General features: G+C 33.4%; 50 protein-coding genes and 2 pseudogenes. 31 read left to right on the top strand and 21 right to left on the bottom strand.

Translation table 11 applies throughout. The features are described 5' to 3' along the window. Positions 1–179: 179 nt before the first annotated feature. Positions 180–2096 (top strand): FUSC family protein, encoded by a 1917-nt coding sequence (locus CD032_RS08050; protein ID WP_019470067.1) that lies wholly within the window; start codon positions 180–182, stop codon positions 2094–2096. Positions 2097–2239: 143 nt separating this feature from the next. Here CD032_RS08050 and CD032_RS08045 read toward each other — a convergent pair whose 3' ends face one another. Further along, on the bottom strand, positions 2240–3451 hold the full coding sequence (locus tag CD032_RS08045; RefSeq protein ID WP_040029775.1) for a hypothetical protein: 1212 nt from the start codon (positions 3449–3451) through the stop codon (positions 2240–2242). Continuing rightward, the gene (locus CD032_RS08040) at positions 3432–4607 is read right to left on the bottom strand and encodes a hypothetical protein (protein WP_019470069.1); all 1176 of its coding nucleotides are present in this window, start codon (positions 4605–4607) and stop codon (positions 3432–3434) included. Before CD032_RS08040 ends, CD032_RS08045 begins: the two co-directional genes overlap by 20 nt. A gap of 178 nt (positions 4608–4785) precedes the next feature. On the opposite strand from CD032_RS08040, the gene CD032_RS08035 reads away from it, so the two are divergent. The 10 genes from CD032_RS08035 to uidA all read left to right on the top strand — a co-directional run bounded on the left by CD032_RS08035 (position 4786) and on the right by uidA (position 17664). Further along, positions 4786–5199: a DUF2188 domain-containing protein gene (locus tag CD032_RS08035; protein WP_019470070.1), complete on the top strand. Its 414-nt coding sequence runs from the start codon at positions 4786–4788 to the stop codon at positions 5197–5199. A gap of 296 nt (positions 5200–5495) precedes the next feature. Next, a complete protein-coding gene (locus CD032_RS08030) occupies positions 5496–6191 on the top strand; it encodes a GTP pyrophosphokinase (RefSeq protein WP_019470071.1) in 696 nt (231 codons plus the stop codon). 93 nt (positions 6192–6284) lie between these two features. Continuing rightward, on the top strand, positions 6285–7010 hold the full coding sequence (locus CD032_RS08025; RefSeq protein ID WP_040029776.1) for a MerR family transcriptional regulator: 726 nt from the start codon (positions 6285–6287) through the stop codon (positions 7008–7010). A gap of 157 nt (positions 7011–7167) precedes the next feature. Next, positions 7168–7851, top strand: a complete 684-nt coding sequence (locus tag CD032_RS08020) for a GntR family transcriptional regulator (protein WP_019470073.1) — start codon at positions 7168–7170, stop codon at positions 7849–7851. 34 nt (positions 7852–7885) lie between these two features. Continuing rightward, positions 7886–9436 (top strand): gluconokinase, encoded by a 1551-nt coding sequence (gntK, locus tag CD032_RS08015; protein ID WP_019470074.1) that lies wholly within the window; start codon positions 7886–7888, stop codon positions 9434–9436. A gap of 192 nt (positions 9437–9628) precedes the next feature. Continuing rightward, complete coding sequence (locus tag CD032_RS08010) at positions 9629–10987, top strand: gluconate:H+ symporter (RefSeq protein WP_019470075.1); 1359 nt, start codon at positions 9629–9631, stop codon at positions 10985–10987. A 492-nt stretch (positions 10988–11479) separates the two neighbouring features. Continuing rightward, a complete protein-coding gene (locus tag CD032_RS08005) occupies positions 11480–12550 on the top strand; it encodes a YkvI family membrane protein (RefSeq protein WP_019470076.1) in 1071 nt (356 codons plus the stop codon). Between the two features lie 134 nt (positions 12551–12684). Next, positions 12685–13899, top strand: a complete 1215-nt coding sequence (locus CD032_RS08000; protein WP_019470077.1) for a helix-turn-helix domain-containing protein — start codon at positions 12685–12687, stop codon at positions 13897–13899. Between the two features lie 531 nt (positions 13900–14430). Then, positions 14431–15834: an MFS transporter gene (locus CD032_RS07995; RefSeq protein ID WP_019470078.1), complete on the top strand. Its 1404-nt coding sequence runs from the start codon at positions 14431–14433 to the stop codon at positions 15832–15834. 36 nt (positions 15835–15870) lie between these two features. Next, positions 15871–17664, top strand: a complete 1794-nt coding sequence (gene uidA, locus CD032_RS07990; RefSeq protein WP_103211366.1) for a beta-glucuronidase — start codon at positions 15871–15873, stop codon at positions 17662–17664. Between the two features lie 390 nt (positions 17665–18054). On the opposite strand, the pseudogene CD032_RS07985 reads toward uidA, so the two are convergent. Together CD032_RS07985 and CD032_RS07980 are read right to left on the bottom strand one after the other, a co-directional pair. After that, positions 18055–19779: pseudogene (locus tag CD032_RS07985) on the bottom strand (glycoside hydrolase family 3 protein). 4 nt (positions 19780–19783) lie between these two features. After that, positions 19784–20629: an HAD hydrolase-like protein gene (locus CD032_RS07980; protein ID WP_019470081.1), complete on the bottom strand. Its 846-nt coding sequence runs from the start codon at positions 20627–20629 to the stop codon at positions 19784–19786. Positions 20630–21102: 473 nt separating this feature from the next. Here CD032_RS07980 and CD032_RS07975 point away from each other — a divergent pair, with 473 nt between their 5' ends. Together CD032_RS07975 and CD032_RS07970 are read left to right on the top strand one after the other, a co-directional pair. Continuing rightward, the gene (locus tag CD032_RS07975) at positions 21103–21744 is read left to right on the top strand and encodes a beta/alpha barrel domain-containing protein (RefSeq protein WP_019470082.1); all 642 of its coding nucleotides are present in this window, start codon (positions 21103–21105) and stop codon (positions 21742–21744) included. A 315-nt stretch (positions 21745–22059) separates the two neighbouring features. Further along, positions 22060–22251: a hypothetical protein gene (locus CD032_RS07970; protein WP_019470083.1), complete on the top strand. Its 192-nt coding sequence runs from the start codon at positions 22060–22062 to the stop codon at positions 22249–22251. Between the two features lie 181 nt (positions 22252–22432). Here CD032_RS07970 and CD032_RS07965 read toward each other — a convergent pair whose 3' ends face one another. Next, the gene (locus CD032_RS07965) at positions 22433–22702 is read right to left on the bottom strand and encodes a DUF1413 domain-containing protein (RefSeq protein WP_019470084.1); all 270 of its coding nucleotides are present in this window, start codon (positions 22700–22702) and stop codon (positions 22433–22435) included. Between the two features lie 189 nt (positions 22703–22891). Here CD032_RS07965 and CD032_RS07960 point away from each other — a divergent pair, with 189 nt between their 5' ends. Continuing rightward, positions 22892–23599: an SDR family oxidoreductase gene (locus CD032_RS07960; RefSeq protein ID WP_019470085.1), complete on the top strand. Its 708-nt coding sequence runs from the start codon at positions 22892–22894 to the stop codon at positions 23597–23599. A gap of 73 nt (positions 23600–23672) precedes the next feature. Next, positions 23673–24173 carry a GNAT family N-acetyltransferase gene (locus CD032_RS07955; protein ID WP_019470086.1) on the top strand — a complete coding sequence of 167 codons (501 nt, stop codon included), beginning with the start codon at positions 23673–23675 and terminating at the stop codon, positions 24171–24173. Between the two features lie 128 nt (positions 24174–24301). Here the strand turns inward: CD032_RS07955 and hisIE are convergent, their stop codons facing one another. From hisIE to CD032_RS07890, 13 genes and pseudogenes are all read right to left on the bottom strand, one after another. Continuing rightward, positions 24302–24931, bottom strand: a complete 630-nt coding sequence (gene hisIE, locus CD032_RS07950) for a bifunctional phosphoribosyl-AMP cyclohydrolase/phosphoribosyl-ATP diphosphatase HisIE (protein WP_019470087.1) — start codon at positions 24929–24931, stop codon at positions 24302–24304. Continuing rightward, on the bottom strand, positions 24928–25686 hold the full coding sequence (gene hisF / locus CD032_RS07945; RefSeq protein WP_019470088.1) for an imidazole glycerol phosphate synthase subunit HisF: 759 nt from the start codon (positions 25684–25686) through the stop codon (positions 24928–24930). Before hisF ends, hisIE begins: the two co-directional genes overlap by 4 nt. After that, positions 25683–26387, bottom strand: coding sequence for a 1-(5-phosphoribosyl)-5-((5-phosphoribosylamino)methylideneamino)imidazole-4-carboxamide isomerase (gene hisA / locus CD032_RS07940; RefSeq protein ID WP_019470089.1), 705 nt, complete (start codon positions 26385–26387; stop codon positions 25683–25685). The genes hisF and hisA overlap by 4 nt, the downstream gene beginning before the upstream one ends. Beyond that, a complete protein-coding gene (gene hisH, locus CD032_RS07935) occupies positions 26387–26959 on the bottom strand; it encodes an imidazole glycerol phosphate synthase subunit HisH (RefSeq protein WP_019470090.1) in 573 nt (190 codons plus the stop codon). Before hisH ends, hisA begins: the two co-directional genes overlap by 1 nt. After that, complete coding sequence (gene hisB, locus CD032_RS07930; protein ID WP_019470091.1) at positions 26956–27534, bottom strand: imidazoleglycerol-phosphate dehydratase HisB; 579 nt, start codon at positions 27532–27534, stop codon at positions 26956–26958. Before hisB ends, hisH begins: the two co-directional genes overlap by 4 nt. Beyond that, positions 27521–28516, bottom strand: a complete 996-nt coding sequence (locus CD032_RS07925) for a pyridoxal phosphate-dependent aminotransferase (protein ID WP_019470092.1) — start codon at positions 28514–28516, stop codon at positions 27521–27523. The genes hisB and CD032_RS07925 overlap by 14 nt, the downstream gene beginning before the upstream one ends. Continuing rightward, positions 28509–29771, bottom strand: a complete 1263-nt coding sequence (gene hisD, locus CD032_RS07920) for a histidinol dehydrogenase (protein ID WP_231912235.1) — start codon at positions 29769–29771, stop codon at positions 28509–28511. Before hisD ends, CD032_RS07925 begins: the two co-directional genes overlap by 8 nt. Beyond that, positions 29761–30378: an ATP phosphoribosyltransferase gene (hisG, locus tag CD032_RS07915; protein WP_019470094.1), complete on the bottom strand. Its 618-nt coding sequence runs from the start codon at positions 30376–30378 to the stop codon at positions 29761–29763. The genes hisD and hisG overlap by 11 nt, the downstream gene beginning before the upstream one ends. Positions 30379–30394: 16 nt before the next feature. After that, complete coding sequence (locus tag CD032_RS07910; protein WP_019470095.1) at positions 30395–31210, bottom strand: ATP phosphoribosyltransferase regulatory subunit; 816 nt, start codon at positions 31208–31210, stop codon at positions 30395–30397. A 392-nt stretch (positions 31211–31602) separates the two neighbouring features. Continuing rightward, positions 31603–32901, bottom strand: coding sequence for a D-serine ammonia-lyase (dsdA, locus tag CD032_RS07905; RefSeq protein WP_019470096.1), 1299 nt, complete (start codon positions 32899–32901; stop codon positions 31603–31605). Between the two features lie 238 nt (positions 32902–33139). Beyond that, positions 33140–35299: an RNA degradosome polyphosphate kinase gene (locus tag CD032_RS07900; RefSeq protein WP_019470097.1), complete on the bottom strand. Its 2160-nt coding sequence runs from the start codon at positions 35297–35299 to the stop codon at positions 33140–33142. 67 nt (positions 35300–35366) lie between these two features. After that, on the bottom strand, positions 35367–36896 hold the full coding sequence (ppx, locus tag CD032_RS07895) for an exopolyphosphatase (RefSeq protein WP_026034838.1): 1530 nt from the start codon (positions 36894–36896) through the stop codon (positions 35367–35369). A gap of 162 nt (positions 36897–37058) precedes the next feature. After that, positions 37059–38601: pseudogene (locus tag CD032_RS07890) on the bottom strand (AbgT family transporter). Between the two features lie 193 nt (positions 38602–38794). Here CD032_RS07890 and CD032_RS07885 point away from each other — a divergent pair. After that, positions 38795–39613 (top strand): SDR family oxidoreductase, encoded by an 819-nt coding sequence (locus CD032_RS07885; RefSeq protein ID WP_019470100.1) that lies wholly within the window; start codon positions 38795–38797, stop codon positions 39611–39613. Positions 39614–39728: 115 nt separating this feature from the next. Here CD032_RS07885 and CD032_RS07880 read toward each other — a convergent pair whose 3' ends face one another. Next, entirely contained in the window at positions 39729–40805 is a 1077-nt protein-coding gene (locus CD032_RS07880) for a M42 family metallopeptidase (protein WP_019470101.1), read from the bottom strand. Positions 40806–41004: 199 nt separating this feature from the next. Between CD032_RS07880 and CD032_RS07875 the strand changes: the two genes are divergently transcribed. Beyond that, positions 41005–41520 (top strand): thioredoxin domain-containing protein, encoded by a 516-nt coding sequence (locus tag CD032_RS07875; protein ID WP_103211364.1) that lies wholly within the window; start codon positions 41005–41007, stop codon positions 41518–41520. A gap of 144 nt (positions 41521–41664) precedes the next feature. Here CD032_RS07875 and CD032_RS07870 read toward each other — a convergent pair whose 3' ends face one another. Beyond that, positions 41665–43248 carry an FMN-binding glutamate synthase family protein gene (locus tag CD032_RS07870; RefSeq protein ID WP_019470103.1) on the bottom strand — a complete coding sequence of 528 codons (1584 nt, stop codon included), beginning with the start codon at positions 43246–43248 and terminating at the stop codon, positions 41665–41667. 178 nt (positions 43249–43426) lie between these two features. On the opposite strand from CD032_RS07870, the gene CD032_RS07865 reads away from it, so the two are divergent. The 4 genes from CD032_RS07865 (at position 43427) to CD032_RS07850 (ending at position 47175) form a co-directional block, all read left to right on the top strand. Beyond that, a complete protein-coding gene (locus CD032_RS07865) occupies positions 43427–44200 on the top strand; it encodes a CPBP family intramembrane glutamic endopeptidase (RefSeq protein WP_019470104.1) in 774 nt (257 codons plus the stop codon). 115 nt (positions 44201–44315) lie between these two features. Continuing rightward, positions 44316–44963 (top strand): ABC transporter ATP-binding protein, encoded by a 648-nt coding sequence (locus CD032_RS07860; protein WP_019470105.1) that lies wholly within the window; start codon positions 44316–44318, stop codon positions 44961–44963. Further along, positions 44963–45736 carry an ABC transporter permease gene (locus CD032_RS07855; protein ID WP_037540022.1) on the top strand — a complete coding sequence of 258 codons (774 nt, stop codon included), beginning with the start codon at positions 44963–44965 and terminating at the stop codon, positions 45734–45736. Before CD032_RS07860 ends, CD032_RS07855 begins: the two co-directional genes overlap by 1 nt. A 257-nt stretch (positions 45737–45993) precedes the next feature. Next, the gene (locus CD032_RS07850) at positions 45994–47175 is read left to right on the top strand and encodes an MFS transporter (RefSeq protein ID WP_019470107.1); all 1182 of its coding nucleotides are present in this window, start codon (positions 45994–45996) and stop codon (positions 47173–47175) included. A gap of 152 nt (positions 47176–47327) precedes the next feature. Here the strand turns inward: CD032_RS07850 and CD032_RS07845 are convergent, their stop codons facing one another. After that, complete coding sequence (locus tag CD032_RS07845) at positions 47328–48698, bottom strand: CitMHS family transporter (protein WP_064264483.1); 1371 nt, start codon at positions 48696–48698, stop codon at positions 47328–47330. A 409-nt stretch (positions 48699–49107) separates the two neighbouring features. Here CD032_RS07845 and CD032_RS07840 point away from each other — a divergent pair, with 409 nt between their 5' ends. The 10 genes from CD032_RS07840 (at position 49108) to CD032_RS07795 (ending at position 57535) form a co-directional block, all read left to right on the top strand. Beyond that, positions 49108–49704, top strand: coding sequence for a YdeI/OmpD-associated family protein (locus CD032_RS07840; RefSeq protein ID WP_019470109.1), 597 nt, complete (start codon positions 49108–49110; stop codon positions 49702–49704). Positions 49705–49939: 235 nt separating this feature from the next. Further along, entirely contained in the window at positions 49940–50500 is a 561-nt protein-coding gene (locus CD032_RS07835) for a TetR/AcrR family transcriptional regulator (RefSeq protein ID WP_019470110.1), read from the top strand. 179 nt (positions 50501–50679) lie between these two features. After that, positions 50680–51567: a beta-keto acid cleavage family enzyme gene (locus tag CD032_RS07830; RefSeq protein ID WP_019470111.1), complete on the top strand. Its 888-nt coding sequence runs from the start codon at positions 50680–50682 to the stop codon at positions 51565–51567. After that, positions 51567–52520 (top strand): 3-hydroxyacyl-CoA dehydrogenase NAD-binding domain-containing protein, encoded by a 954-nt coding sequence (locus tag CD032_RS07825; RefSeq protein ID WP_019470112.1) that lies wholly within the window; start codon positions 51567–51569, stop codon positions 52518–52520. The genes CD032_RS07830 and CD032_RS07825 overlap by 1 nt, the downstream gene beginning before the upstream one ends. A gap of 12 nt (positions 52521–52532) precedes the next feature. Continuing rightward, on the top strand, positions 52533–53000 hold the full coding sequence (locus CD032_RS07820) for a thioesterase family protein (RefSeq protein WP_019470113.1): 468 nt from the start codon (positions 52533–52535) through the stop codon (positions 52998–53000). Positions 53001–53289: 289 nt separating this feature from the next. After that, the gene (locus CD032_RS07815; RefSeq protein ID WP_019470114.1) at positions 53290–54474 is read left to right on the top strand and encodes a betaine/proline/choline family ABC transporter ATP-binding protein; all 1185 of its coding nucleotides are present in this window, start codon (positions 53290–53292) and stop codon (positions 54472–54474) included. Next, positions 54474–55109 carry an ABC transporter permease gene (locus CD032_RS07810; protein WP_019470115.1) on the top strand — a complete coding sequence of 212 codons (636 nt, stop codon included), beginning with the start codon at positions 54474–54476 and terminating at the stop codon, positions 55107–55109. The genes CD032_RS07815 and CD032_RS07810 overlap by 1 nt, the downstream gene beginning before the upstream one ends. 15 nt (positions 55110–55124) lie before the next feature. Then, a complete protein-coding gene (locus CD032_RS07805; protein ID WP_019470116.1) occupies positions 55125–56066 on the top strand; it encodes an osmoprotectant ABC transporter substrate-binding protein in 942 nt (313 codons plus the stop codon). After that, complete coding sequence (locus CD032_RS07800) at positions 56066–56758, top strand: ABC transporter permease (RefSeq protein WP_019470117.1); 693 nt, start codon at positions 56066–56068, stop codon at positions 56756–56758. Before CD032_RS07805 ends, CD032_RS07800 begins: the two co-directional genes overlap by 1 nt. Before the next feature lie 15 nt (positions 56759–56773). Then, a complete protein-coding gene (locus tag CD032_RS07795) occupies positions 56774–57535 on the top strand; it encodes an alpha/beta hydrolase (protein ID WP_019470118.1) in 762 nt (253 codons plus the stop codon). Positions 57536–57671: the final 136 nt, after the last annotated feature.

Here is a 57671-nt window from a genome sequence, read left to right as displayed (position 1 = left end):
TATTTATATTTAAAGCTATGTATAACAAGTTTTTCACAAAACAAAATGACCTTAACGGAGACGGGACTATGAGATCGAAATATAAATTTTAGATTTCTAACCCGTCTTTTTTATGTTTTCCATCAAATCAGATGAAATATCATTGTTAAAATAAAATAAAAAGGAGAGGTGAATCGCCATTGATTAAATATTTAAAGTCACTCACAAAATTTAATGCTATGAAAATCGATGTTGCTAAAGGTATTAGACAAGCGATACTAATGTTTTTGCCATTAATGATTGGTTATTTAGTCGATTATTTTTCAATCGGTCTATTAATTTCAACAGGTACGTTAGCACATATTTATGTGTTTGGCGGTACGGCAAAGTCTAAACTTCGTACAGTATTTTTTACTTCAATAGTATTTGCATTATCGATGATGTTAGGCACGTTGACCGTCAATCAACCCATCATATTTGGTATTTTATTATTGATTGTAGCAGTAATACCATATTATGTATTTAGTTCATTAAACATTCCTGGACCATCATCAACTTTTTTTATTGTGGCATTTAGTTTGCCAATTAATTTACCAGTTGCTCCAGATGAAGCATTAATAAGAGGTGTTTCAGTATTTATCGGAGGTTTATTAGCAACATTTGTAGTAATCGTGGTGATTTTACTTTCAAAAGAATCAGCTGAAGTTAAATCAATTAAAAATGATTATAATATTATAAAACAATTAGTTTATAATTTTGATGATCCAAAAGCATTTTCAAAAGCATCCCGATTTGCTGTGACTGCTTTTAGAAATACTGATAACCAACTCATCACTGCAAGTTCTGCCAAATCTCAAAAGTCACCACAATTCCAACGTTTAATATTGCTACATAATATTGCACAAGGTATACATTCAGAATTACTGGAATTAAATGAAAAAAATGTACGGCCTTTACCTCAAGATATTAAATTGATGGTAGACTACGTAATCAATTTAGTATATACGCAAGGTAAGACAAATAAAACATGGACTCGCCAAGTTGATATTGATGAAGCTTATCAAAAACTTGTAGATAATATATTCAAAGTTGATGCCATAATGAATGCAAATGATGCACAACTGGAACACGAAGTGGATATACGTGTACCTATTTATGGTCATCGATTAGTTACGAATTTAACAATAGATTCATTTGTCTTTAGAAATACTATACGCTATATCGTTATTATGGCAATTGCGATTTTTATCGCATTGATGTTTGATTTTGACAAAGCATATTGGATTCCACTTAGTACGCATACAGTATTATTAGGTTCAACTACATTACACAGTTTTGAACGTGCTGGATCAAGAGGTATCGGTACGATTATAGGTGTACTTGTACTGTCATTAATACTATTGTCTACACCACCTGTACCTATCGCTATATTACTCCTTGCGGTTGCAGCAGGTATAACAGAAATATTCGTTGGAGCAAATTATTCATTTGCAGTTATATTTATCACAATCCAAGTTATATTATTAAATGGTTTAGCATCGAACCATCTCTCGATTTTAATAGCACTTCCACGAATTATTGATGTGATTGTTGGTATTATTATTGCTGTTGTTTCGCTACTGATCATAGGTAGAAAGACTGCTTCTTCAATGTTACCAGGCACGCTTGCTACAGTAGCTCGTAATGAAGCAGTGTTATTCCATTATTTATTTTCAAGCAACAAATACTCATCGAGAGAGCGAGATAAAAAAGAAATGTTGCATTTAAGTGTTCAACTAAATAATATGAAACAAATATATAATAGTGCGAATGGTGAAGTATTTAGTAATAAAAGGGTTATACAATACTATTATCCTAGTATATATGCACTAGAAGAAATCAGCTTTATGCTGACGAGGGCATTAAGTAATGAAAAACGTTACCATATTAATGATGAAACCATGGGAGAGTATTTGTTAGTATTTGAAAACATTGCTAAACACTTTGAAATCGGTTCTAATATCAATGTTCAAGAAATGGCAACTTTACCACAATACATGCACATTAGAACTTCTTTAATGAGTATTCAACATAATTGTCAAAATGCAAGACAAGCAAATAAATCACCTCATGAATAATGCAAAACAAGCCAATGTTACGGTAGTTAATATCCGATGACATTGGCTTGTTTTATATTTAAAATTTAATGAAGTGTTTTGTGAAGTCTTTACAAATATGGAAAAATAACAATGCTCTAATAAGCATTGCTACTTTCCGATATCTAGTTGGAATCTTGTTGTTTTCTAGCTTTTTCTTCTTCTTCTTGTCTTTTTTCCTTTATATCTAATTGTGCTTTTCTTTGTTGTTGTTCTTGTTGTTGTTGTTCTTTATGCAATTGCTTGTATCGCTGTTTTTGTCTATATCCGTAAGTACTTTCAAGTATGAGTGCTTCATTATTTAGACCAACACCTATTGCACCAGCTACAGTCGAAATTGATGCAGCAAACCAAGCTAAGTTTAGGTAAGTTGTTAAACCTGCAGATGTTTTTAATTGTAATGCTTGACCTAAATAATCTGAGGGGAGCACAATTAAACTTGCAATCAAAAAGAGTGAGAACAAAATAAAGTAATAAATAATAACTGAAACAGTTAAAGTCATCGTTGTAGTTAAGTTGTATAAGGTAGTGATTTGCTTATTCGTGCTCTCTTTTTTTGATTCCCATAAATTATGTGCAATGATCATCCAAATCATCATACCGAAAATTGCTACAAGCATCATTAATAACAAGCGCCACTCAGAATATACAAAGCTCAAATTCCACATTGTCGTAAAAATGATTCCAAAGGCACCTGTAGTGAATGCAATTGCCACAACATTACTTAAGCTTTTTAACATGTTAAATGGGTTGTTTGCAAATGTCATACCACTAACAAGACGAAAAATACCTTTAGACTTGGACGATACGTAGTATTGTGTATGTTGAGAGGTAGTATTTTCAAAGTAAACAGTTCGTGATTGTAAATTTGATAAAGGAAACTGCGCATTCATCAATGACATAGCGTCATGATTATTGTTAATTTTTTCAGAATGCTTAAATTCATCTATTGCCTTTAGAATAGCCAATATAGAGTTTTGAATTCTTTTTTTGATTGGACGCCATCCATAAGCAGGGATAGAAATTAAACTAGCACCATTTTGTCTATTGATATCAATGGCAACTACTTTTTGTTGTTCAATCATCGGTAGGTCAGTGAGTCCAATTGTAAAATGCCATTGATTATGCTCTTGATAATCAGCAATTTTACTGAAAATTTGTTGGACGCTTTCTGCTGAACCAGTCAAAGGATCAATAATTGTATCGATTTCCCATTTAACTGAATGCTTATATTGCTCACTAAGGATGTGGGGCAAATCAATTTCAAGATTACGCGCTACTTTTTCAGTGACGCCCGGTGCAGCAATAATACCTATTTTAGCCGTTGTTGTGTTCATTTAATCCCTCCTCATGATGTGATTGTTTTTCGCCCTTGTAGTAATCAGCTTTTGCATATGCGCTAGAGCTATCTTCATCTTCTTGTTCCAGTGATTTAGATCTATAGTATTGTCTAAAAGAATACGTCACACGTTTAATTTTTTCAGCATTTTCAACAGTGGATCCCATAGCGCCAGCGAGTATACCTAATGACGTAATAAACCAAATTAAGTTAATATAATTTAAAATAGTTGGATGCTCACTGTTTAATGATGTCCAATTTGAAAACAACTCGGGAGGTACAAATAATATTGTACTTAGAGATAACAAGATATATAGTACTATAAAATTTAAAAAGGTGATGGTCAATAAGGTTGTGAAGGTCGTGATGTTATAAATAAAGCGATAAAGTTTTTGTGTATTAGCGCTAGGTCTTTCCCATAATTTATAAGAATAAATTAGCCAACCAACCATGCCTAATACAGATAGTAACATCAGTAAAATATACCGCCAATAACTATAATCAAGACTGATATCCCAAGGTGTAGAAAATATTGCTATATAAGTTCCTGTGGCAAATGAAACAGATATGATTTTTTTAAAATCAAAAATGGCAGACCAAGGTTCATTGGCAAAAGTCATGCCACAAATCAAATGAAGCCAACCTAAAAATGTAGATTTGGCAATGATACGGGATCTATAATTTTCATTATTATCCTTAGGTATGACTTCTTTAAATTGAGTCAATTTAAAATGCTTAAAGTTTAAAGTGTTTTTGTTTCTACCAGAAGAATGTAAATATTCAATAATAAATATTAAGCACTGTCTTAATTTCTCTTTTAACTTAAAGTTTCCCAACGCTGGTAATGATAAAAGTGCTGTTTTAGTATCGAAATCAATATCACATAATGCACTTTTATTTTTAGAAAAATTAGGTAAATCCGTAATACAAATTGTATAATCCCAATTTTTTTGTTGTTTCATATTGGATGCAATATCCAAAACTTTATCCATATGTTCTGCAGTCCCAATCATAGATGCAACGTGTATTTCAAATTGCCATTCCACGCCATTATCTACATGTTTTGTGAAATCTTTTGGGAGCTCTGAATAAATTTTGTTGATTAATTTATGAGGCATGTCAGGAGAAGGGATTAAGCCAATGGATAGATTCATGTTAGTTAAACCTCCTTTTATTTAACACTGATTCTTACTCATCATTCCCTTTCAATTAATGAACAAATCATAGTTGTCTTAAATATTTATATCATTTTTAATGCATTTATTTAGTTTGTTAAAGGAAAAAAGAGGTAAAAGAGAATTAATATAAGTTTGAATATGGAGGTTTTATCACATGCCTTGGACGATGGAAGATTATCCACAAAGTTGGAAAAATATGGAAAACTTGGAAAGAAAAAAAGCAATAGACATTGGAAATGCAATGCTTAAAGATGGATATCAAGAGGACAATGCGATTCCAATCGCTACGAAACAAGCTGAAGATTGGTACAAAAATGCGACTGAAGATGAATTGAAAGCGTTGAAAAATAAAAAAATCACTGTTCATGAACGTGATCAATCTGTAAATCCACAATTAAATCATAAAGATGTTCATGTCTATTATGAGAATAGTGAGTGGAAAATAAAGTCTGATGGTGCGAAACAAGCTACGGATAGCTTCGATAAAAAGGCAGATGCTATGAAGCGAGCACGTAACATTGCAGATAATAGAAGGACTCAGATTATTGAACATAAAATGAACGAATAGTGTGAAAAAACGTGAAGGCGAAGCTGAAAATGTATTTGATTTAGTAGAATAGAGACTTTTGTATGTATAAGTGAAAAAAACAAAACATGTCAATTGAAGTAGTTGACTTTAAAACAAACAATAGGCAGCTATGGATTTTATGAGCTCGAACAGCCGAAACTGAAAAATGCCCTTTCACATATCAAGTAATCTCTGACTCGAACCATTCATTGATAAATATTCACTGTATTGTTTCAAGTAGTCTTTAAATTTAGCTATAATGTTTGGAAAGAGATGAATTATTGGAGGTACGATTTATGTACATTGAACGTAAATCAACGTTGAATATGGATGATTTGAAAGAAGAATTTAAAGAGAGTTTATCATATATAAATAATTATGAAGAAGCATTTGAAATGGTCATTGATTTTGTTGCTTTAGAGCAATTATATTCATCCGCACTAAAAGAAATTAGCACTAAACTTGATATTTTAGACGATCATTTTCAACAATTGTATAAACATAATCCGATCCATCACATGGAACGTCGTGTTAAGGAAATGAGAAGTCTGATTAAAAAGTTAGATCGAAAAGGATATCAAATCAACACAGCGTCAGCGAAAGCATATATTTATGATATTGCAGGTATAAGAGTTATTTGTAATTATATAGATGATATTTATGTTATTGAAGAATTATTGTTAAAACAGGCGGATGTTCAGTTATTAAAACGAAAAGATTATATTATGAATCCAAAAGATAACGGTTATAGAAGTTTGCATATTGTAGTGTCAATACCGGTGTTTTTAGCGAATTCTGTAGAAAAAGTACCGGTAGAAATTCAAATTAGAACAATAGGTATGGATATGTGGGCGAGTTTAGAACATAAAATACGTTACAAAAATAATAAAAATACAGAGGATTATAGAGAAATTTTAAAACAATGTGCCAATGAAATTACAACTGTTGAAAGTAAAATGCAAAATATTCATTCCGAAATTTTTGAGAATTAGAGTCTTAAACAAATATTATGCACTAAAAACGAATGTTACACTTGCTCGTTACGTTAGGTCACCATGTATGATTAACGTCAAGGAGGTTATTTTATGACACTATATCAAACAGGAGAACTAGCAAAGCATTGCAATGTAACAGTAAGAACGATTCAGTATTATGATAAAAAAGGACTCTTACAATCGATGCCATCATCAAGTAATGGTAGACGATTATTTGACGAACAAAGCAAAGTAAATTTAGAAATTATCTTAATATTGAAATCGATAGGTTTTTCATTGAAAGACATAAAAATATTACTAACAGACGACAAAAAGTTACAAGCAGTAAAAGTTATGTTACATCAAAAGAAAACTGAAATTAATGAAGAAATTGAAAAATTGAAACTTACTGCTTATCAAATGAAACAACTGGAAAGCAGTATCAGTGAAGATGCGCAAGCACCTATTGAAAAATTGATTAACACACATAAATATGTCATTCAAAATCAGCGTGGCATGACGTTATACATGCCACTGCTATATAAGCTGAGTCCTGCGAGCATAATACAATATACATCTATCATCGCTAGCGTATTATTAAAAAAATGGATGCCTTTTTTATCAACATTACCTATTCTAGTAATTTATGCTGGCATTATGACAAAAGCGATATATCAACGTGTGAGTTATTTATGTCCGAATTGTCAACAAATATTTAAACCTAAATTGTCGACGTGGATGTTTGCTGCACATACACCTAAAACTAGAAAATTACAATGCCCGCATTGTTACCAAACACATCATTGTGTAACAACGTTAAAAACAGGAAGTCATTAAAATGAAAAAAATCGGTATGTCGAGTGAAAACTTGATATGCCGATTTTTTATGGAATTTGGAGACGCTCCGTATAATTGCAAGCGCTTGCAATTATACGGAATGTATATTACTATACTTGTATACAAGTATATCGATTGAGTGGAGAGGTGAAGTCGTTTGGAATATATTTATCCAGAACAATGGCTTGAAGGTGTTTCTAAAGGTGAAATGATTGCTTCGGAAATACGTTTAAGAATTGTTGATGGCATGATTACACCAGACACATTGTTAACTGAAAACCAAATTGCCAATGAATTTAATGTGAGTCGTTCTCCAGTAAGAGATGCATTTAAATTATTAAAGCAAGATCAGTTAATTCATTTAGAACGAATGGGTGCCTACGTTTTACCTTTTAATGATAATGAAAAAAAAGAACTGTATGATTTAAGAATTATGCTAGAATCATTTGCTTTTAATAAGATAAAAAAAGATAATCATGAGCAAATTGTTAAAGAAATGCGGAAACAACTAGAAATGATGAGAGTTGCTGTTAAATTTGAAGACGCAGAGGCATTTACAGAACACGATATGAAATTTCATGAAGTGACGATATTAGCTTCTAAACATCAGTATCTAAAAACATTTTGGAACAATTTGAAGCCAGTGATGGAAGCGCTTATCTTGTTATCCATGCGCAAACGTATGACTGAAAATCCGGTTGATTTTGAACGAATTCATCATAATCATGAAGTGTTTATCGATGCGGTTGCAAAGCAAAGTGCAACAAAACTAAGAGAAGCATTTCATTTGAATTTTGATGATGTTGGCGAAGATATAGATAGTTTTTGGATGAAAGAGTAATTGTGAAACAAGAGGTACAATAGGAGGAAAAACTATGAAATACATGATAGGTGTTGATATAGGTACGACAAGTACAAAAGCAGTGCTTTATGATGAAAAAGGGCAGTTTATTATGAAACATAATATTGGCTATCCTTTGCATACACCAAATGTGGAGGTGTCAGAAGAAAATCCTGATGAGTTATTTGATGCAGTATTGATGACGATTAAATATGTTATGAGGGAAGCCAATGTTCATAAAAATGATTTGAAATTAATTTCATTTAGTGCTCAAATGCATAGTTTGATTGCAATGAATGCAAGTCATCAACGATTAACTGAGAATTTGACTTGGGCAGATAATCGTGCGACAAAATATGCAGAAATGATTAAAGATAAATATGACGGTGACGCGATTTACAGTAGAACAGGTACGCCTATCCATCCAATGTCACCTCTATCTAAAATATTTTGGATGAAACACGAACAACAAGAAATATATAATCAAACAGCGATGTTTGCAGACATTAAGACATATATTTTTTATCAGTTATTTGAAACCTATGTGATTGATCAATCGATGGCTTCATCTACTGGCATGTTTAACTTAGAGAATTTAGATTGGGATCAAGAAGCATTAGCGTTGTTAGGCATTCGTAAATCTCAATTGCCTGAAATTGTGCCGACAACACATATATTAAAAGGGATGAAACGTCGTTACGCAACATTAATGGGTATTGACGAAAATACGCCAATTGTTGTAGGTGCTAGTGATGGCGTATTGTCAAATTTAGGCGTAAATGCGTTTAAAAAAGGTGAAGTTGCTGTAACCATTGGAACTTCTGGCGCCATAAGAACAGTAATAGATAAACCACGAACAGATTATAAAGGTAGAATTTTCTGTTATGTTTTGACGGAAGATCATTATGTCATTGGAGGACCAGTGAATAATGGAGGTGTGGTATTACGATGGCTACGTGACGAATTATTGGCGAGTGAAGTGGAAACAGCAAAACGTTTAGGCGTTGACCCATATGATGTACTGACTAAAATTGCTAATCGTGTTAAACCGGGCGCAGATGGGTTGATATTCCATCCATATTTAGCAGGTGAACGTGCACCATTGTGGAATGCAGATGCACGAGGTTCATTCTTTGGCTTAACGCTAGCTCACAAGAAAGAACATATGATTCGAGCAGCGTTAGAAGGCGTTCTTTATAACCTTTATACAGTTTATTTAGCATTAGTCGAAGTAATGAATGAAACACCGTCCACGATAAAAGCAACGGGAGGGTTTGCTAAAAGTGAAGTGTGGCGTCAAATGATGGCAGATATCTTTGATACGAATTTAATCGTACCAGAGAGTTATGAAAGCTCATGTTTAGGCGCTTGTGTACTTGGCATGAAGGCACTTGGTGAAATTGAAGATTTTTCTATTATTGAAGAAATGGTGGGTACAACAAATCAGCATCGTCCAAATCAAGATAATGTGAATGTTTATCAAAAACTCATTTCAATTTTCATCAATTTAAGTCGCTCATTAGAAGAACGCTATGCTGAAATCGCTACGTTTCAGCGTGAACATGTGGTTGAAGATAAATCGTAGATACGATTTATTGGTACAAACTGAGTGAATGATAAGCTATAAATAAAAATATGTAAATTCCATTTAAGGCTATCATTTCATTCAGTTTAAAAAATTTAAAATTTTAAACATTTAAGTAAGCGTTATCATTGAGAGGGCAAGCCCTTTTGATATTATGAACGATTATGTTAAGTGTTAAAGGGGAGAACAATTATGTTTGAAACAATTTGGCCATTAATTACAGTGGTTATAGGTATCGTTGTATTATTATCATTAATCATTTTCTTGAAGTTAAATACATTTATATCATTAATTATTACATCTATTATCACTGCTATTTTACTCGGAATGCCGTTAGATAAAATTATAGAAACCATTGAAAATGGTATGGGAAGTACTTTAGGACATATTGCTCTAATTTTTGGTTTAGGTGCGATTTTAGGTAAACTATTGGCTGATGGTGGTGGTGCTACACGTATTGCCGATACATTGATTAAAAAGTTTGGACACAAACACGTACAATGGGCAATGTTGATTGCAGCCTTTATTGTAGGTATAGCGTTATTCTTTGAAGTAGGATTAGTACTATTAATACCATTAGTATTTACAATTGCAAAACGCGCGAATGTATCACAATTAAAACTTGGACTTCCTATGGTTGTAGCACTATCTGTGACACATGGATTCTTACCACCACATCCGGGACCAGTAGTAATTGCTAAAGAACTACAAGCTAATTTAGGTCATGTGTTACTTTACGGTATAATTATAGCAATACCTGTTACCATTATTGCAGGGCCATTATTTAATAAAGTGGCACAAAAAATTACGCCAACTGCTTATCAACGCGAAGGTGATATCTCAGCTTTAGGTGCGCAAAAAGAATTTTCAGAGTCTGAAATGCCTGGATTTGGTATCAGTTTACTAACTGCAATTTCACCAGTTATTCTTATGTTACTTTCTACAATTGTTCAGTTAGTGACGGGTAATGAAGAAGCGACAAATGGCTTTGAATCCTTCATTTACTTTATAGGTACTGCTGGTACAGCGATGTTAATTGCCGTTTTGTTTGCAATTATAACAATGGGTGTCAGACAAGGTAGAAAAAATGCTGAAATCATGGATTCTGTATCAAACGCAATCTATCCTATTGGAATGATGATTTTAATTATAGGCGGCGGTGGTACTTTCAAACAGGTACTGATAGATGGTGGTGTTGGTGACACAATAGCTAAAATGTTTGAAGGTACTGAAATGTCTCCTATATTACTAGCATGGGTAGTTGCAGCCGTTTTAAGAATTGCTTTAGGCTCATCTACAGTAGCCGCAATTTCATCAACAGGCATTGTATTGCCATTACTACAATCATCGGACGTGAATGTTGCATTAGTAGTATTAGCAATTGGCGCAGGTAGTGTTATCTTATCTCATGTGAATGACGCAGGCTTTTGGATGTTTAAAGAATATTTTGGTTTAACTGTTAAAGAAACGTTTCTAACTTGGTCATTACTTGAAACGGTTATTTCTGTTTCAGGACTAGTTTTTATTTTTATATTAAGTATCTTTGTATAATAAAATCACATAAAAACACATATAAATGGGTGTGTGTTACGAAATAGAGTCTGGAACATAAAGTTCTTGAACAAGTGAAAAAAGGCAATTTCTATTGAAATCATATAGAAATTGCCTTTTTCAATATTGTTTTAATTATAGTTAGGTCATTGATTTACTACTTGGGTTAATATAGGTCCTTATTTTTAAAAATATTTTAATGTGAATTTAGACATAAATAAGTCGTAGTATTGATGAGTAACAATGAATCACACAGATGGACTGAATTAAATCATCTTCATGTTATTTTTCTAGGGTTTATGTTCCAAATGCTATTTTGCATGAATTGCTTAGTCTTTTAAGTATTTCAACATAAATTATGGATAAAATGATAAAATTGAGTAATCGTAGAAATTTTAAGTAGTTTAGATGCCAAATATACAATAATCATAGTTATTATAATTGAAATTTTATTTAAGTTGTATATAGTAGACTCAATAAGGGGGTAACATGATGAAAAGAATATTACTGATTGCTAGTGCTTTTATCGGTGTCATCGTTGGTGCTGGATTTGCTTCTGGACAAGAAGTGCTGCAATATTTTACTAGTTTTGGTATTTTGGGCACTTTGGGTGCTATCATTACCACAGCGTTGTTTGCTTATGTTGGGATGATGCTTGTTTGGTTAGGGAGTAAGTTTGATACAGATTCACATAAAGTCGTTATACATAATATTACTGGAAAATCATTATTTGGAAAATTATTGGGATGGATTATTGATTTAGTCATTATCTTTACTTTGTTTGGTGTCGGTGTAGTGATGATTGCAGGTGCTGGGTCAAACTTAAATCAACAATTTGGGGTACCATCGCTCGTTGGTACATTATTAATGACTGTATTAATCATCCTTGCAGGAATGTTAAAGGTAGAAGGTGTAGTTAAAGTTATTGGCAATATTACGCCGTTTTTAATTATTTTTATATTAATTATTTCGATTTATAGTTTCTTAACTACAAATGTACCATTTTCTGAATTAAATACAATTTCAGATGCGAAACCTTCGACATTACCTAATTGGTTTGTTGCAGGTATTAATTATGCTTCATTTAATACAGCAGTAGGTGCTTCAATGGCTATTGTAATGGGTGGAGCAGAAAAAAATTCAAAAGTAGCAGCAATTGGAGGCTTAGTAGGTGGCCTGATATTGGGTGCTATGATTGTCTTAAGTCATTTAGCAATTTTTACACAAATCAATATTGTCGGTAATATGGAAATGCCTATGTTAGGTATTGTGAACCATATATCACCAATTCTAGGTATCATTATGGCAATCGTGATATTTGGTATGATTTTCAATACAGGACTAGGTATGTTTTATGCATTTGCAACACGTTTCACTGTTGTAGATTCTATACGTTTTAAGATATTTTATACTATTACAATCCTTGTAGGACTTTGCTTAAGTTTTGTCGGATTTACAGATCTGGTAGCAATCTTCTATCCATTAATCGGTTATTTAGGTTTGGTGCTTATCTTTGTCTTATTCTATGCGCCGTTTAAATTAAAATTGGGTAAGAAACAATAGACACAGAGTGATCAATAGCCTTACATGACTAAATATATAAAATACTAAAAATAAATTAAATATTTTTTATTTATTTGATACTCTATTCCTTAATATTTAGATATAATAAAAATATAAGGAATGGGGTGTTTTTTATGAAAAATGAAACGCTAGAAATATTGCAAATGCATGCTATACAATTGCTGGGTATTCAGTTAGAAGGTTATGATATGGACAACATAAAGGAGATTAGTAACCATATTAAGACACCTTTTATGAATACTACCAAAAAACAATATAGAAATGAGTTGAAACATTTTATTGTGCATATGCAAAGTAATAAAATTTATCACTATAAAAATAGTTTTAATGTTAGCTTTTTGATTTTTAAATTTAAAAAATATAGAAAAATATATATTATTGGGCCTTATATGGATAAACGACCCAATGAGCGCCAATGTAATGAAATGTTACTTAATTTAAATATTAAAATTTCTAAGCTGCCTACACTGAAACAATATCTACTTAAAATACCAATATGTCATCATGTTAAAGCACAAAAAATGTGTCGTTTAGCAATTCGTTTTTTGAAGAAAAGAAATATTGTCTATGAAACGGTAGAAATTGACTTCAGTTTTCATGCAAATGAAACATTTTTAGCTGATTCTAAGCTTCAAAGTGATTACACATTACAAGAAATAGAATATAGATATAATTTAGAAAATCAATTGTTGACTGCAGTAGAAAACGGAAATGTCGAAGAAGCATTAACGATTTTAAAAAAGATGAGTTTGTCTGTGACTGGTTTACGACGAGTGAAGGATGATCTATCAAATGAACAATATAAAGCATATTTGATCAATACTTTATGCTGTAAAGCTGGTGAAAAAGCGGGTGTAAGTCTTATACATATCGATGAAATATCCGCTCGATATGCTGCAATGATTGATCGGACATTGGATGTAGAAGTATTGGAAGAATTAACGTATGCAATTGTAAAGGAATATGCAGAAAGGGCTATGAAAATTAAAGCGAATGCCTTTAGCCCTAAAGTAAGTAAAGTGATTCAATATATTGAAAGAAACTTAGATAGTAATTTAACTTTAGAAGAATTAGCGAATTATGTGAATTTGGCACCTAGTTATCTATCAAGAATTTTTAATCAGGAATGTCATCAATCTTTATCACAATTTATTACAGCACTAAGAATAAAAAAAGGGCGTGACTTAATAGCGCGGACAAAAATGACTGTTGCCGAAGTGGCAAAATATGTTGGTTTTAAGGAACAAAGTTATTTCGCACAATGTTTTAAAAAGCAATATGGCAAGACACCATTGAAATATCGGACGGAACATAAAGAATTTTATTAGTAGATATAATGAAAAATCAGAAAATTAAATATTCAATAAAAAAATTGTAAAAAAATTGTAAAAAATTAGGAAAATATCAAAAAAATCATAATTATCTCTGAAAATAATTAAAATAGCACCAATTCACATTAAACTTAGAGCTAATTTAATATTTTCCGCGCAATTGTATGTAATAAAGTATAGTATCAATTTGGATTGGCGTTATTACAGACTTTAGCAATAGTTGAAAAAAATAGCATAGATGGATAAGTAAGACACAATTTTAACAACGTTGTTATTTTTTATTGACTGTTGTCATTATAAAAATATAATAAAAGTAAGAGCTCTATCAAAAAGTGTTAAGGGTGTATGCACGTGAAAATAATAAGCGTATCTATTCTAGAGGGTTTAAAATTTTTTATGTACGTAAGAAAACGCTCTCAATTCTATGGGGGAAGTTATGATTGATGGCCACATTCAATAAAACAGACTATGAAACTGCAAAGATGAGGTGCACAAATGTTGTTTCGATAGTGGAAAGAGGTAATCCTTATGGTTACAGCCAGATTAAAACCGGCAAATAAGAAATTGAAAAAATTTAACGAAATTGAATCACCGAAATTAAAATTCAAAGAAAAACTAGCTTATGGATTTGGGGATTTAGGAAACGGATTAATGTTTGATATGGGGCAAATTTATTTACTGCTTTTTTATACAGATATTTTGGGAATTCCGTCTGCCGTTGGTGGTCTCGTATTTTTAGTTGCTAAATTTTTCGATGCATTTGTAGACACGGGTGTAGGAACTCTTGTCGATAATCAGAAGAATTTTTCAAAACGGGGAAAATTTAGACCATTTATTTTATATGGGAGCGTTCCTTTAGAAATATTGACTGTTTTAATTTTTATTTCTCCTGATATCAGTGAAACAGGTAAAATTATATGGGCATTTGGAACATATTTACTATTAAATGCTGCTTATTCTGTCGTGAATATACCTTATGGTTCATTGTCTGCCTCAATGACGATTAATGCGGATGATCGAACACAATTATCAGTGTTTCGTAATTTAGGGTCACAAGGTGCCATGTTTATTTCAGGCATTGTTATTATTCCGTTAGTAAGTTTATTTCCGAATCATGCGATTGGTTATCCGATTGCAGTAGGAATACTTGCAATTGCAGGTGTGACACTACATATGTTGTGTTATAAGGGGGTTAAAGAGCGTCATACAATTGAACGTCCGCAAGTAAAAGGTTTAAGGCGTAAAGCGTTTTTTAATTTACTGAAAAATAGACCATTTATAATTCTAGCAATTTATACATTGTTAACGATTACTGCTTTATTTTTACAACAAGGTGCGCAACTATATTATTACAAAAATGTACTTGGTTTTGATAATTTAATAGGAATTGTAAGTACATTGAATTTTATTGTTTTAATGCCAGCATTATTCCTAACTACTTTCTTAAGTAAAAAAGTAGGTAAAAAAATGACAGCAGTCATAGGCGTAAGTGGTTTTATTATTTTCCAAATTGTGAACTTTTCGTTATTTTCAGAGCAAATTGTACTTTTCTTAATATTTAACACGATTGCACAATTATTCTTAGTTATTCCAAATACGGTGACATGGGCGTTTATAGCTGATGTTGTAGAATACGGACAATGGCAATCAGGACTTAGATCTGAAGGTATTATTTATGCAAGTTATAGTTTTACTAGAAAAATTTCACAAGGCTTAGCAGGTTTTATACCAGGTATGGCATTAACAATTATTGGTTATGTACCTAATGCGGCACAAACGCCTGATACAATATTCGGTTTAAAAATATTATTCTTTGTGGTGCCCGCAGTCATTTGTTTAGTTGCAGTGATACTTTTCTTCATTGCATACCCATTAACAGATCAGAAACATAAACAAATTGTTAAAGAACTAGCACTTAGAGAGGAATTATAACTATTTTGTATTTAATTTTATGAGAGGAGCATTTATATGCTATATCCAGTAACAAATGAACAGAGAAGTATCATAGACTTAAATGGTGTTTGGCAGTTTAAATTAGAAGAGAACTATGATCAAATAGATGTAACGAAACCTTTGGACACTGATTTAGTTATGGCAGTACCTGGTTCATATAATGATCAAGGCGTGACTGCAAACATACGTAATCATGTAGGAAACGTTTGGTATGAAAGAATGTTTACGATACCTAACGTACTATCAGATGAACGTATTGTGTTGAGATTTGGTTCAGCTACACATAAAGCAACTGTTTATATTGATGGTCAAGAACTCACATCACATCAAGGAGGATTTCTACCATTTGAAGTGGAATTAAATCAAAAATTCTCTACAGGAAAACATCGTTTAACGGTTTGTGTAAATAATATATTAGACGAAACGACTTTACCTGTTGGTAATTATAGCGAAACCACAGACAAAGATGGTAATTTGATTAAAAGAAATAAACCTAATTTTGACTTTTTCAATTATGCTGGTTTGCATAGACCCGTTAAAATTTATACAACACCACAAACATTTATAAAAGATATTGAAATTGTTCCAGAAGTTAAAAATAATGTGGCAGATATAAATTATAATGTTTCCATCAATGAACCAGTGGATGATATCTTAATTAAATTGATAGATGAAGCGGGAAAGGTTGTAGCAGAAACGACTGGTGCACAGGGTTCTATCAAAGTTGAACAGCCGCATTTATGGCAACCTTTGAATGCTTACTTATATCATTTAGAAGTAACGTTAGTAGATAATAACCAAGCTGTAGATAGTTATACTGAGCGTTTTGGTATACGATCTGTGGAAGTAAAACAGGGGCAATTTTTAATCAATGATCAACCGTTTTATTTTAAAGGATTTGGTAAGCATGAAGATACCTATTATAATGGCCGAGGATTAAATGAAGTAACAAACGTTATGGATTTCAATCTGATTAAATGGATTGGCGGTAACTCATTTAGAACGTCACACTATCCTTATTCTGAAGAAATGATGCGATTGGCAGATGAACAAGGTATTGTTGTCATAGATGAAACAACTGCTGTCGGCGTGCATTTAAACTTTAGCACTGTATTATATGGTGTGTCTACAAGAGATACATTTAAAGAAATTGGAACGAAAAAAGCACACGAATCTGTTATCAAAGATTTGATTGTTAGAGATAAAAACCATGCATGTGTAGTAATGTGGTCAATAGCTAATGAACCAGCTTCAACTGAAGAAGGCGCAAAAGAATATTTTGAGCCCTTGGTCAACTTAGCACGTTCTTGCGATCCACAAAACAGACCTGTAACAATCGTAACCATTTTAATGTCACAGCCGGATAATTGCCAAGTTCAAGATTTAGTAGATGTATTATGTCTGAACAGATATTACGGATGGTATACACAAACAGGCGACTTGGAAGCTGCTAAAGAAGCTTTAAGAACTGAGTTAGATGGTTGGAGTGAAAAACAACCGCATAAGCCAATTATGTTTACAGAATATGGTGCGGACACAGTAGCAGGATTACATTCACTAAATGATGAATTATTTACGGAAGAGTACCAAATTCGTTATTATGAAGCAAATCATGAAGTCATTGATCAATATCCACAATTTATTGGTGAACATACATGGAATTTTGCAGATTTTGAAACATCTGCAGATATTATCCGTGTCCAAGGAAACAAAAAAGGAATATTCACGCGTGAACGTCGCCCTAAAGCAGTTGCACATTATTTCAAGAAACGTTGGGAAAACATACCTAACTTTGGCTATAAATCATAAACAACTAAATACAATTATAAGTATATTCACCCTGAAGCCTATAACAAGCTTTAGGGTTATTTTGGTTTTATAGAAAAGGGGGTATCAAATTGAATAATATGATTTAGCGGCATTATATATAATAAAATGTATTTTGTATGTTTAGTAAGTTTTAGTATAAATTAGTTTGTTTAGCTTTATGATCGTTATAAAAGGAGACAAAAGAGCACTGTGTTGACGCTGTAGATAATGAAATACGTGAATGTGTACAGTTCGAACAAACATACTCTAGCTATACCCATACGAAAGTATTTCAATATAAAAAGGACTAATCTCATTTTAATGTGAGAGATTAGTCCTTAATTTAAGCATAGTTATTATATCCTAAGCATGATATTATAACTCGCTTTTTTATAATTTTGCTTGCCATTTTTCTGTCCATACTAAGTCATTATATTGACCTTTAAATTCACTTTCTCCCATAATCTTATCAATGGTTTGTTTAATATTTTCTCTGTTGGAATGATAAGCGTTTATATAAGCTTTAACCATTGTTGCATCATGCAAGTGAGTCGTGAAATTGGTAGAAATAAACACGGTTGGTACTTCATGTACATACCACGGTATTTCATTGCTCATGGCTGTACCCCATTTAATGCGATAGTTATTTTCAGCAGCATAGCCGATAATATTTGCAAATACTAACGCAGCGTCTACTTTTTCACGATATTCTAATGTTTTACCTTTAATACGTGTTGAACCATCATTTAATGTCACATTAAATCCACGAGATTCGAGTTCTTTTATAATATCATCTGTGACGTTATTCGCTGATTTATAGATGCCATCTTTTTCGCCTTCGATCACATAAAGCATAATATTTTTATGTGTTTCAGGTCGGATAGGTAATTGATTTAAAGTGTTTTTTACAAGTGTTATGCCTAAATCAGCTGCTTCTGCGCGCATTTCTAAATGTTCTGTACAACCGATAATATCTAATGCTTCTTGAGGTTGAATGATTGAACCGTCTTCTTGTTTCATGTGAAGATTGAGTTGTGATTTTAAACCTAAGATACGTCTTACGGCATCATTTAATCTCTCTTCTGTGATGACCCCGTTTTTATAACCATTGAGCATAAATTGGTAATCTTCTTCCAAATCATTGAAGAACAAGAACATATCACAACCAGCTGCAATGGCTAATGGAACATAATCTTCGCGACGCATAGAAGCAGTCATACCTAACATATGGCTAGCATCAGTAACGACTAAACCATTAAATTTCATATCATCTTTTAGTAAATCAGTAATTAGTTCAGAAGAAAGAGTTGCAGGTAAAATGTCTTTATCTTCGAGACTTGGATTTAATTTTTTTGAATAAGCAGGTTGTGCAATATGTCCTGCCATTATCATCTGTACACCGCGATCAATGTGATGTTGATAAACTTTTCGGAAGCTGTCGTCCCATTCATCGGTAGATAGTTCATTTACTCCAAGCGCCAAGTGCTGGTCACGCTCTTCCGTACCGTCTCCAGGGAAGTGTTTGATACATGTAATCATATCGCGTTCAGCATTAAAGCCGTCAATAAATGCACTTGAATATTTAATAACTGTTTCAGCATCTGTGCCATATGCACGTGTATTAACGATTGTATTGCGCTAATTCTTAAGTATGTCTACACAGGGATAGAAATTAATGTGTACACCAAGTGCTGAGGATTCACGTGCTGAAACGAGACCAGCATTATATGAAACTTTTGTATCTTGGGCAGCTTCACATTGAGCAGCACTTGCGATATATGTACCATCTTTACATGCACCATTTCCTCCTGAATCACAGTTTGCTGCTACAAGTACTGGAACTTTCGTATGCCTTTGTAAATCATTGAGTAAGTTTTGAACTTCTTCTTTGTTTCCACCTTCATATCGAGCGCCACCAATGTGATAACGTTCAAGTATATCTTTATTAGTTAAGTCTGCGTCAAAAAATTTTTTGCCACCTTCTAAAGAAAATAAGTTAAAAAATAATTGACCAATTTTTTCTTCGTCTGTTAATGTACCAAGTGTTTCTTCTACCCATGCTATTTGATTGTCATTTAAATGATAGGGTGATGCTGTTAAATCTACTTTAACCATAGTGTTAGTTCTCTCCTTCAAAATTATTAAAAAATATTTGTTTTAAAGTGTCATGTGTGTATTGGTTGAAAAGACCATCTTTAAACAATTTTAAATATTTATTGTTAAAGTCTAGCCACGATTGATCTTCATGACCTGCTAGTATTGGATAAAAGTACATACCATGAGATTCTGCTGCTTCTAAGTCTCCTTTGGCATCTCCTAACATGATGATGTCTTCTAAGTTGTAATATTGTTTTAAGTGCGCTAAACAGTGCTCTTTTGTACCTGCTTCTTGTGCAAACATGCCACTTAAATAGTCTGTTAATTTGTATGTTTCCCACTCATATTCTACTGCCGCTAAATTTGCTGATGACACAATTGCGATATCGGCAAAAGTTGAAGCATTTTGTAGAGACGTTTGTACGTTTTTAAATGGTCCAATACTTGGTAAGGTTTTGGTAATTGCATTAACACGGTGGGACCATGATAATGCTTTTTGTAATCCATTTTGTTGCGGATTGTTTGATATAGCTTTTTCGAGTGCTGGATTAGAGAAAGCATCTGTTGTTTGCACCCACTGCTTAATATGCTCGTATCCCTCAATATGAATCCCTTGTTCAACAAGTTCACTTAACATGCGTTCTAATCCTTTAAAGCGATTAATACCTCTAGTGATTTCATATAAATTTATATCATTCCAGCGCTTTAATAGTTTGGACTCTATATTTTCTAAATCCCATTCTTCAACAATAGCTGGACCAAATGCCCACTCATGCTTGATAGTCATAGAATCGATGGCACATCCGTCAGAATCAACGCAAATTAATTTTTTAAACCTAGGTTTGTAATGTGATAAAGAATCAATCATTTAATCTGTTCCTCTCAAGTTAAAATATGTGCTTTATCATATACCATTGCCTTACTTTTAAAATACTATTGTAAGCAAAACTCAAGGATATAATAAAGCGCTTTCTTTATAATATTAAAGTTAGCATTCATAATAGAAAAAAACTAGCGCATTTCGTATAACTTTGTGAGTATAATCACAAAGTAGATGTTTTATGTCATTTTATTACTAAAATAGTTATTTTATTAATAAAAATATTGGCTATTTGAGAGAAGTACGTGATCAAAGGTGCGTATATTTTATTTTTGATATCTCTCATCTATGGCATCCATTTTGTAAATAAAACACCAATATGCTACATAGATACTAATGATTGCTCAAATTGTTAACAAAATATAATGAATCTTACTATGAAAGGGTTACGTAGTCATCGATTGACGAAAATTAGATAAAAATTACAATGAAATAAAATGGATTGGAAAGGACAGACGCTAATGGATAAATTGTTGACTTTGGAACAATTACACCGAAACTACTTGGTAGGAGTAGTTAAGGGATCTACTTGTGATGATGCTATATTGAAAAGTGAAAAAATGATTGAGGGTGGTATGAAAAATATTGAAATAACATCTAACACGCCCTATGCAGAATTGGCCATAAAAGCGTTAACCCAAAAATTTGGTAAATCAATTATCATTGGTGCAGGTTCAGTTCAAAATGTTGTAACCGCACGTGTAGCGATTATAAATGGTGCTCGCTATATAGCAACGTCGCATTTAGACGTTCAAATAGCGCATATTTGTAATGTATACCAAATACCTTACATGCCAAGATGTGGTTCGAAAGATGAAGTAACTAAAGCGATACAGTATGAAGTACCAGTGATTAAGTTGTATCCTGCAAATATATTAGGTGTACCTTTTTTGAAAAACATTCGTGAAATCTTCCCCAATATACATATGATACCTTATGGCGGCATGTCATTAGAAAATATGGAGCAGTGGTACAAAAGTGGTGCCTATGCTATCGGTATTGGTAATGCATTAACTAAAGGGACACAAAAAAACCACTTAGATATGATTATTCATCAAACACATGCATTTGTAGAAAAATTAAATTCAGTGCGTTTGAGCTAAATGATTAGCTAAAATATGACAGCAATTTATCTAATGGTATAACTAACGCTTCGTGATTAAGCGCAATATTAACGAAATAGGTACTATAAATGGAATTTTATCGTTAACCTATGATGCGTATTTTTAAAATCAATCATTTTTAAAATTAAACAATTTGTCAATTTAAAAATGTGTGAAATATATTAAAAAGGACTAAAAGTGATTATTTTGTGAAATTAATCACAAAACACTTTAAATTCTTAACGTTATCGATTATGATAAGGGTGTAGAAGATAACAATGCCTAACGAAAGAAAAAATACGGAGTGATTATTAAATGAGAAAAGTAATTGAAGAAGTCATTTTTTCAAATGAAAGCAGTTATGATATATACACACATACTGGTGTGAATCAAGGCATTATTAATGACATTAAAGATGGATACAGAAGTATTGATTATATAGCTTATATTGATGCAGAAAAATTATACAACTATGGATTAGAAAAAAAGCTACTAGTAAGTAATTAATACACTGTATTCATCTAGTAGCATTGAAGTTTATACACATATACTTCATCGTATCTTGTGTGTAAAACTTCATGAATATTATTCTCCCTAGTATCACCTTTCATGATTTATTTAGAGCCCTTACAAAGTGGAAAAGCCTATGTTACTGTTCATCCAGTAACGTAGGCTTTTCTCATCATGATTAAACATAAGATTTAAAGTTATGTTTGATTTCATTATAGTTATAAATAGAATTATACATACGCATGCGAATGTGATCTTGTGAAGCATATGAAATACGCAATACATTACTTTGGGTGACATATTTTCTGAATTCACGTTCATATTGCTGGCGCTGGTTAAGCGATAGTCCAAGCCACTCTTCTTCATTAAACAATTGTTCAAAACGAAAGTCGAAACTTGTACTATCAATATTATTTCTTAGTTCTTTTATTCTTTCAGTGAAGTTCATGGATCATCCTCCTAATTTATTTAAAGATAAGTGAGTTATGTATGATATACCCACTTTATAATGATTTAGTGTATATGACAAGTACACATGTTTATGAGCTAACTCATTGTTTCAAGGGGGAGGGCACATGGTACAATCTTTGAGGACAGGGTATAAAATATAAAATACGTTTGATGAAAGGAAGATTCGATGGTTAAATTAGAGAACAAGGTTGCAATCATCACTGGTGCTAGTAGTGGCATTGGTGCTAGCATAGCAGAGGTGCTATCAAGTCACGGTATACAATTACTATTAACTGGTCGTAATGAAACAAAGCTGAAAGATGTTGTGAATCGCATTCGTTCAAACGAACATCATGCACAGGTTGAATATTTAATAGTGGATGTGACACAGCAACAAGAAGTTGAACGTTTAATAGCATATGCAAAAGAACAATTCGGTCGCTTGGATATACTTGTAAATAGTGCGGGTCAAATGATGTCTTCTGCTGTAACGGACGGTAATGTAAAGGCTTGGGAATCAATGATTGATACAAATGTGAAAGGGACACTATATGGCATTAATGCAGTTATACCAACATTTTTAGCTCAATCTAGTGGCCATATTATTAACATTGCTTCTATCTCAGGTTTTGAAGTGACGAAAATGAGTACAATATATAGTGCAACGAAAGCTGCAGTGCACACGATTACGCAAGGATTGGAAAAAGAGCTGGCTAAAACGGGCGTTCGAGTGACAAGCATATCGCCAGGTATGGTAGATACGCCTTTAAGTGGCCAGACAGATTGGGGAGAACGTAAAAAGCTAGAACCCAAAGATATTGCTGAAGCGGTAGTTTATGCATTACAACAACCTTCACATGTAAATGTAAATGAAATTACTGTCAGACCAGTCTAATATATATTTTTAATGTTACGACGTTGAGTCAGTTAATAGTAAAGTGATAATATAATGTGAAAGTAGGTAGAGCATGGAGTTTAGATGTCTTAAGAAAAGCGATGTAGAAGCATATCGCTCATTGCGCTTACAGTCTCTACAAACTGATCCTACAGGTTTTGCTTCAACTTATCAACGTGAGCTTCATTTACCAATTGAACGTTTTGAAGAGAGGATAGGGTCGAACGAAAGACATTTTACAATGGGTGTATTTGACGATGGAAAATTAATCGGTTATGCAACTTTTTATCGAGAAATATTAGAAAAAGTGATGCACAGAGGTAATTTAGTCGGTGTATATTGTGATCCACAATATAGAAAACAAGGATTTACTCAACAACTAATTCAAAAAATGATAGATATTGTCACTGAACAAGGTGTGGTTAAAACTATAGGTTTATCGGTTCTTACGGAAAACCAAAGTGCTATTAAATTATATGAAAAATTAGGATTTCAGAAATATGGCACTGAACCAAAGGCACTTTATGATGGCAAACGGTATTATGATGAAGATTTGATGGTGTTATTTGTATAAAAAATTAATAAATTCAAAACTATAGGCTAAAACAGTTATGATCTGTTTTAGCCTATAGTTTGATATATGAGTATATATAAGTAAAATTAACTGATTATGAAAAATCATGAAGCAATCAGTAATCGAATTTACCAATTTTTTATATCTGATCTTTCTCCTTTAAAGTTATTGGAAACTTGATGACGTTTTGACAAAGTTTTCTCAATATCTTCAAATTTGATGTTCAATGCATGTAAAAGTACAAAAAGATGATACATTAAATCAGCAGTTTCATTTGTTACTTCTTCTTGATTAGATTTCATAGCACCGATTACAACTTCAAAAGCTTCTTCACCAAACTTCTTCGTGATTTTTTCTAAACCTTCATTCAATAAATATTGTGTGTATGAATTTTCTTTATTAGAGTTAGCGCTTGAAGATACAGTGTCTTCGAGCTGTTGTACATAGAAAGGAACCGTTGTATTGAAACAACTCTGGCTCCCAGTATGACAAGTTGGTCCATTGGGAATTACATCTATCAATAAGGTGTCTTGATCACAGTCTAGGTGTACATTTTGAACGACTTGGGTGTGACCAGAAGTTTCTCCTTTGGTCCATAAGCGGTCTTTAGAACGTGAATAAAAACAAACCTTCCCTTCAGCTAACGTTTTGTTGTATGCATCTTCATTCATATAACCAAGCATAAGCACTTGTTTTGTCTGAACATCTTGTAGTATGGCAGGAATAAGCCCTTTACTAAAATCAGGTTGTTGTGTCATCTTATTGGAATACCTCCTTGAGCCATTGATTGTTTAATTTCATTCACTGTGGTTTCTTTGTCATGCAGTATGCTAGCAGCTAATCCTGCCGAGACATTTGTTTGTTTGAATAAATCTACAAAATGCTCTGGATTGCCGCCACCACCAGAAGCAATAATAGGGATGTGCACAAGTTGTTCAATCTCATGTGAATGGTTAACATCAAAGCCTTGTTTCATTCCATCGTGTGTCATGCTCGTTATTAATAATTCGCCAGCGCCAAGCGCCTCCACTTCTTGAACCCAGTCATAGACACGTTTATCTGTACGTTTCTTTCCGCCATGTGTATAGCAAAAATAATCATTTAACTCTGTATCAAAGTTACTATCTATAGCGATACAAATACATTGGCTTCCAAATTTTTCACTGGCTTCTTGGATAAAAGCAGGGTGCTTTAATGCGCTAGAGTTTAGAGATACCTTGTCAGCACCATGATTTAGCAACTGGGAAATGTCATCAATTGTGGAAATGCCGCCTCCAACTGTAAGTGGAATGAATAGTTTTTCAGCAGTTTCTTCAATAACATCTAACATAAGTCCATGGCCTGCTTCAGTTCGAGAGATATCTAAAAAGACTAATTCATCTGCACCTTGCTCGTTGTAATAAAGTGCATAATCCACAGGATTTCCAAGGTCACGTAGCCCTTTAAATTGTATGCCTTTGACAACGCGGCCATCTTTCACATCTAGGCAGGGGATAATTCTTTTTTTAATCATGATAATCCCTCCCAAAATGCAGGGTTGTGTGCAGCTTTACCAACAATTGCTGCATGAACACCAAATTTTTCTAATTGTTCTAAGTCTTGTTGATGACGAATACCCCCAGAAGCAATGACAGGTTTTTGTGTTGCTTTGACAAGCTGTGCTGTTATTTCAAAGTTTGGGCCAGCCATGCGACCATCTTTAGAAATATCCGTATAGATGATACCTCCCAATGGTAGCGATTCGATTTGCTGAACCAAATCGAATAAGTCTAGATGTGCATCTTGTTCCCAGCCGTTTATTTTTATTTCGCGCTGATATGCATCTACTGATAGATAGAGTTTGTACGGATATTGATGAGACATTTTGGCTAACCATTCAGTATCTTGAATGCCTTTTGTCCCAATAATACAATAGTCTATACCGTCAGCAAAATAAGCTTTGATTGTTTCATAACTACGTATACCGCCACCAACTTCCATAGGTTTATTGGTCAGGCTTCTTAATTGTTTGATGTAGTCCTGTTCAATAGATGTTTGCTGCTTGGCACCGATTAAATCTACAATATGAATACGATCTACACAGTCGAACTTGTCATAAAAAACGACGCTATCTTCGGCACTGCGCGTCATTTTTTCTTCTGAATCATATTTTCCTTCAGTCAGTCTCACACTTGTTGCATTAATTAAATCAATAGCTGGCCAAATATTGATCATTATAAGAAACCACCTTTCAGAGCTTGATTAAGTATCGCTAAACCATCTTCACCACTTTTTTCAGGATGGAATTGGATACCTATAAAATTTTTATATTGAACAATTGCAGGAATCAACGTGCCATAGTCTGCATAAGCAACAACATGATCTGACATTTCAGCTTGATAGGAATGTACAAAATATACATCTTGCGTTAATGTTGTATAATTGCTGATTAAATTATTCCACCCTAAATGCGGTACCGGATAAGGTGTTTGAATAGGTATGATATTTCCTGGGAAAAGTTGTAATCCTTCTACATCACCTTCTGCGCTGTGTTCATAAAGCAATTGCATACCTAGACAAATACCGATGATCGGTTTATGTGATATATTTTGTAAAATAGACTTTAATCCCCGTTTTTCAATCGCTTGCATAGCATCTTTAAAATGACCTACACCAGGTAATATAAGGGTATCTGCTGCCTCAATATCCTCTACACGATCTGTTAAAATTGCATTAAAACCTAAACGATTAAGCGCACGTTGTATGTTTTTAATATTTCCTAAACCATAGTCAATCACTGCAATCATTCAATCACACCCTTAGAAGAAGGAGTGATATTAGCGTCATTTGAGACTAATGCATCTTTAAGCGCACGAGCAAAAGATTTAAATATACTTTCTATTTCATGGTGTGTGTTTCCACCGCGAATTAAGTCAATATGCGTTGTTAGACGTGAGTTGATAACAAGTGCTCTGAAAAATTCCTCAACGAGTTCAGTATCAAATGTACCTACTTTTTCTTTACTGAATTGAGCATTAAAAGATAAATAAGGTCGTCCACTAATATCTACGACTGTACGCGCAAGTGTTTCATCCATGGGTATGTAACTAACCCCGTAACGTTGAAAATATTTACGTTCCTTTACCATCGATAACAGTAACTGTCCAAGAACAATACCAATATCTTCTGTCACATGATGATCATCGACTTGAACATCTCCATTTGCTTCTATAGATAAGGATAATTGGCTGTGAAAAGTAAAGAGTGTCAACATATGATCCAAAAACCCAACGCCTGTATGGATATTACTTTCACGGTGGTCATCAGCCAGAGAAATACTTAATTGTGTTTCTGCTGTATTACGTGTTTTATTTAGTATCATATTGCGACCTCCAATTTTTAATAAGTATAAATAATTGATCTAATTGTTCATCTGTAGCAATAGAGTATCGTACATAGTCAGACATTTCTGGTTCATCGTATAATCTTGGAAGGAATCCATTGTCTTTAATATAAGCACCTAAACTTTGCGCAGCTTCTCCTTTGGTTAATACGAAATTTGTAGCAGAAGGGAAGACTACCATGACATCGTCAACAAGTTCATGAAACATATCTTTTAATTTTCGGGCAAGCTGTCGTTGTTGCTTTATAAACGCGCGAGTCATTGTTTGATTTTCAAACATATAAATCGCGATATGAAGCGTAATTGTATTCAAAGGATACGGATGCTCAATGCTTTGGATGAGTTTGATGGTATCATTAGTACCGATGAGCACACCTAGTCTTAAGCCAGCGATACCAAACGCTTTCGAGAGCGTACGCATTTGAATAACATGAGGTTGCATCTTAATATCATAAGATTCACCAAAATCTAAGTAAGCTTCATCAATGATAAAGTAACCACCCAATGTTTGCATCTTATCTGCAATAGCCATTAAAAATGTCGTACTATATTGTAAGCCAGATGGATTATGTGGATTACTCATAATAAAGAATGCAGGCTGTACTTCATCAATTCGTTTTAAAATCATTTCTAAATCAAATGTTAAATCTGAATTTGCTGGTACAAATTCAATAGGTCGAGCTACCTGATTAGCATAAGCTTGATACATGAAAAAGTCAGGATCTAAGGTCAATGCCGGTCCTTCTGGCATGATTAACATTAATTTTTGAATGAGCTCATCAGAACCATTACCTGCTATGACTTGATCAGGAGAAATATTATGAAAAGCTGCATAAGCTCGTTTGAAGCGCTCATACTCATCATCAGGATAAAAGTTAAATGCTGCCTGTTGAATAATTGTTGCAAGTTGTTCATTAGATAATGGTTTAAGTGGACTTTCATTTTTATTAATTCTAATCATTGTGTGGCTCCTTTGTTGTTCGCATTTCTATGGATTGTTCGTGATTATACAAGTGTTCAATATGTGCTAATTTACGTGCGGATTGTTCAATGTTTTTAAATGTTTGTTGTGATAAATCTATGACAGAATGTCTCGTTAAGAAATCATTCACAGATAGACCATTGGTAAAACGAGCAGTCTGATTTGTAGGTAGTACATGGCTTGGGCCAGCAATATAATCTCCGATAACTTCTGGAGAATAATGTCCTAAGAAGAGTGCACCTACATATTTCACATGGTTGATATAGTCATGTGGACATTGTGTTTGTATAGATGCATGTTCCGGTGCAATTTGATTCATCAAATCGCAAGCTTCAGTAAAGTTTTCTACTGAAATTAAGAAGTGATTGTGTTTTAAACTGGCTTCAACAATAGGTTGCCGTTTGATTTGTCTTAGAGTTTTTTGAATATTATTTTCTAATTGTTGTAATAAGTCTTTATCTTCGCTGATGACAAATGTTCTAGCGAGTTCATCATGTTCTGCTTGAGCAAATACATCATAAGTAATGGCATTTATGTCAGCCGATCGATCAATGATTAGTGCAATTTCACTTGGACCAGCAATCTGATCAATGCCAACTTGCCCATATAAATATTTTTTGGCATAGGCAACATATTGATTTCCAGGTCCAACAATTTTATCCACTTTAGGAATTGTCACAGTACCATACGCAAGAGCAGCAATACTTTGTGCGCCACCAACTTGGTAAACTTGATCAACACCAGCAATATAACAGGCAGCAAGTACAATATCAGGTATACCTTCAATTTGTGGTGGAGTAACGACGACGATATTTTTAACACCAGCAACTTTAGCAAGTGTTACAGTCATTAACACGGTGGAGGGATAGCTAGCTTTACCACCTGGGACATAGACACCGACACGCTCTAACGGGTGATATATTTCGTAACATTCTGAATTATCCTGCTGATGCTCTTGTTTAATAGACATTTGATATGCCTTAATTCTGTCATGACTTTGTTCAAGAGCTTCCCGTATAGATGAGTCAATGCGTTGATAAGCAGTAAATAAGTCTTCCTTAGAAACTGATAATTGTGATGTTTCTACTTTGTCTAGTTTTAGATTGTATTCCTTTAAGGCGTCGTCCCCTCGAAATTTCACTTGATCACAAATTTCTTTTACGATTGGATATAAATCTTCGTTTAGTTCAGATTGGTTCAGGTAGTTATTCATAAATGTTTCTTTATTTGTAATCAATGAGCGTCACCTCCAAAGTTTTAATTAAATCATCAATTTCAGTTGATTTTTTAAAATATGATGCCTTATTTGTAATGAGTTTAGCATTGATGTTTTTAATCTTTTCTTTTTCAACTAAGCCATTTGACTTTAAAGTAGTACCAGTTTGAACAATATCAACAATGCCATCTACCATATCTACCAAACATGCCAATTCAATTGAACCTGATAGTTTTACAAGCTCAACATCTAAACCTTGTGCTTCAAAATATTGACGTGCTGTTTGGGTATATGAAGTAGCTACTTTTTTAAATTGATAAGCTTCTGGTTTAGCAGCAAGTGAAAAGTGACATTCGCCAAAAGGTAAATCCAGTAAGTTGTTAATAAAATAATTACCTTCTTCTAAAATATCGCTGCCGACGATGCCAATATCTGCAACGCCTTGTTCAACATATATCGGTACATCACTACCCTTGACTAAAATAAATTGTATATCATTAACTGTTATAAGTAATTGACGCTCTCTTTGTTCAAGTGCATATGCTATTTCAGTTTCTCTTATTTCATTTAAATACTTTATAAAACTTTTAAGTAATCTACCTTTTGCCAATGCGACAGTAAGCATGATTTTCACTCCTTGTTTATAGTATAAAACCTAGTCCAAAACCTTCTAATTTCCCTTTATAAAACCCACCAGTGAGACGCTGAGTTTTATTATTTTTTAAATGACATTTCATGAATGATCCTTTGTAATAAGAACGTGGTGGTCTAGGGGTTATATCAAGATGAATTTCAGTAATATTTTGTGATTTAAACCATTGTTCCCACCGATGTAAAGACTGGATGGTGCGATGGTCATGTGGAAATAGTTGTGTTAATAAATCAAGTTGTTCAGTTGTTTTTGTAGTGAGCAACTGTACCACAGGATGCGCAAGACCTAACTGTGCAGTTAACTCTGAAATATTTCGCTCTTGTATAAGATTTAATATCGATTGGCTTTGTTCGCTAGCTGTTAATAATAAATCGATTAATTGATAATGTCCTAAAATGACAAAGTCGATATCATCATTCAACGTATATTTAATAAAGTTATAAAACGTTTTAAAATCGTTTTGCATATCTGTAACAGTTGGGTTGTAATGTTCTATACCTAATTGAGTGTAAACTTCATTATTTCTGACGATTGGACCACTATAAGCTAAACGTTGTTGTTCAGGTTGATAATTACTGTAGTAACGCAATAATTGGTCAGTGAAATCATTGCGCAAAGCAAAAATATGATGGTCATGTTGCCAAAAGCTACGCTCTGTCATTTGTTGTAAATCATCAGGCGTAAGTGATTGCCAGGATAATGATTCTATAAAACTAAAATCAACAAGTTTAAAATCCGCTTGTTGAAAATGTTTTAAAAATGATAATTCATATTCTTTGTTATTAATAAGTGCTTTCGTATCCATAGTATAATGACCATCCTTTATTAAATACTTTGTTTCTCTACCGAACTAAAGTGAATTGATAAAACATACTTTAACACAGTTGATTTTAGAATTCAATAAATATTCAGAAAATATTCTTAGCAACGTGACTTTAGACGCTTTTATCTATATTTATATAAAAAAATAAAACCTAAAATATTGTTTTAGGTTTTAGAATGAAAGTAAGTGTGACGATACCACTTCGAACATATTATATTTATTATAAATTTTAACCAAGCCTAATGCCATCATTGAAAAAGAAGCAAGGTTATTATATATGCGTTTTTTAGATAAGGTATCGAGCAAAACATAAAGTGGGGTGTATACTTAAAGTTAAATGTTTGTTGTCAGGTATGTTTCTAAATCGTTGACGTTTATGATTGTTTGCCTTGAGCCACATATTTTAACATTTCTTCCTTAGGTACCATATTACCGCCAGTTGCCCATACAATATGATTGGCATTAGATAAATTAAAATGAGTTTTGTCGGTATGTTTCAACACTGCTTTTAAACCTGCAAACCCTGATGCTGCAGAGGGTTCAACAAATATACGTTCCTTTTGACTAAGCAAATATAAATATCGGTACATTTGTTGATCTTCTACAGTAAAAGCACCATATAATAATGAATTCATTATATGACCAACGAGTTTTGAAGGTCTGGCAACAGCAAGACCATCTGCATCAGTACGGCCGTCTAATCCAATATCTGTTACAGCTATTTGGTTGTGCAGTTGTGTCATCATTCCTAATGTCATGCATGGTGCATGTGTAGGTTCAGCAAAAAGACAATACACATGATCGCCAAATACTTGATTTAATCCAAAGGCAACACCACCTGGACCTCCACCAACACCACAAGGCAGATAAACAAAAAGGGGATGTTGTGCATCTACTTGTATACCTTCATTGCTAAGTTGTGTTTTTAACCGTAAAGCAGCAACTGTATAACCTAAGAAAAGATCAGCAGAACCTTCATCATCTATGAAATGACAAGTAGGGTCGTTTTCTGCAGCCTTCCGTCCTTCAGCAACTGCATATTGATAATCAGATTGGTGTTCAACAACTTTCACACCGCGTGACCGAAGTAAGTCCTTTTTCCATTGGCGCGCATCACTAGACATATGTACAATAACTTGAAAGCCTAATTGTGCACTTATGATGCCAATACTTAAACCTAGGTTACCAGTTGAACCGACAGCAACGGTATATTTACGAAAGCACGCTTTATATTTTGATTCGGATAAAATTTTGTAATCATCTGTATATTTTAAACCACATTCCTTTATAGCGATAGATTCAGCTAGTTTTAGAACTTCATATATACCACCTCTTGCCTTTATAGAGCCTGAAATAGCAAGATGACTATCGCATTTAAGCCATAATTTACCACTTTGCTCAAGGTGTTCAGAGTCAACTAATGCTTGTTGCATAAAAGGGATTGCTTTTAGTGGGGATTCAATCAGACCATGGTCTTTTTCAGTTTTAGGAAAAACATTACGTATATAACTGCTAAAACGTTTTAACCTTGCTGCAGCATCTTCTATATCATCTAATGAAAAAGGGAATGTTTCATCATTACGAAAATTTGGATTTTTCCAAAATATCGGTTTATATTGTTGCATGTCATTGACTAAAGGAAAGTTACTTTTTAATTTTTCAACATTTATCATAAGTGACACCTCATAAAAGTTAATAGTATTTAGTGTTTATTATAGCAAAATTAGATACATAAGATGTTATATAACTGATATTTCAAAATGCTATAAGTTGAGAATGAGATGAATTTTTTATTATTTAATAAGAGGATATCATACGAAACCGATAAAGATGATTTCGCAATAAGGATTACCTGAGCTTTAGCTCATGCATAAGAACCACTAACCCAACAAGTTGGGAAGTGGTTCTTTATCATCGTTTAAACGTATCTTTTAGTTTAGAAAACCATCGATTTTTATGTTGTATAGGAACTTCTTGTGGCAGGGTAGAAGCTTCTTTTAATTTTTGACCAAATGTCATCGCTTCTTTCATTAAATAAGCCTGTGAATTTAATGGTGATAAATTATTATGAATATAATGATAATAACCTTGTTCGTCCTGATATCGACCTTTTTGGTTATCTGATAATTGTAAATTCATATAATCTAATAAGCGTTTAGCAATTTTTTTATCTTCGACAGGGAACAATATTTCTACACGCTTAATCATATTACGTGTCATTGCATCTGCTGAAGAGAGGTAAATTTTTTCATCACCGTTATTATGGAAGTAATAGATACGAGAGTGTTCAAGGAAACGACCAACGATACTTACTACTTCAATATTATCGCTGACATCTGGGATGCCTGGTTTTAAACAACAAATACCGCGAATAATTAATTTAACTTTGACACCAGCACGAGAAGCTTCAAATAATTTAAGAATAATATCTTTATCTGTTAATGAATTCATCTTCATCATAATTTTTCCATTACCGTTTTCACGATGTGATTTGATTTCTTTGTCTATTCGAGCTAAGAATACATCACGTATGTCGTATGGAGCTACAATGAGTTTATTATATTCTGGTTTCAATGTATATCCACTGAGGTAGTTAAAGAAGTTAATAGCATCTTCTGCTATTTCTTGATTTGTTGTGATAATGCCCATATCTGTATAGAGCTTAGCTGTTTTATCGTTGTAGTTTCCAGTACCTAAATGTACGAAAGATGTGAGTTTGTTATTGTTGCGTTTGACCACAAGCGAAATTTTACTATGCGTTTTCAAATATGTCATACCATAAATAACATGACAGCCTGCATCTTCTAACATTCTTGCCCAGTGAACATTATTTTCTTCATCAAAACGTGCTTTTAATTCAACGAGCACAGTTACTTGTTTACCATTTTCTGCAGCTGTTTTCAAACTATTAATAATTGGTGAATCTTTACTTACACGATATAATGTTTGTTTAATAGCAATCGTGTTCGGATCATTTGCAGCATCACGAATGAAATCTACAATTGGTTCAAAGGATTCATAGGGATGATGAAAGAAAATATCACGTTTTAATGATAAATCAAAAATGTCTTCATTACCCAAAGATTGAGGTGGTTGTGGTAGATATTTATTATATGTTAAATGTTTTAAACTATTAGATAAATGGTCTACAAGATCGAAAAGCAGTGTTAAATCTAATGGACCGTCTACAAAATAGACATCATTATCATGAACTTCCAACTGATTGATAATCCAAACAACGTCTTCATAAGTTGCTTGTCTTCCGTCTATCTCTAAACGTACTGCTGTTCCGCGTTTACGCTCTTTTAAGAAGCGTTCTATTTCAATTAACAAATCTTCGGCACCATCTTCATGGATGGTTAGATCGGCATTACGTGTAATTCTAAAGGTGAAGGTATTTAACACTTCATAGCCAGTGAATAACTCATTAATATAATAAGTGATAATATCTTCTAACATTACAACGTATTGAGTTTGACCTTGATTTAATGTATAAAATCTTGGAATTAATGATGGTATTTGTACAATAGCCGAATTAATTGCATCATCGGTATCAATATCTACAAATATATTCAAGCTTTTATTGTTTAATTTTGGGAAAGGATGATAAGCATCGATACCTAATGGTGTTAATGTAGGTAAGATACCTGTTTTAAATTCACGTTCTAACTGTGGTAATAAAGACTCTGGTAAAGATTCAGGTTTTGTTACTTCCACACGATGTTGTTTTAACAGTTCTACTAATTCGTTATAACGTGCATACTGTAAATCTACATATTTTTTATTTTTTATTTTTATTTGCTCAAGTTGTTCTTTAGGTGTGAGTTGTGCTTTGTTCTCAGGTTTATCATAGCCCATTTTAACTTGATCTTGTAATCCGGCCACACGCACCATAAAGAATTCATCCAAGTTAGAGCTAAATATAGAAATAAATTTTAATTGTTCCAATAAAGGATTGTTTTTATCTTCAGCTTCTTGTAATACGCGATAATTAAAATCTAACCAACTGAGCTCTCTATTATTATAATATTGTGGTAAATTTAAATCTCTCTCTCCCAATTTCTTTTGCATAATTCTAATTCCACCTTATTGTAGTCTTGTTAACATATTTTGCTACGTACAATTTATCATATGAATTTTAAGATTTTGTAAAGATGATAGAAAGATTTTCTTTTAAAATTTTCTCGATATGCTTTTTTTGTCTAAGTGATTGATATTCTTCAGCAATCGGTTCACCAATATAATGGACATACAAAGTATAAGCACCATCTTCTTCTTGTAATGCCACACGTTCCACTGGGCTAGTATGTGATATATTTAGGGCATTTACAAATTTAATAATACCGCCTAAAAATTGAATATGATCCAACTCTTTGCCACGTAGCCATGCGGTCTCTTGGCTATAAAATTTTAAAAGAGATTTATTTTTAAAACTTGCTAACATTGCAAGTTTGACGCGATCTTCATGTGGAAAACCATCAATCATTGAATTCGCTATAATATAATACGTATGCGGTGAACTAGAATCTGCGTCAATAAATCTTCCTAAATAATATAAATATGCACCTTCCGCAAAAAGTTCTTGCTCTTTTTTAGTAACTTGAATTTTATCTAAGTCAATCAGTTGTGATAACAATGATTGAGCCAATTTAACGCGTTGTTTTGCACTAGATTCTTCGATGCTATATTCATTAGCTAAATGATATAATGCATCTTTTCTAATATTTTCTTTTTTAAATTCTTGTGGGTGACGTTCGGATATCAACTTCATTATATAGCCCTCACGTAGCCCTTTGCGTGAGAAAGTGAAGTGGGTTGCATTGATTTGTTCGAATAAAGTTTTGAATACGGATACTGCTGGTAATATGATGTCTATACGGTCTCTGCTTAATCCATCAATATCTTTTAAGTCATCACGTGAACTCTTTTTAATTATTTTATATACCTCATCCATATCTTCTTCAGTCATTGAGTAGTTATGAACACCACCAATGGGATAAGAATGTTCTGACTGATGAATGCGTGCTACGTTACGAGCCGATCCACCAATACCGACTAAAGCAATTTTTTGGTCTTGTAACCATGGTAGCTGTTCGAATTGCTTAGCTATAAATTTTTCCATTGCTTTAATTGCTGATTTATCATTATGATCTTTATCTTCGAAGAATTTTCGTTTTAATGTTACAACGCCAAATGGGAAACTATGCGCTTCAATGATCGTTTTATCTTTGAATAAAGTGACTTCTGTAGAACCACCACCAATATCGATAGAAACACCATCTTCTACATCTGTAGTATGAGTGATGGCATAAAAACCATAAAAAGCTTCTTCTTGATCAGGAATGATTTTGATGCTGATGTCAAGTTCGCTTTTAATGTGTTTGATAATTTCATTTTGATTGGTAGATTGTCTAATAGCAGCTGTCGCAACAGGATGTAATTCGTTTACTTCAAATTTATTAGCGACGCTTTTAAAGCTGTGTAATGTTGTTGTCAACACATCGATACCATCTTGGTTCATCTTTAAATCATCGGTTAAATATTGACTTAAGCGTGCGGGCGTTTTAATATTTAAAATTTCATTTAATCCTGTTTTAGTATCGAATTCAAAAATAACTAACCTTATTGTATTTGATCCGATGTCTACTAATCCTATGCGTTCCATAATCTCCTCCTGTATATATGAGGTAAATAGTTGTTTATAAATTTATTTACCCACTTTTCTCTTTAATATTACAATAAATAGCATGATTTGTGATACATCAATTGAATATTGTTCAATTCATGTTAATGATTTTTATATAGTTTGAAATTTAATATTGTTTTTGACTTATTCATTGATGTGTAAAGGGCCTCCAGGGCCTAATGGCCAGCCAAGTAAGTACCATATAATCATGAATATGGGCCATACAATACTTAGAATAATGGTATAAGGCATTAAACTAGATAACAGTGAGCCTAATTTCATATGTTTATCATATTTTTGAGCATAAGATAAAAGTAATGGCAAATAAGGCATCATTGGCGTAATTGGGTTACTAATTGAATCTCCAATTCTATACAACATTTGTGTGAATGCAGGATGAAATCCTACAATTATCAGCATTGGAATAAATATTGGAGCAAGAATTCCCCATTTAGCAGATGCACTACCGATTAATAAGTTAATGAGCGCACCTAAAAAAATCACTCCTAAAATAAGGACGATACCGTTTTGATCTTGAAGTACTTCAGCACCTTGTACTGCTACAATCACACCTAAATTACTCCATTCTAAAAATGCCAGTAATTGTGCTGCAAAAAAGACAATAACAATAAAAGACCCCATAGAAGCCATAGAATCAGCAAGCATTTTACCTAAATCTTTAGAATTTTTAAATTCCTTCATTAACATGCCGTACACCAAACCAGGCACCAAAAAAATAAGTAAAATAATTAAACCAACCCCATTAATAATAGGAGAATCATTCAATAAACTGCCAGTTTTGGCATTACGTAAGAAACTATTTTGTGGTATTGCTATAATGATAAGTAAAATAAGTGTAGTGAAAAAGCTTATATTTGCCCCAAACACAGCCTTACTTTCTTTAAGTGTTAATCCTTGATTAGTATCATCCACTTTAATATTAGACTGTGTATCGTCATATGAGCCTAAACGGGGGACGACAAAACGCATTGTAACCCAATAAATTGTTGGCAATAATACAACGACACTAGCTGCAATAAAGTACCAATTCATCGCTACATTAACTGCAATTTTATCAGAAACAATCTTTGTTGCTGGTTCTGTAAAGGCATAAAGCAATGCATCTGACATTCCTATCATGACATTCGCAGAAAAACCACCAAGTGCTGATGCGTAAGCCATCGCTAACCCGGCAATAGGGTGATAGCCTAATTTAATGAAGACCATCGCTGTTAACGGTGGTAAAACAATCGTTGCAGCATCTCCTGCAGAATTGCCAATAATACCTATAAGTATGATTACAGGCACAATGATTTGCTTGGGTGCTTTATGAACAATTTGTACCATTAATTTATCAAAATAACCTGTTTTCTCAGCAATACCTACCCCAAGCATCACTGATAATACTAAACCGAGTGCAGGGAACTCAGAAAAGTTTTTGATCGCATCATTCAAAATCATAGCAATACCATCTTTGCTTAAAATATTTTTGATGCCAATGGTATTACCTGTTCCAGGATGTTTTACTGTGACATGAAAAAGTGAAACAACCCATGTAATGATTGCGAGCCCAAGACACATTAGAAAAAACAATATACTTGGATCAGGTAATCTATTACCAATTTTTTCTACAATATTTCAGAAATTTATTTATAATTGTCGATTTTTCTCTCGTATTTGACCCCATTATTATTACCTCCCAAATAAGTTATCGAAATTATAACAAACTCATTTTGAAATGAGTATGATAAATTTTATGTTTCCAAGCAAAAGGCATCTATGAATGCTTTATACAAAGGTTTTAAAATTGATTTAAAAAGGAAATGTATTACAGATAAATTAATATTGAACAGTAGGGAAATGAAAGGGGAAGTTCATAGATGAGACGATTAGAAAATAAGATTGCTGTGGTAACAGGCGCTAGTACTGGCATAGGATCTGCTTCTGCACAAATATTGGCAAAAGAAGGGGCACATGTTTTAGCGATTGATATTTCTGCATCTGTACATGATACAGTAAAAGTAATTAACCAGGGCGGTAATAAAGCTTCAGGATATAATGTAGATGTATCAGATGCACATGCAGTAGAACGGCTTGCGCAATCTATTAAAGAAGATTATAATCATATTGATATTTTATGTAATAATGCTGGTATTGATAATGCCGCTGGACGTATTCATGAATTTCCAATCGATGTGTTTGATAGAATTATGAATGTTGATTTAAGAGGTACATTTTTGATGACTAAATTCTTTTTACCACTAATGATGTCAAATGGTGGCTCTATCATCAATATGGCGTCATTTTCTGGAATTGCTGCAGATTTAAATCGTTCAGCATATAATGCTGCAAAAGCAGGTATCATCAATTTCACTCGATCAACAGCGATAGAATATGGACGTGAGCATATCAGAGCGAATGCAGTCGCACCAGGTACGATAGAAACACCACTTGTAGATAAATTAACAGGTACTAAAGAAGATGAACAAGGAAAAATATTTAGAGAAAATCAGAAGTGGGTTACGCCTTTAGGTCGTTTGGGCACACCTGATGAAGTAGGTAAACTCATTGCTTTCTTGGCTTCTGATGACAGTTCTTTTATAACTGGTGAAACCATTACAATTGATGGTGGTGTGACGGCATATACTTGGCCAGGAGAAATGTTGAGTGATGCGCGTTGGAAAGATTCTACAGAATAATTTAGAGTGAAAGTGATATTATTTGAGTTTAATAGTTATTAAGAAGCACCAAAAAGCCGTAAACATTAGTGGTAGCACTTTGTTTACGGCTTTATTTTTTATAGGTTTGAGTGGTTTACCAAATGATGTTATCTACGGCATCGTCGTTTAAAGATTTAACGATTTCAGTGACTAAGGCAACCGAATTTTTATAGTCATCTGTATGCAATACAGAGACGTTTGAATGCATATAACGTAGAGCGACACCAATAGAGACCGTAGGCACACCTTCATTGGCAACATGAATACTTCCAGCATCAGTACCGCCACCAGGTGTAGAATCTAACTGGATATCTATATTATGTGCTTTAGCTATTTTTTTAATATGGTTTGTAAAACCAACATGACCTATGTTTGAAGCGTCCATAATAATGACTACAGGTCCTTGTCCAATAGCTGTCTCGCTAGTTTGGCCAGACATGCCTGGTGTATCATAGGCAACAGCTACATCGACAGCAAGAGCTAAGTCAGGTTTAATCTTATTAGCTGCAACTTTAGCGCCACGAAGACCTACTTCTTCTTGTACGTTAGCGCCTGAAACTAAATTAATATCAATGGATTCTTGTTTAAGGTTGTTTAAAACGTCTACAGCAAGGGCGCAACCATAACGATTATCAAAAGCTTTGGCAGTTAAATACTTGCTATTAGCTAGTGTTTCAAACTCACTGTATGGTGTGATCATATTGCCAATTTCAATGCCGAATTGTTCAGCTTCTTTTTTACTTTTAACTCCAATATCAATGAACATATCTTTTATTTCTACATTTTTTTTACGTTCTTCGGGTGATAAAGCATGTGGTGGTTTGGAGCCAATAATACCTCTGATTTTCTTGCCTTCATCAGTTGTGACAGTTACTTTTTGAGATAACATCACTTGGTTCCACCAACCACCAATAGGTGTGAATTTTAAAAATCCATCTTTATCAATTTTAGTAACTACAAAACCAATTTCATCTAAATGACCTGCCACCATTAATGTCTTATTACCAGTAGAGGTCGTTTTTTTACCGAAAATACCTCCCAGATTATCTTCAATAATTTCATCACTTACTGGCGTCAAATAATCACGCATAAGTGTTTTCACTGCTTTTTCATGACCTGCAATACCGTCAACATTTGTTAATGATTCTAGTAATTTTATTGAATTGTTCATGTTATACCCCCTAATCAAATATTTATATTCATTTTATCATGAACTTCGATATAAGCTAATTGTTTGAGCTTTGTGTTATTAATTTAATTTACATAACATTAGATGAAGTTTACGTTGCACGCTATTGTAAGGCTAAACGTGTGCATTCAATACCTGTCCATGATTCAATATAATTATAAACAAAGTGGAGGGATAGACGATGACAGAAATTAATTATTTAACAATAGGCTCAGAATCAGCACCGATTAAAGTGGAGTCTTTTATCAATTTAGCTTGTCCATACTGTAAAAACTTCTTTTTCGCTGCAGACACTGTATTAAAGCCATTCATTGATCAAGGGAAGGTTCAACATACAATTAAACATTTTGATAAAACGAAGCAAGGCTTATTAAAAGGAACAATAGCAAATATATATTTAAACTATCAACGACCTGAAGAAACCTTAGATATTATTCGTGAGTTATACCAAAAACAAGCTCAATGGAAAGTAAGTTTTTCGACAATTGAAGCCAAAATGGAAGAAGAATATAATCTTACACCTCATAAAGAAGCTGACGATCGTTCGTTAGCGATTCATGAAGAAGCATTTGAAAGAGGAATTAAAGGCATTCCGACCGTTTTTATTAATGGTAATTTATTTGAATTCAATCCATTGGAAGATCAACAAGAAACGATAGAATCTAAGCTAACAAAGCAATTGAATCACTTTATATGATAATGAACCATCGGACTTAAATATCTATTTGCAAAATAAATACGTCTGGACATCAGTGATTCGTCCCAGACGTATGCTTATCTTATCCTTCGAAATGTTGTTGAAGCTTATTTTTAACAAAGGTGTTTCTTTTAATCTTTGAAGTTAATTATGATTTAGTAAGTTTAATTTATAATCATGTATGGATTGAATGTTACCGTCTTTCTTTTTGATAATGATGTGTTCTTTCGATATCTGAGTTGGGGAAGTTACACCTACAGCGGCAGCAATGTTAAATAAGCCTTCATGTAAACTGGTTACAAAATTAGTGACGCGGTATTTTTTTTCATCTATAATTAATCCCCTTTCACGTTTTGGATCTGTTGTTGCAACACCTACAGGACATGTGTTCATATGACACTGCCTACTCATAATACATCCGACACTAATCATCATACCTCTTGCAACGTTGACTAAATCAGCACCTAGACCTAATGCAATCGCAATTTTATCAGGTGTTACAAGTTTCCCTGAAGCAAATACTTTAATTCGATTGCGTATACCATACTTTTCGAGTACACCTGTTAAGATTGGTAAAGCAGTGAATAAAGGTAAACCTATGCCATCTTGCAATTCTTGAAATGTTGCACCAGTGCCTCCTTCGCCGCCGTCAATAGTAATAAAATTCGGAAACTGATTTGTTTCAATCATTGTTTGTGCGAGCGCTTCTACTTCTGATACTTTGCTGATTACAATTTTAAAACCAACAGGTTTTTGACCTACTTTTTGTAATTGTGTAACCCATTCTAATAAATCGGTTGGATTATCTATAGATTCAAAACGGTTAGGGGAATTAATCGTCCTCCAAGGTTCAACATTACGAATATCAGCAATTTCTTGTGTGACTTTATTACCTTGCATATGGCCGCCTCTTGTTTTTGCACCTTGTGCTAACTTGATTTCAAAAGCTTTGACCGTATCTTCATTTGCTAAAATTTGGAAAGCATTCATATCAAATTCTCCCGATTTATCTCGTACGCCAAATAAACCTGGACCTATTTGAAAGATGATATCTGCATCGCCCGATAAATGGTGTTTTGATAAACCGCCTTCACCTGTATTCATCCAAGTTCCAGCTTGTCCTAATCCTTTGGATAGCGCCGTGATTGCATGACTTCCTAATGCGCCATAACTCATTCCTGATTGACCAACAAGCCTTTTAAGTTTGAACGGATGTTTCAGTTCAGGACCTAAAATAATGGCATCTTCATCTGTTAAATAAAATGGATCTATCTCTGCTTTTGTGCGATGTTCGTCACGATTAAAGAGTCGTTCATTATCAATTGTATAAATAAATGATGAAATCAACGGTGATTGATTAATATGTAATTCTTTAGATTGCAACGGAAACATCGTATTTTGAATGTAAAACCCATCTTCATAATCCTTTTGTGTACCAAAACTAGTCATTCTTGAATTATATTTACCAGCTAATACAATATTGGTGTAATCATTACGAGAAAAAGGTTTGCCTTTGGTATCTGCTAAAAATAAATATTGGCGTAATTCTGGACCTATTTTTTCACCAAAATATCGAATACGTGCAAGTAATGGATAATTGCGTAAAACGCTATGTTGCTTTTGTCGTTTATCCTTAAAAAGCAATACAGCCCCTAAAACAAGTACGCTTATTAAACAAACGACAATGATTACGTTGACGATAAACTGTAAAATAGTCAAAATAGTCATGTAACATTCCCCCTTAATATAGTTATATAATACAATAAATTATGCAATTTACAATGTGTTCCACTGTAAAGGGGTAGAATGGTTAATTGTAATTTTCAAATAGAAAAGTAAATCAACTTATAATAATGATAAAATATTGTGTTATATTATTGTTAAACAGCTACAAGGAAGGTGACATATGACTGACAAATCATCAGCAACGCCATTAACCAAAAAGCATATATGGCAGCATCAGAAAATTGTTAAAAAAGACTTTTGGTTAATCCCTATATACATCATTGCTAATTATATTATACCACTTATATTAACGCTGATATTAATCGTATCATATGACATTTTTAATATTGGTAGTAAGTATCGTTTAAGTGATATGAATATACTGATTTTTGGTGGTGTTATTGCTGAAATATGTATCATCTTAAGTTTTTATGGCATGCATACTAAAGATAATATTACAGCAATTGTGATCAACAGGTTAAAATCAGTTCGTAAATATATTTTGCTTATTTTTATAGCATACATATCTACGCTCTTGTTGAATAATTTATATGATTGGCTTATGACTTTTTTACCGAAGTCATTACAATATCATGAAACACAGAATCAATTGATTTTAGAAGCACTATTTCAAGACAATTGGATGCTCCCATTTTTATTTTTAGATATTGTTATTTTGACGCCGATTATTGAAGAGTTATTATTTAGGCATCTCATCATTCATGAATTAGGTAAAAAAATTACATATGCTGCTGCAAGTGTATTATCAGTTATATTATTTGCTGGTATTCATGTATTAGGGGCTACATCCCCATTTGAAATCGGAAGCTATATTTTTATTGCGATTGGTCTAGTATTTGTATATTTGAAAAGTGGGAAAAACCTAGCAGTATCCATATCACTGCATACTTTTAATAATTTAATATCTTTTATTGCGATTGTATTTTTAAAATAATGTTTGCGTGTGATATTTAATGTTGTGTTTTGAATAAAACGATTGAATGCTACAATGATAGGAAATCAAACAGTCGTAATAGGGTATAAACTATATATGACCTAGGAGGTTCAAAATGTTAGAGCTTAGAAATGTTTCATACCAGGTGGATAACCGACAAATTATCAATAACATTAATTTGAAAATCGAAGCAGGAGAAACGATTGCGATTGTTGGGCCTTCAGGAAGTGGTAAAAGTACTTTGTTACGCTTAATGAATAATTTGATAAGTCCTACAGAAGGGGAATTATATTTTAATAATCAAGTATATGAAGATATTAGTCCAGAAAAGTTAAGAATGGAAATTAGTTATTTATTACAAGAAAGCGATTTGTTTGAAAGTACTATTGGTGATAACTTAGCTTTCCCCGCTCAAATTAGAAATGATAAGTTTAATCGTAAAAGAGCTAAAGCACTTTTGAAGTCGGTAGGGTTAGGTCATTATAACTTTGATACAAGCGTAAACCATCTTTCTGGTGGGGAACGACAACGTGTAACGATTGCGAGACAGCTAATGTATAAACCCAAAGTATTATTATTAGACGAAGCAACAAGTGCTTTAGACGTACATAACAGTGAAAAAATTGAATCTTTAATCTTTAAGCTTGCGGAGGAAGGTACAACAATTTTATGGATTACACATAGTAACGATCAAAGTATGAGACATTTCCAAAAGCGCATTAGAATTGTGGATGGACAAATTGAAAAGGAGGAGGAATTATGATGAGTACCACTGCTTTAGTACTTACTGCGACACTCCTACTTTTTCCAATCATCGTGTCATATAAAGAAAAATTACACATAATTAAAGATTTACTCGTTGCAACTTTAAGAGCAGTTGTTCAATTGGTGATTTTAGGTTATTTACTTCATTTTATATTTGATGTAAACCAAACATGGTTGTTGCTCTTGTTTGTATTGATCATCATTATTAATGCATCGTGGAACACGATCAGTAGAGCTTCACCTGTGATGCATCATGTATTTTGGATTTCTTTTATTGCCATATTTATAGGTGTAGCGCTACCATTAGTCGGTATTGTGATCACTGGCGCAATTGAATTCAAACCTAATGAAGTAATTCCAATTGCAGGCATGCTTGGAAGTAATGGTTTGATTGCTATTAATCTTGCGTATCAAAATTTAGATCGTGAATTCGTTAAAGAAATGAGTCAAATCGAAGCCAAATTGGCATTAGGTGCTAATCCAAAACTATCTTCCAAAGGAACGATCCGTGAAAGTATCAAAACGGCAATTGTGCCAACGATAGATTCAGTGAAAACGTATGGTATTGTTTCGATTCCTGGTATGATGACAGGGTTGATTATCGGTGGTGTAGATCCATTGGAAGCTGTTAAATTTCAACTTTTAGTAGTATTTATTCATATGACAGCGACAATTATGTCAGCGTTGATTGCAACATACTTGAGTTATCGTCAATTCTTTAATGAACGAGACCAATTAATTGCGCGACATATCCCCAAAGACAATCGCTAAAAGTTTTTGATGTATATTTGTTATAATAAACATGATGACAATTACTAAAATCAAATCTATTTGATGAGAAATTTTAAATTTAGATGAGCAGGAAACGTCAAGAAGTATCAAAATGGTTATTGATATTTCTTGCGTTTCCTGTTTTTTGAAATGAATTTAATAGCATGTATTGCTAAGTATTCATATATATTGACGAATGGTTTATAATGTAGCAGTTATAGAATTTTTGAAATCAGATTAAAGAGAGGAGGATATTTATGTCAGTTATGCGCATATTTACCTTTATATTAAGTATATTTATTGTAGGAATGGTTGAAATGATGGTTGCAGGTATTATGAACTTGATGAGTAGTGATTTACATGTTTCTGAAGCAATCATTGGACAATTAGTTACCTTATATGCCATTACTTTTGCAGTAGCAGGACCTATTTTAGTAAAGCTAACAAATCGTTTTTCACCACGAATGGTTTTATTGTGGGCACTGTTAACATTTGTTGTAGGCAATATCATTATTGCGATTGCGCCTAATTTTTCTATTTTAGTGATTGGACGTATCTTATCATCTGCAGCTGCAGCATTAATTGTGGTTAAAATATTAGCTTTAACTGCGTTATTAACTGCGCCACAACACCGAGGGAAAATGATTGGTATTGTGTATTCCGGTTTTAGTGGGGCAAATGTTTTTGGTGTGCCAATCGGGACAGTCATTGGTGATTTAGTCGGTTGGAGATATACGTTTTTATTTATTGTGATTATTAGTTTATTCGTTGGTATTCTAATGTATATATATGTACCGAAGCTAAGTGATCATCTATCGTCAAACACTGACATGGAGACAGGTTCAAATCGTTCAAACGCTTATTCTAAAGTGTTAAGACCCGTTGAAGTTACAAAATATTTAGGTATCACGTTTTTATTATTAGTAGCCAACTCGGTGACGTTTATTTATATTAATCCGTTAATCCTTTCCGGTGGGCATCAACTATCCTTTGTTTCTATTGCATTATTAATCAATGGTATTGCAGGTGTAATCGGAACATCAATGGGTGGCTTTTTATCAGATAGACTTACGAGCAAACGCTGGTTGGTTATTGCGACAGCCGTATTTATTGTTATGATGCTTATTCTTAATATGTTTTTACCAGGTACAGGTTTATTACTCATGATTATTTTCATTTGGAATATCATGCAATGGAGTACGAATCCAGCTGTGCAAAGTGGCATTATAGAACATGTTGAGGGTGATACGAGCCAAGTGATGAGCTGGAATATGTCTAGTTTAAACGCAGGTATCGGTATCGGCGGTATTGTAGGTGGATTAGTAGTATCGAACTTAAATGTCTACGCAACGACTTATTTTTCAGCTGCAATTGCGTTAGTAGCATTTATTTTAGTTATTAGCCTTAAAAATGTCGCTAAATACAATAAAGCATCATGATTTGAGCATGGGCTAATGGTAATATAAGACTGCAAAATTGAATTATATATAAATAAAACAGGGCGTGGAACATTGAAATGTAATTTCAGTTCGACACCCTGTTTTTTAAATTTTTGTGCAAATGTTTTTACTAAAGTCACACAGTTTAGAACTTAAAATGTAACGACTCCGATTAACATAGCGATAATTAACATGACGATGGCAAAACCCCATATCCAAAAGAACGCATACTTTATATATGTTCCCATATTTGCTTCTGCAAGCCCTACTGCTAACCATAATGCAGGTGAAAATGGACTGACAAACGTACCGATAATATTTCCAATTAACATTGCATATGCTGTTGACACAGATGACACACCAAACTGACCGGCTGTCTGTTCAACAATAGGTAAGATTGCGAAATAATAAGCATCCGTACTCGTTAATAAATCTAGTGGTACACCGAAAATACCGACAATAATGTGTAAGTATGGCCCTACGGCATTCGGTATAATGTGGATGAAGCTTACTGCTATTGCCTCAAGCATACCAGTTTCATTAAGTACACCTAAAAACATACCCGCTGCAATAATCACGGCAGCCATCATAAGTGCATTTGGCGCATGAGCCTTAAGCCTACTCATTTGTTCGTCTACATTTGGGAAGTTAATAATCAAAGCAATCGCAACACCAATCATAAATGCAAATTCAGGCGGAGCGATATTAGCTAGCATTACTACGATGATAGCGAGCGTAAGTATCACGTTAATCCAATTAATCCAAGGTTTCGTAACGGCAACACCACGAATTGGAAATTTAATATCTTGATCTTGTTCGTATATTTCAACCAATTTATGTATATCCACATCTTGTGTATTAGTTACTTCTCCCGAATTGATTTTACGTTGTATAATTGATTTTTCTCGAAAACCTAAAATTACAGCGAATAGTAAAACTAAAATAAAACCGATAATCTGAACAGGTATAACACCATACCATAATTCATTGACATTCTTAAAATGAATTACTGAAGCTGTACGAGCCATAGGACCACCCCAAGGCACCATGTTCATAATCGATGCACTCAGTCCGAGTAACAAAAGTAGTAGATACCGATTCATATTTAGTGCTTTATACAACGGTAATAATGCTGGTATTGATAATAAAAATGTTGTGGCTCCAGCACCATCGAGTTGCGCGAATATTCCGATAAGTGCAGTTACAATACAAACAACTACAACATTACCTCTAGTAAGCAAAATCAAACGCTTTACCAATGGTTTAAATAAGCCAGCGTCACTCATGATGCCGAAGAAAATAATTGCAAAAATAAACATGATGACGACGTTAATAACTTGATCTAAACCACTATTAAAGAATTTTACTAAATCGCCTATATTGTAACCTAATATGAGTGCACCTACACTCGGTATTAAAATCATGCCTACAACTGGACTAATACGTTTAGCAATTAGTAAACCAACAATGGAAATAATAATAATTAGTCCCATAATTGTTAGCCAAACACTCTCTTGTTGCATAAAATATCCCCTCCAAATATTAAAGCGCTTACAAAAAACTGAACAATGATTGTTCACACTTCTAAAAAGTGATTATTTATAAGTGTAACAGAGAAAAGCGAAGTGTATCAGTAATATATATAAATACTTATATAATTTTACTTATATTAAATTATAAGTAAAACAAATGTATTTTTGAATTGTATTAGTATGACAATATATAGGTTTTGTACCAGAGTAGTGTGAAGAAGATCAATAAAGGATTATCTAAATTGAGCACATTTAAAAATGGTTTAAAGAAATATTTTGAATTATTAAAGATATAAATAAGTATTATATTCTTAGAAAATAAGACGTTAACATGATATAAAAGATAGTATGGATTAAATGTATATATTTATAGTAAAATTAAAATAAAAGGCGGTTTTTTATGAATGAATCAATTAAAAACGATAAAGTAGATGCGTTTATTGAACGCTTAGATCAATGGCAAGATGCTTTTAAAGTATTAAGAAATATAATCAATCAAACAGAATTAACAGAAGATTATAAATGGATGCATCCTTGTTATACTTTGGACAATAAAAATGTTGTCATCATTCAAGATTTTAAACATTATTGTGCATTGTTATTTGAAAAAGGTGCCATTATGAAAGATCCATATCATACTTTAATTCAACAAACGAAAAATGTTCAAGCTGCTCGCCAGTTGAGATTTGAAAGTTTAGACGAAATAGAACAACGTAAAGATGAAATTGCTTGGTATGTAGAAGAAGCCATTAGAGTAGAAAAGTCGGGTGAAAAAGTACCGATGAAAACGACAGAAGAATTCGATATGCCTGAGGAATTGAAAAATAAATTAGAAGCTTCGTCAGAGTTAAAAGAAGCATTTAATAATTTAACGCCTGGAAGACAACGTCAATATATGTATTATATAGGTCAAGCTAAACGTGCTTCAACAAGGGAAAATAGAGTTGAAAAGTATATCAATCATATCCTAGAAGGTAAAGGCATGAATGATAAGTAACCAATTAAGCTATAGCATGACTTAAGTCTTCAATGACAAAAAAGTGTTCGTGGTTGTCAAAATTTTTTAATCGTATTTTGGTTGAACCAAACCATCGTATTTATTTAAAAATAGATATCGCGTCGTTTATAAAATCCAGATTAATCTTGCAACTTTGTCATTTATCGTTTATAGTTTGCTCAAATATAAATATAGTAGATGAATCAAGTAATATTTTGTAAGAGAAGGTGTAGATATGGCAAGAGTGTCTAAACGTATTCAACTATTAGAAGCAGCAGCGGCTATCGTAAATGAGCAAGGTAGTGAGTATTTAACACTTGATGCAGTTGCTAAAAAAGCAGGTGTTAGTAAAGGTGGTTTACTGTATCATTTTAAAAATAAATTCGCATTGATACAAGGACTTGTGGATCATGCAGATGAGTTGTATCGAAATAATGTGAATGAACATGTTAAAAATGAGTCACAAGAAGTTGGCAAATTATTGCGTGCATTTATTGAAGCTACTAGAGAACACCGTTCAGAAAATGCATCAATTACTTCTGGTATGCTGGCTGCACAGGGTATTAATAGTAATTTATTATTACCACTACAAGATACCTATAAAGATTGGCAAGAAAAAATTGAAAAAGATGGCATTGATAAAGTCGATGCAACAATCATACGTTTAGCAGTGGACGGCTTATGGTTATCGGAAATATTTGGACTAGACGCACTTGATGAAACAATGAGAGCAAAAGTTTTAGAACGACTAACATCTTATACAGAAAACAAACAAATCGAATTAAAAGATGCATGAAAAAGTTGAAATTATAAAAAAATAATAAAATTTTCGATTCGTTGAAAGTATTGATGCTATAGGGATAAGTGATGAGAAACCATCACTTATCCCTTTTTTTAGCTGTAGCAAGGGTTGAAACTAAACCGTCCGGTTGGTACACTATCAACTGTGATCAAAACTCTGTTGGAGGTTTATATATGAAAAAAGTTATGCTAACAGCAGCTTTAACAGGTGCTGGAGATACTGTAGAAAAAAATAAAAGTGTTCCTGTAACACCTCAGGAAATTGCAGATTCAGCAATTAAATGTGCGAAAGCAGGGGCTACTGTTGCACACATTCATGCACGTGACCCAGAAACAGGCGGCATAAGCCATGATGTTGAATTTTTTAAAGAAGCAGTAAGATTAATAAGAGAAGCTGATGAAGATATTATTATTAATATTACTTCAGGTGGTGGCGGAGATTTTATCCCTAACCTAGAAGATCCATATACAGCAGGTGAAGGTTCAGATATGCAAACACCTGAAGAAAGACATGAAGCGATTGGCGCATTATTACCAGAAATGTGCACACTTGATTGTGGTAGTGTGAATATGGGTGACGCTGTTTACTTAAGCCCAGCTGATTGGTTAAGAAAACAAGCACAATTAGTAAAAGATGCAGGTGTAAAACCTGAATTAGAATGCTTTGATAGTGGGCATATTTCATTTGCAAAACAATTAATTAATGAAGGTCTCATTGAAGGCGAACCCATGTTCCAATTCTGTCTAGGTATTCCATGGGGTGCTGAAAACGATGCAGAGACAATTGAATATTTTAAAACACGTATTCCTGAAAATGCGCATTGGTCAGCTTTTGGTATTGGGAGAATGCAACTACCTACTGTAGAAGAAGCGGCGAAACGTGGTGGAAATGTCCGCGTAGGTTTAGAAGATAACTTGTATTTATCAAAAGGTGTTAAAGCTTCAAATGAACAACTAGTTGAACGTGCAGTTGAAATACTAAAAACATTAGATATAGAGCCAATGACACCGGCTGAAGCGCGTGAGCAATACCAACTTAGAGATCCTAAAGGAGGCAAATAATGAAATTTGCAGTTGTAGGTACGGGCGTTATAGGTAGTGGTTGGATTACGCGTATTTTAGCGCATGGTCACGAAGTAATTGCGACAGATCCCAGTGAAGGTGCTTATGAAAGCATGTTAAAACAAGTGAAACAAAACTGGCCATATGCTGAGCAACAAGGTTTAGCAGAGGGTGCGTCTTTAGAGAATTTATCGTTTACGGTAAGCTTAGAAGAGGCTGTTAAAGATGCAGATCATATTCAAGAAAATGTTCCAGAAATTGAAGAACTAAAAGCACAGGTATTATCTGAAATCGATACCTATGCACGTCAGGATGCCATTATTGGTTCTAGTACTTCTGGCATTATGCCTTCAGAATTACAACAAAATTTAAAACATCCTGAACGTTTGGTTGTTGCACATCCGTTTCACCCAGTATACATTTTGCCATTAGTTGAAATTGTACCTGGTAAAGAAACAACTGAAGCTGTCACAGTAGAAGCAGAAAAAGTGTACGAAAGCATTGGTATGGATGTGCTACATGTCAGACATGAAATTGAAGGACACATCGCAGATAGATTGATGGAGGCACTATGGCGAGAATCATTACACATTGTTAATGAAGGAATAGCAACTACTGAAGAAGTAGATAAAGCATTTACCCATGCAGCAGGTTTACGTTATGCACAGTATGGACCATTTATGACATTCCATCTTGCTGGAGGAGAAGGCGGTATGCGTCATATGCTGAAACAATTTGGTCCAGCATTGAAGAAACCATGGACAAAATTAATTGCGCCTGAACTAACTCAGGATTTATATGATAATGTGGTGAATGGTTGTGAAACGGCTTCACAAGGGCAAACGATGTCAGAATTAGACCAAAAGCGTAATGAATTCTTAGTTAAAGTGAAAGAATTAGCTGAAGCATATTGGCCAGAAGACACTGCATCAATGAAAAAGGGTATTAAATAATTGGAGGTTCATATGACTCAATTTCAATATCAAACCACTGTTAAAGATATTTGGGTCGATCATAATCAGCACATGAATGACGCTGAATATAATCGAGTATTTAGTGATGCCACAGATGCATGGCTGGCATCACTAGGCTTAGATGTGAATACAATTAAAAAATTGAATTATACAGTGTTCACTTTAGAAAATCATGTAGTGTATTTAAAAGAAATAAGCGTAGCTGAACTTATTACTGTGAACGTAAGTCTATATGATTATGATGCCAAACGTTTACATGTTTTTATGACTTTAGTAGATGCTCAAAATAACCGTTGTGCAACATATGAAGTAATGCTTATGGGCATGGACACTACAATAGGCAGACCTGCAGCTTTCCCTGAACAAATAAAAAATGCTATAGATGATTATACTAAAGTTGGAACAATTCATGAAGCGCCAAAAGAATTAGGCCGACTGATTGGCATAAAACGAAAATAATATTTTTGAAACATTGTTTTGAGCTATTGAATTGATAATTAATTTCAATAGTTTAATTAACAAAACTTAAGGTTATAAATTGTTTATTTTCATTTGTTGAGTTATCTTAATAGATATAGGATGAAAAAAATTAGTCAAAATTGATATTTTTGACCAACACATGAATAAAGTAGGGCTAGTTGTGCTACATGTTTTTACTTATTTTCGGATTTGTATAACATCCACAGTTAGCCTTATATTTATAAATGAAATGTTAAATGTAAATACAAAAATAGAAAGGAATTAACACATGTTAAGTATAAAAAACTTATCTAAAGTTTATGGTGGCACAAAAAAAGCTGTAGATAATATATCATTGGAAATCGAATCTGGTGAATTTATAGCGTTTATCGGTACAAGTGGGAGTGGGAAGACCACTGCTTTAAGAATGATAAATAGAATGATAGAAGCTACAGAAGGCGAAATTGCAATCAATGGTAAAAATGTGCGCAAAATGAACGCCGTTGAATTACGTAGAAAAATTGGTTATGTGATTCAGCAAATTGGTCTAATGCCTCATATGACCATTAAAGAGAATATAGTCTTAGTACCTAAATTATTAAAATGGTCAGATGAAAAGAAAGAAAAAAAAGCTAAAGAATTGATAAAATTAGTAGATTTACCAGAAGAATACTTAGATAGATATCCTTCACAATTGTCTGGAGGACAGCAACAACGTATTGGTGTTGTGCGTGCTTTAGCAGCTGAACAAGATGTTATTTTAATGGATGAGCCATTCGGTGCGTTAGATCCAATTACGAGAGATACATTACAGGATTTGGTTAAAGAACTGCAACAAAAATTAGGTAAAACATTTATTTTTGTCACACATGATATGGATGAAGCGATTAAATTGGCAGATAAAATTTGTATTATGTCTGAAGGAAAAGTCGTTCAATATGATACACCAGATAATATTTTACGACATCCTGCAAACGATTTCGTACGTGACTTTATTGGTCAAAATAGATTGATTCAAGATAGACCTAATATGAGAACCGTCAAAGATGCAATGATCCGACCAGTAACTGTACATGCAGATAGTTCATTAAATGAAGCGGTTAAGGTTATGAGAGATCGACGTGTCGATACATTATTTGTCGTAGGTAATAATGATAGATTACTTGGATATTTAGATATAGAAGATATTAACCAAGGTTTACGAGCTCATAAAGAACTCATTGACACAATGCAACGTGATATATACAGAGTAAGAGTAGATAGTAAATTACAAGATACGGTGCGTACGATATTAAAACGAAATGTAAGAAATGTACCAGTTGTAGATAGTGATGAAGAGACATTGATTGGACTAGTTACAAGAGCAAACTTAGTTGACATCGTTTACGATAGTATTTGGGGCGAGTTAGACGAAGATGTTAGTGCACAAAAAAATGCTATTGTTGAGCCCGATAATGTAGGAGCTGATAAGTAATGAAAGATTTTGTAGAGCAGTATGGTGGTCAACTGATATCAAAAACCGTTGAACATTTCTATATCTCAATCATCGCTTTGTTAATTGCTATCGTCATCGCTGTACCATTGGGTATTTTATTATCAAAAATGAAAAGAACATCTAATATTGTGCTAACTATTGCTGGTGTGTTACAAACGATACCAACATTAGCAGTGTTAGCAGTCATGATTCCAATCTTTGGTGTGGGTAAATTACCTGCAATTGTAGCTTTATTTATTTATGTATTATTGCCAATCTTAAACAATACTGTATTAGGTGTGCAAAACATAGATGATAACATTAAAGAAGCAGGCACAAGTATGGGTATGACACGTTTTCAATTAATGAAAGATGTGGAATTACCGTTAGCCTTACCGCTTATACTAGGAGGTATTCGTTTATCTTCTGTTTACGTAATTAGTTGGGCAACTTTAGCCAGTTATGTAGGCGCAGGTGGTTTAGGTGATTTTGTATTTAATGGATTAAACTTGTATGACCCATTAATGATTGTAAGTGCAGCAGTATTAGTGACTGCTTTAGCATTGATCGTAGATTTCCTACTGTCACTAGTAGAAAGATGGGCTGTACCTAAGGGATTAAAAGTATCCAGATAATTTAAGGAGGACATTATGAAGAAATTGAAACAATATTGTATTGTGCTTGTGTTGTGTCTGACGGTCTTATCTGGATGTAGTTTACCAGGATTAGGTAGCAACAGTTCAGAACAAGATATTAAAATCACAGCACTTGCAACAAGTGAATCACAAATTATGTCTCATATGTTGAGACTGTTAATAGAACACGATACAAATGGTGAAATTAAACCCACTTTAATTAATAATTTAGGATCAAGTACCATTCAACACAATGCGTTAGTAAATGGTGACGCGAATATGTCAGGTGCTAGATATAATGGTACTGATTTAACTGGTGCCTTAAATGAAGATCCAATTAAAGATCCTAAAAAAGCTATGAAAGCAACTCAAGATGGTTTCCAAAAAAAATTCGACCAAACCTTCTTTAACTCTTACGGTTTTGCTAACACATACGCATTTATGGTCACTAAGGAAACAGCAGAAAAATATAATTTAGAAACTGTATCTGATTTGAAAAAACATCCTGAACTTAAACTCGGTATAGATAGTTCTTGGTTAAACCGTGAAGGTGACGGTTATCCTGGATTTACAAAAGAATATGGTTTTAAATTTGATACTATCAGACCAATGCAAATTGGTTTAGTATATGATGCATTAAACTCTAATAATTTAGATGTAGCTGTAGGTTATTCAACGGATGGACGTATTGCAGCATATGACTTAAAAGTTTTAAAGGATGATAAACAATTTTTCCCACCATATGATGCAAGTGCGGTTGCTACGAATGAATTGTTAGATAAACATCCAGAGTTAAAACCAATCATCAATAAACTAGACAAAAAAGTTTCGACATCTGAAATGCAAAAACTTAATTATCAAGCAGATGGTGAAGGACAAGAACCAGCAGTCGTTGCTGAGAACTTCTTAAAAAAACATAATTATTTTGAAAATGATAAGAAAGGTGGTCAAAACTAATGGAAGGTAATTTATTACAACAATTAGTAGAATATTATTCAGTCAACTATGGCTACCTTTGGGATTTATTTTTAAAACATTTATTAATGTCTGTTTACGGTGTACTCTTTGCATCTATTGTTGGTATTCCAATTGGTATCATAATTGCAAGATATAGTAAGTTTTCTGGTGTTATTATTACTATCGCGAATATTATTCAAACCGTTCCGGTTATTGCAATGTTAGCGATACTCATGCTTGTCATGGGATTAGGTACTACTACAGTCGTGGTAACGGTATTTTTATATGCGCTATTACCGATTATAAAAAATACTTATACAGGTATAATGGGTGTTGATGCGAATATTAAAGATGCTGGTAAAGGTATGGGTATGACGCGAAATCAAGTATTAAGAATGATTGAGTTACCTTTATCACTCTCAGTCATATTAGGTGGATTAAGAATTGCACTGGTTGTTGCAATTGGTGTTGTAGCAGTTGGTTCGTTTATTGGTGCACCTACATTAGGTGACATCGTTATCCGAGGAACAAACGCTACAGATGGTACAACGTTTATCTTAGCTGGTGCGATACCAATCGCATTAATCGCTATTATTATAGATGTCGGTTTAAGATTATTGGAGAAACGTTTAGATCCTGCACATAAAGCAGAAAAAAGAGGTAAAACTAAGCCGCAAAGTATTAATGAATAGAAGGTCGTGAAATCATTGGCACTATTATCGATTAATTACAATTCAAAGACAATAGGTATGCATCATCATTTTATGGTAATTCTTCCAGAGGTTGAAAGTTATTTTAAAAAAGGTACACAGCCTAAACCACTAAAAACACTATTATTACTGCATGGTTTGTCTAGTGATGAAACTTCGTATATGCGTTACACAAGTATAGAGCGCTATGCGAATGAGCAACAACTTGCAGTTATTATGCCTAATGCAGATCACAGTGGTTATAGTAATATGGTTTTTGGTCATAAGTATTATGATTATGTGCTAGAAGTACTTGATTATGCACATCAAATTTTACCTTTGTCACAAAAGAGAGAAGATAATTTTATCGCTGGTCATTCCATGGGAGGTTACGGAACAATCAAGTTTGCATTAGCTGAGGGACATCGATTTGCAAAGGCTTGTCCCTTATCGGCAGTATATGATGCTCAGACGTTCATGGATTATGATTGGTACGATTATTCTGGAGAAGCAATTGCAGGTGTTTCAAAAAATGCTACAGGTAATGACTTGGACCCATATTATTTAGTTGACCAGGCAATTCAACAAGGTAAAGAGATACCAGATTTATTAATTATGTGTGGTACAGAAGATGCACTACATGAAGATAATAAAAAATTTATTAAATATCTAGATGAAAAGCAAATTTCATATTGTTTTGAGGATGGGCCAGGTGAGCATGATTATGCTTATTGGGACTATGCTATCAAACGTGCTATAGACTGGTTAGTAAAAGGGTAATATATGGTGAATCATATCACTAAGTAACGTTTAAAGTCGAGACGACGAAATCAATTTAAATACAAAATGGCTAATCCACTTGATGATGAACTGCACCCTGTCAAGTAGACAGTGAAAAAAACAAAATGTTTATGGC

It is taken from the genome of Staphylococcus cohnii subsp. cohnii, from assembly GCF_002902365.1.
Taxonomy (GTDB): Bacteria; Bacillota; Bacilli; order Staphylococcales; family Staphylococcaceae; genus Staphylococcus; species Staphylococcus cohnii.
Note: the sequence above shows the minus strand (reverse complement) of the source record. Positions and strands in the feature narration are given on the sequence as shown.

What these genes read in the sequence shown, in the direction of transcription:
- CD032_RS08045 (WP_040029775.1), bottom strand. Translation starts at nt 3,451, where the DNA reads ATGAACACAACAACGGCTAAAATAGGTATTATTGCTGCACCGGGCGTC.
- CD032_RS08040 (WP_019470069.1), bottom strand. Translation starts at nt 4,607, where the DNA reads ATGAATCTATCCATTGGCTTAATCCCTTCTCCTGACATGCCTCATAAA.
- CD032_RS08035 (WP_019470070.1), top strand. Translation starts at nt 4,786, where the DNA reads ATGCCTTGGACGATGGAAGATTATCCACAAAGTTGGAAAAATATGGAA.
- CD032_RS08030 (WP_019470071.1), top strand. Translation starts at nt 5,496, where the DNA reads ATGTACATTGAACGTAAATCAACGTTGAATATGGATGATTTGAAAGAA.
- CD032_RS08025 (WP_040029776.1), top strand. Translation starts at nt 6,285, where the DNA reads ATGACACTATATCAAACAGGAGAACTAGCAAAGCATTGCAATGTAACA.
- gntK (WP_019470074.1), top strand. Translation starts at nt 7,886, where the DNA reads ATGAAATACATGATAGGTGTTGATATAGGTACGACAAGTACAAAAGCA.
- CD032_RS08010 (WP_019470075.1), top strand. Translation starts at nt 9,629, where the DNA reads ATGTTTGAAACAATTTGGCCATTAATTACAGTGGTTATAGGTATCGTT.
- CD032_RS08005 (WP_019470076.1), top strand. Translation starts at nt 11,480, where the DNA reads ATGAAAAGAATATTACTGATTGCTAGTGCTTTTATCGGTGTCATCGTT.
- CD032_RS08000 (WP_019470077.1), top strand. Translation starts at nt 12,685, where the DNA reads ATGAAAAATGAAACGCTAGAAATATTGCAAATGCATGCTATACAATTG.
- CD032_RS07995 (WP_019470078.1), top strand. Translation starts at nt 14,431, where the DNA reads ATGGTTACAGCCAGATTAAAACCGGCAAATAAGAAATTGAAAAAATTT.
- uidA (WP_103211366.1), top strand. Translation starts at nt 15,871, where the DNA reads ATGCTATATCCAGTAACAAATGAACAGAGAAGTATCATAGACTTAAAT.
- CD032_RS07980 (WP_019470081.1), bottom strand. Translation starts at nt 20,629, where the DNA reads ATGATTGATTCTTTATCACATTACAAACCTAGGTTTAAAAAATTAATT.
- CD032_RS07975 (WP_019470082.1), top strand. Translation starts at nt 21,103, where the DNA reads ATGGATAAATTGTTGACTTTGGAACAATTACACCGAAACTACTTGGTA.
- CD032_RS07970 (WP_019470083.1), top strand. Translation starts at nt 22,060, where the DNA reads ATGAGAAAAGTAATTGAAGAAGTCATTTTTTCAAATGAAAGCAGTTAT.
- CD032_RS07965 (WP_019470084.1), bottom strand. Translation starts at nt 22,702, where the DNA reads ATGAACTTCACTGAAAGAATAAAAGAACTAAGAAATAATATTGATAGT.
- CD032_RS07960 (WP_019470085.1), top strand. Translation starts at nt 22,892, where the DNA reads ATGGTTAAATTAGAGAACAAGGTTGCAATCATCACTGGTGCTAGTAGT.
- CD032_RS07955 (WP_019470086.1), top strand. Translation starts at nt 23,673, where the DNA reads ATGGAGTTTAGATGTCTTAAGAAAAGCGATGTAGAAGCATATCGCTCA.
- hisIE (WP_019470087.1), bottom strand. Translation starts at nt 24,931, where the DNA reads ATGACACAACAACCTGATTTTAGTAAAGGGCTTATTCCTGCCATACTA.
- hisF (WP_019470088.1), bottom strand. Translation starts at nt 25,686, where the DNA reads ATGATTAAAAAAAGAATTATCCCCTGCCTAGATGTGAAAGATGGCCGC.
- hisA (WP_019470089.1), bottom strand. Translation starts at nt 26,387, where the DNA reads ATGATCAATATTTGGCCAGCTATTGATTTAATTAATGCAACAAGTGTG.
- hisH (WP_019470090.1), bottom strand. Translation starts at nt 26,959, where the DNA reads ATGATTGCAGTGATTGACTATGGTTTAGGAAATATTAAAAACATACAA.
- hisB (WP_019470091.1), bottom strand. Translation starts at nt 27,534, where the DNA reads ATGATACTAAATAAAACACGTAATACAGCAGAAACACAATTAAGTATT.
- CD032_RS07925 (WP_019470092.1), bottom strand. Translation starts at nt 28,516, where the DNA reads ATGATTAGAATTAATAAAAATGAAAGTCCACTTAAACCATTATCTAAT.
- hisG (WP_019470094.1), bottom strand. Translation starts at nt 30,378, where the DNA reads ATGCTTACTGTCGCATTGGCAAAAGGTAGATTACTTAAAAGTTTTATA.
- CD032_RS07910 (WP_019470095.1), bottom strand. Translation starts at nt 31,210, where the DNA reads ATGGATACGAAAGCACTTATTAATAACAAAGAATATGAATTATCATTT.
- dsdA (WP_019470096.1), bottom strand. Translation starts at nt 32,901, where the DNA reads ATGATAAATGTTGAAAAATTAAAAAGTAACTTTCCTTTAGTCAATGAC.
- CD032_RS07900 (WP_019470097.1), bottom strand. Translation starts at nt 35,299, where the DNA reads ATGCAAAAGAAATTGGGAGAGAGAGATTTAAATTTACCACAATATTAT.
- CD032_RS07885 (WP_019470100.1), top strand. Translation starts at nt 38,795, where the DNA reads ATGAGACGATTAGAAAATAAGATTGCTGTGGTAACAGGCGCTAGTACT.
- CD032_RS07880 (WP_019470101.1), bottom strand. Translation starts at nt 40,805, where the DNA reads ATGAACAATTCAATAAAATTACTAGAATCATTAACAAATGTTGACGGT.
- CD032_RS07875 (WP_103211364.1), top strand. Translation starts at nt 41,005, where the DNA reads ATGACAGAAATTAATTATTTAACAATAGGCTCAGAATCAGCACCGATT.
- CD032_RS07870 (WP_019470103.1), bottom strand. Translation starts at nt 43,248, where the DNA reads ATGACTATTTTGACTATTTTACAGTTTATCGTCAACGTAATCATTGTC.
- CD032_RS07865 (WP_019470104.1), top strand. Translation starts at nt 43,427, where the DNA reads ATGACTGACAAATCATCAGCAACGCCATTAACCAAAAAGCATATATGG.
- CD032_RS07860 (WP_019470105.1), top strand. Translation starts at nt 44,316, where the DNA reads ATGTTAGAGCTTAGAAATGTTTCATACCAGGTGGATAACCGACAAATT.
- CD032_RS07855 (WP_037540022.1), top strand. Translation starts at nt 44,963, where the DNA reads ATGAGTACCACTGCTTTAGTACTTACTGCGACACTCCTACTTTTTCCA.
- CD032_RS07850 (WP_019470107.1), top strand. Translation starts at nt 45,994, where the DNA reads ATGTCAGTTATGCGCATATTTACCTTTATATTAAGTATATTTATTGTA.
- CD032_RS07845 (WP_064264483.1), bottom strand. Translation starts at nt 48,698, where the DNA reads ATGCAACAAGAGAGTGTTTGGCTAACAATTATGGGACTAATTATTATT.
- CD032_RS07840 (WP_019470109.1), top strand. Translation starts at nt 49,108, where the DNA reads ATGAATGAATCAATTAAAAACGATAAAGTAGATGCGTTTATTGAACGC.
- CD032_RS07835 (WP_019470110.1), top strand. Translation starts at nt 49,940, where the DNA reads ATGGCAAGAGTGTCTAAACGTATTCAACTATTAGAAGCAGCAGCGGCT.
- CD032_RS07830 (WP_019470111.1), top strand. Translation starts at nt 50,680, where the DNA reads ATGAAAAAAGTTATGCTAACAGCAGCTTTAACAGGTGCTGGAGATACT.
- CD032_RS07825 (WP_019470112.1), top strand. Translation starts at nt 51,567, where the DNA reads ATGAAATTTGCAGTTGTAGGTACGGGCGTTATAGGTAGTGGTTGGATT.
- CD032_RS07820 (WP_019470113.1), top strand. Translation starts at nt 52,533, where the DNA reads ATGACTCAATTTCAATATCAAACCACTGTTAAAGATATTTGGGTCGAT.
- CD032_RS07815 (WP_019470114.1), top strand. Translation starts at nt 53,290, where the DNA reads ATGTTAAGTATAAAAAACTTATCTAAAGTTTATGGTGGCACAAAAAAA.
- CD032_RS07810 (WP_019470115.1), top strand. Translation starts at nt 54,474, where the DNA reads ATGAAAGATTTTGTAGAGCAGTATGGTGGTCAACTGATATCAAAAACC.
- CD032_RS07805 (WP_019470116.1), top strand. Translation starts at nt 55,125, where the DNA reads ATGAAGAAATTGAAACAATATTGTATTGTGCTTGTGTTGTGTCTGACG.
- CD032_RS07800 (WP_019470117.1), top strand. Translation starts at nt 56,066, where the DNA reads ATGGAAGGTAATTTATTACAACAATTAGTAGAATATTATTCAGTCAAC.